Source organism: Bordetella genomosp. 7, from assembly GCF_002261415.1.
Lineage (GTDB): Bacteria > Pseudomonadota > Gammaproteobacteria > Burkholderiales > Burkholderiaceae_B > Bordetella_A.
Window position 1 is genome coordinate 55,136 of record NZ_NEVI01000012.1, and the last position, 57,412, is coordinate 112,547.

Annotated in this window: 47 protein-coding genes; 30 read left to right on the forward strand and 17 right to left on the reverse strand. The window is 64.4% G+C overall.

Annotation, left to right across the window (positions count from 1 at the left end):
* The first annotated feature begins 59 nt into the window (after window positions 1-59).
* Complete coding sequence (locus CAL18_RS06100; RefSeq protein WP_026641273.1) at window positions 60-830, forward strand: SDR family oxidoreductase; 771 nt, start codon at window positions 60-62, stop codon at window positions 828-830.
* A gap of 87 nt (window positions 831-917) precedes the next feature.
* On the opposite strand, the gene CAL18_RS06105 is transcribed toward CAL18_RS06100, so the two are convergent.
* Both CAL18_RS06105 and CAL18_RS06110 read right to left on the reverse strand, forming a co-directional pair.
* Entirely contained in the window at window positions 918-2,288 is a 1,371-nt protein-coding gene (locus CAL18_RS06105) for a short-chain fatty acid transporter (protein ID WP_212589925.1), read from the reverse strand.
* A 166-nt stretch (window positions 2,289-2,454) separates the two neighbouring features.
* Complete coding sequence (locus CAL18_RS06110; protein ID WP_094817521.1) at window positions 2,455-5,898, reverse strand: molybdopterin-dependent oxidoreductase; 3,444 nt, start codon at window positions 5,896-5,898, stop codon at window positions 2,455-2,457.
* A gap of 119 nt (window positions 5,899-6,017) precedes the next feature.
* Between CAL18_RS06110 and CAL18_RS06115 the strand changes: the two genes are divergently transcribed.
* Entirely contained in the window at window positions 6,018-6,929 is a 912-nt protein-coding gene (locus tag CAL18_RS06115; RefSeq protein WP_026641276.1) for a LysR family transcriptional regulator, read from the forward strand.
* Between the two features lie 37 nt (window positions 6,930-6,966).
* Here the strand turns inward: CAL18_RS06115 and CAL18_RS06120 are convergent, their stop codons facing one another.
* Window positions 6,967-7,569, reverse strand: coding sequence for a C40 family peptidase (locus tag CAL18_RS06120; protein WP_094817522.1), 603 nt, complete (start codon window positions 7,567-7,569; stop codon window positions 6,967-6,969).
* Between the two features lie 238 nt (window positions 7,570-7,807).
* Between CAL18_RS06120 and CAL18_RS06125 the strand changes: the two genes are divergently transcribed.
* The 3 genes from CAL18_RS06125 to CAL18_RS06135 all read left to right on the forward strand — a co-directional run bounded on the left by CAL18_RS06125 (window position 7,808) and on the right by CAL18_RS06135 (window position 11,080).
* Entirely contained in the window at window positions 7,808-9,304 is a 1,497-nt protein-coding gene (locus tag CAL18_RS06125; protein WP_026641278.1) for an AMP nucleosidase, read from the forward strand.
* Between the two features lie 115 nt (window positions 9,305-9,419).
* Window positions 9,420-9,719 carry a helix-turn-helix domain-containing protein gene (locus CAL18_RS06130; RefSeq protein WP_051423905.1) on the forward strand — a complete coding sequence of 100 codons (300 nt, stop codon included), beginning with the start codon at window positions 9,420-9,422 and terminating at the stop codon, window positions 9,717-9,719.
* Window positions 9,716-11,080, forward strand: a complete 1,365-nt coding sequence (locus tag CAL18_RS06135) for a type II toxin-antitoxin system HipA family toxin (protein WP_094796466.1) — start codon at window positions 9,716-9,718, stop codon at window positions 11,078-11,080. Before CAL18_RS06130 ends, CAL18_RS06135 begins: the two co-directional genes overlap by 4 nt.
* A 19-nt stretch (window positions 11,081-11,099) precedes the next feature.
* Here the strand turns inward: CAL18_RS06135 and CAL18_RS06140 are convergent, their stop codons facing one another.
* Complete coding sequence (locus tag CAL18_RS06140) at window positions 11,100-11,975, reverse strand: hypothetical protein (protein ID WP_094817523.1); 876 nt, start codon at window positions 11,973-11,975, stop codon at window positions 11,100-11,102.
* Window positions 11,976-12,109: 134 nt separating this feature from the next.
* On the opposite strand from CAL18_RS06140, the gene CAL18_RS06145 reads away from it, so the two are divergent.
* The gene (locus tag CAL18_RS06145; RefSeq protein WP_094796744.1) at window positions 12,110-13,051 is read left to right on the forward strand and encodes a LysR substrate-binding domain-containing protein; all 942 of its coding nucleotides are present in this window, start codon (window positions 12,110-12,112) and stop codon (window positions 13,049-13,051) included.
* Between the two features lie 40 nt (window positions 13,052-13,091).
* Here CAL18_RS06145 and CAL18_RS06150 read toward each other — a convergent pair whose 3' ends face one another.
* Together CAL18_RS06150 and CAL18_RS06155 are read right to left on the reverse strand one after the other, a co-directional pair.
* Window positions 13,092-13,997, reverse strand: a complete 906-nt coding sequence (locus CAL18_RS06150; RefSeq protein ID WP_094796468.1) for an NAD(P)-dependent oxidoreductase — start codon at window positions 13,995-13,997, stop codon at window positions 13,092-13,094.
* Between the two features lie 35 nt (window positions 13,998-14,032).
* Window positions 14,033-14,998 carry a Bug family tripartite tricarboxylate transporter substrate binding protein gene (locus tag CAL18_RS06155; protein ID WP_094796469.1) on the reverse strand — a complete coding sequence of 322 codons (966 nt, stop codon included), beginning with the start codon at window positions 14,996-14,998 and terminating at the stop codon, window positions 14,033-14,035.
* Window positions 14,999-15,199: 201 nt separating this feature from the next.
* On the opposite strand from CAL18_RS06155, the gene galU reads away from it, so the two are divergent.
* From galU to CAL18_RS06190, 8 genes are all read left to right on the forward strand, one after another.
* Window positions 15,200-16,069, forward strand: coding sequence for a UTP--glucose-1-phosphate uridylyltransferase GalU (galU, locus tag CAL18_RS06160; protein ID WP_026641284.1), 870 nt, complete (start codon window positions 15,200-15,202; stop codon window positions 16,067-16,069).
* A gap of 56 nt (window positions 16,070-16,125) precedes the next feature.
* Entirely contained in the window at window positions 16,126-16,605 is a 480-nt protein-coding gene (locus tag CAL18_RS06165) for a low affinity iron permease family protein (protein ID WP_094817524.1), read from the forward strand.
* 44 nt (window positions 16,606-16,649) lie between these two features.
* Window positions 16,650-17,054, forward strand: coding sequence for a hypothetical protein (locus CAL18_RS06170; RefSeq protein ID WP_094817525.1), 405 nt, complete (start codon window positions 16,650-16,652; stop codon window positions 17,052-17,054).
* Between the two features lie 44 nt (window positions 17,055-17,098).
* The gene (locus CAL18_RS19565) at window positions 17,099-17,296 is read left to right on the forward strand and encodes a hypothetical protein (protein ID WP_141214363.1); all 198 of its coding nucleotides are present in this window, start codon (window positions 17,099-17,101) and stop codon (window positions 17,294-17,296) included.
* A gap of 298 nt (window positions 17,297-17,594) precedes the next feature.
* A complete protein-coding gene (locus CAL18_RS06175) occupies window positions 17,595-18,581 on the forward strand; it encodes a helix-turn-helix transcriptional regulator (protein ID WP_141217748.1) in 987 nt (328 codons plus the stop codon).
* Window positions 18,582-18,966: 385 nt separating this feature from the next.
* Entirely contained in the window at window positions 18,967-24,891 is a 5,925-nt protein-coding gene (locus tag CAL18_RS06180; protein WP_170940296.1) for a YadA-like family protein, read from the forward strand.
* Between the two features lie 103 nt (window positions 24,892-24,994).
* Window positions 24,995-25,534, forward strand: a complete 540-nt coding sequence (locus tag CAL18_RS06185; RefSeq protein WP_094817528.1) for an outer membrane protein assembly factor BamE — start codon at window positions 24,995-24,997, stop codon at window positions 25,532-25,534.
* 11 nt (window positions 25,535-25,545) lie between these two features.
* The gene (locus CAL18_RS06190) at window positions 25,546-26,109 is read left to right on the forward strand and encodes a SecDF P1 head subdomain-containing protein (RefSeq protein WP_141217749.1); all 564 of its coding nucleotides are present in this window, start codon (window positions 25,546-25,548) and stop codon (window positions 26,107-26,109) included.
* 36 nt (window positions 26,110-26,145) lie between these two features.
* Here CAL18_RS06190 and norR read toward each other — a convergent pair whose 3' ends face one another.
* Window positions 26,146-27,666, reverse strand: coding sequence for a nitric oxide reductase transcriptional regulator NorR (gene norR, locus CAL18_RS06195; RefSeq protein WP_094817530.1), 1,521 nt, complete (start codon window positions 27,664-27,666; stop codon window positions 26,146-26,148).
* Between the two features lie 148 nt (window positions 27,667-27,814).
* Here norR and CAL18_RS06200 point away from each other — a divergent pair, with 148 nt between their 5' ends.
* Window positions 27,815-28,330 carry a hemerythrin domain-containing protein gene (locus CAL18_RS06200; RefSeq protein WP_094817531.1) on the forward strand — a complete coding sequence of 172 codons (516 nt, stop codon included), beginning with the start codon at window positions 27,815-27,817 and terminating at the stop codon, window positions 28,328-28,330.
* 72 nt (window positions 28,331-28,402) lie between these two features.
* Here the strand turns inward: CAL18_RS06200 and CAL18_RS06205 are convergent, their stop codons facing one another.
* On the reverse strand, window positions 28,403-29,383 hold the full coding sequence (locus CAL18_RS06205) for a Bug family tripartite tricarboxylate transporter substrate binding protein (RefSeq protein WP_170940297.1): 981 nt from the start codon (window positions 29,381-29,383) through the stop codon (window positions 28,403-28,405).
* Window positions 29,384-29,511: 128 nt separating this feature from the next.
* A complete protein-coding gene (locus CAL18_RS06210) occupies window positions 29,512-30,444 on the reverse strand; it encodes a YicC/YloC family endoribonuclease (protein WP_026641291.1) in 933 nt (310 codons plus the stop codon).
* A 120-nt stretch (window positions 30,445-30,564) separates the two neighbouring features.
* On the opposite strand from CAL18_RS06210, the gene rph reads away from it, so the two are divergent.
* Window positions 30,565-31,308, forward strand: coding sequence for a ribonuclease PH (rph, locus tag CAL18_RS06215; RefSeq protein ID WP_094796478.1), 744 nt, complete (start codon window positions 30,565-30,567; stop codon window positions 31,306-31,308).
* 241 nt (window positions 31,309-31,549) lie between these two features.
* Here rph and CAL18_RS06220 read toward each other — a convergent pair whose 3' ends face one another.
* Window positions 31,550-32,920, reverse strand: a complete 1,371-nt coding sequence (locus CAL18_RS06220; RefSeq protein WP_432759131.1) for an MmgE/PrpD family protein — start codon at window positions 32,918-32,920, stop codon at window positions 31,550-31,552.
* Window positions 32,921-32,925: 5 nt separating this feature from the next.
* Complete coding sequence (locus tag CAL18_RS06225) at window positions 32,926-34,086, reverse strand: acyl-CoA dehydrogenase family protein (protein ID WP_026641294.1); 1,161 nt, start codon at window positions 34,084-34,086, stop codon at window positions 32,926-32,928.
* 118 nt (window positions 34,087-34,204) lie between these two features.
* Here CAL18_RS06225 and CAL18_RS06230 point away from each other — a divergent pair, with 118 nt between their 5' ends.
* The 6 genes from CAL18_RS06230 to ntrC all read left to right on the forward strand — a co-directional run bounded on the left by CAL18_RS06230 (window position 34,205) and on the right by ntrC (window position 41,424).
* Window positions 34,205-35,113, forward strand: coding sequence for a LysR substrate-binding domain-containing protein (locus CAL18_RS06230; RefSeq protein ID WP_026641295.1), 909 nt, complete (start codon window positions 34,205-34,207; stop codon window positions 35,111-35,113).
* A gap of 80 nt (window positions 35,114-35,193) precedes the next feature.
* Window positions 35,194-35,829 carry an RdgB/HAM1 family non-canonical purine NTP pyrophosphatase gene (rdgB, locus tag CAL18_RS06235; protein WP_026641296.1) on the forward strand — a complete coding sequence of 212 codons (636 nt, stop codon included), beginning with the start codon at window positions 35,194-35,196 and terminating at the stop codon, window positions 35,827-35,829.
* 3 nt (window positions 35,830-35,832) lie between these two features.
* Window positions 35,833-37,050: a radical SAM family heme chaperone HemW gene (gene hemW / locus CAL18_RS06240; protein ID WP_026641297.1), complete on the forward strand. Its 1,218-nt coding sequence runs from the start codon at window positions 35,833-35,835 to the stop codon at window positions 37,048-37,050.
* Window positions 37,051-37,250: 200 nt separating this feature from the next.
* Window positions 37,251-38,663, forward strand: coding sequence for a type I glutamate--ammonia ligase (gene glnA, locus CAL18_RS06245; RefSeq protein WP_094817533.1), 1,413 nt, complete (start codon window positions 37,251-37,253; stop codon window positions 38,661-38,663).
* Window positions 38,664-38,860: 197 nt separating this feature from the next.
* Entirely contained in the window at window positions 38,861-39,925 is a 1,065-nt protein-coding gene (gene glnL / locus CAL18_RS06250; protein WP_038852714.1) for a nitrogen regulation protein NR(II), read from the forward strand.
* Complete coding sequence (ntrC, locus tag CAL18_RS06255; protein WP_094817534.1) at window positions 39,922-41,424, forward strand: nitrogen regulation protein NR(I); 1,503 nt, start codon at window positions 39,922-39,924, stop codon at window positions 41,422-41,424. The genes glnL and ntrC overlap by 4 nt, the downstream gene beginning before the upstream one ends.
* A 32-nt stretch (window positions 41,425-41,456) precedes the next feature.
* Here the strand turns inward: ntrC and CAL18_RS06260 are convergent, their stop codons facing one another.
* Entirely contained in the window at window positions 41,457-42,380 is a 924-nt protein-coding gene (locus tag CAL18_RS06260) for a LysR family transcriptional regulator (RefSeq protein ID WP_094796482.1), read from the reverse strand.
* A 145-nt stretch (window positions 42,381-42,525) separates the two neighbouring features.
* Here CAL18_RS06260 and CAL18_RS06265 point away from each other — a divergent pair, with 145 nt between their 5' ends.
* Window positions 42,526-43,224: a pirin family protein gene (locus tag CAL18_RS06265; RefSeq protein ID WP_094817535.1), complete on the forward strand. Its 699-nt coding sequence runs from the start codon at window positions 42,526-42,528 to the stop codon at window positions 43,222-43,224.
* A gap of 64 nt (window positions 43,225-43,288) precedes the next feature.
* Window positions 43,289-44,173 (forward strand): pirin family protein, encoded by an 885-nt coding sequence (locus CAL18_RS06270; RefSeq protein WP_094817536.1) that lies wholly within the window; start codon window positions 43,289-43,291, stop codon window positions 44,171-44,173.
* A 526-nt stretch (window positions 44,174-44,699) separates the two neighbouring features.
* On the opposite strand, the gene CAL18_RS06275 is transcribed toward CAL18_RS06270, so the two are convergent.
* The 3 genes from CAL18_RS06275 to CAL18_RS06285 all read right to left on the reverse strand — a co-directional run bounded on the left by CAL18_RS06275 (window position 44,700) and on the right by CAL18_RS06285 (window position 48,326).
* Complete coding sequence (locus tag CAL18_RS06275; protein WP_094817537.1) at window positions 44,700-45,476, reverse strand: ABC transporter ATP-binding protein; 777 nt, start codon at window positions 45,474-45,476, stop codon at window positions 44,700-44,702.
* A 4-nt stretch (window positions 45,477-45,480) separates the two neighbouring features.
* Complete coding sequence (locus tag CAL18_RS06280) at window positions 45,481-47,151, reverse strand: ABC transporter permease (protein ID WP_026641305.1); 1,671 nt, start codon at window positions 47,149-47,151, stop codon at window positions 45,481-45,483.
* Between the two features lie 134 nt (window positions 47,152-47,285).
* Window positions 47,286-48,326: a Fe(3+) ABC transporter substrate-binding protein gene (locus CAL18_RS06285; RefSeq protein WP_026641306.1), complete on the reverse strand. Its 1,041-nt coding sequence runs from the start codon at window positions 48,324-48,326 to the stop codon at window positions 47,286-47,288.
* 309 nt (window positions 48,327-48,635) lie between these two features.
* Between CAL18_RS06285 and CAL18_RS06290 the strand changes: the two genes are divergently transcribed.
* Window positions 48,636-49,412, forward strand: coding sequence for a ferredoxin--NADP reductase (locus tag CAL18_RS06290; RefSeq protein ID WP_026641307.1), 777 nt, complete (start codon window positions 48,636-48,638; stop codon window positions 49,410-49,412).
* Between the two features lie 198 nt (window positions 49,413-49,610).
* Window positions 49,611-50,918, forward strand: a complete 1,308-nt coding sequence (locus CAL18_RS06295; protein ID WP_094817538.1) for a flagellin — start codon at window positions 49,611-49,613, stop codon at window positions 50,916-50,918.
* Between the two features lie 54 nt (window positions 50,919-50,972).
* Here the strand turns inward: CAL18_RS06295 and dctP are convergent, their stop codons facing one another.
* Window positions 50,973-51,977 carry a TRAP transporter substrate-binding protein DctP gene (gene dctP, locus CAL18_RS06300; protein ID WP_026641309.1) on the reverse strand — a complete coding sequence of 335 codons (1,005 nt, stop codon included), beginning with the start codon at window positions 51,975-51,977 and terminating at the stop codon, window positions 50,973-50,975.
* Window positions 51,978-52,068: 91 nt separating this feature from the next.
* Window positions 52,069-53,034 carry a Bug family tripartite tricarboxylate transporter substrate binding protein gene (locus CAL18_RS06305; RefSeq protein WP_026641310.1) on the reverse strand — a complete coding sequence of 322 codons (966 nt, stop codon included), beginning with the start codon at window positions 53,032-53,034 and terminating at the stop codon, window positions 52,069-52,071.
* A 262-nt stretch (window positions 53,035-53,296) separates the two neighbouring features.
* Here CAL18_RS06305 and CAL18_RS06310 point away from each other — a divergent pair, with 262 nt between their 5' ends.
* The 4 genes from CAL18_RS06310 to CAL18_RS06325 all read left to right on the forward strand — a co-directional run bounded on the left by CAL18_RS06310 (window position 53,297) and on the right by CAL18_RS06325 (window position 57,396).
* Complete coding sequence (locus CAL18_RS06310; protein WP_026641311.1) at window positions 53,297-53,683, forward strand: Rid family detoxifying hydrolase; 387 nt, start codon at window positions 53,297-53,299, stop codon at window positions 53,681-53,683.
* A gap of 32 nt (window positions 53,684-53,715) precedes the next feature.
* Window positions 53,716-55,800 carry an ATP-dependent DNA helicase RecG gene (gene recG, locus CAL18_RS06315; RefSeq protein WP_094817539.1) on the forward strand — a complete coding sequence of 695 codons (2,085 nt, stop codon included), beginning with the start codon at window positions 53,716-53,718 and terminating at the stop codon, window positions 55,798-55,800.
* Between the two features lie 54 nt (window positions 55,801-55,854).
* A complete protein-coding gene (locus CAL18_RS06320) occupies window positions 55,855-56,796 on the forward strand; it encodes a LysR substrate-binding domain-containing protein (protein ID WP_026641313.1) in 942 nt (313 codons plus the stop codon).
* Window positions 56,797-56,892: 96 nt separating this feature from the next.
* A complete protein-coding gene (locus tag CAL18_RS06325) occupies window positions 56,893-57,396 on the forward strand; it encodes a Dps family protein (protein WP_026641314.1) in 504 nt (167 codons plus the stop codon).
* Window positions 57,397-57,412: the final 16 nt, after the last annotated feature.

The window sequence follows — 57,412 nt, forward strand, 5'->3', positions numbered from 1 at the left end:
TGCAATCCTGCGCCGCCAATTGCGTTAGGATTGCGCGGTTCCTTCATAGGGAGAAACTGATGCAGTCGAATGAACACTCGGGCGCACGCGTCGCCTTGGTAACCGGCGCCGGCACAGGCATCGGCCGCGCCGTGGCGTTGGAATTCCTGGCCCAGGGCTATCGCGTCGTGCTGGCGGGCCGCCGCCGCGAATTGCTGGAGCAGACCCGCACAGCGGCGGGCGACGATGGCGTACGGGCGCTGGTGGTGCCCGCCGATGTCTGCGACGAGCAGGCAGTGCGCCAGTTGTTCGATGAAACCCAGCGGGCCTACGGCCGCCTGGATGTACTGTTCAACAACGCCGGCCGCAACGCTCCGGCCGTGCCTATCGAAGACCTGCCCGTCGATACCTGGCGTGAAGTGGTCGACGTCAACCTGACCGGCATGTTCCTGTGCGCGCAAGCCGCCATCCGGCTCATGAAGGCGCAACAGCCCCAGGGCGGCCGCATCATCAACAATGGTTCGATCTCGGCGCACGCGCCGCGGCCGTTCTCGATCGCCTATACGGCGACCAAGCATGCCGTCACCGGGCTGACCAAGTCGATTTCGCTGGATTGCCGCAGCTATGGCATCGCCTGCGGGCAGATCGATATCGGCAATGCCGCCACCGACATGACGCAGCGCATGGCCGAGGGCATCCTGCAGGCCGACGGCGCCAAGCGGGTGGAGCCGCGCATGGACGTCGCGCACGTGGCGCAGGCGGTGCTGTCGATGGCCAGCCTGCCGCTGGACGCCAACGTGCAATTCATGACCATCATGGCGACCAACATGCCGTTCGTGGGCCGCGGCTGACCTTGCGGTAGCCCGCGCAACAAAAACCCCCGCAAGCGCTGCCGCCTGCGGGGGTTTTTGCTGGAAGCGCCGGTCAGGCGGCGCAGCTTATATAGACGCGAACCACAGCGCGCCAAACATGACCACACCGGAACCCACCAGGGTCACCATGGTGTAGCCCAGGATGTCGCGCATCTTCAGGCCCGCGATGGCCAGGATGGGCAGGGCCCAGAAGGGCTGCAGCATGTTGGTCCACTGGTCGCCATAGGCCACGGCCATGATGGCGATGGCCGGATCCACGTTCAGCTGGCGGGCGGCCTCGAGCATGATGGGGCCTTGCACGGCGAACTGGCCGCCGCCGGACGGCACGAAGAAGTTCACGATGCCGGCCGACAGGAAGGCCAGCATGCCGAAGGTCTGCTGCGTCGAGATCGCGACGAATGCATCCGAGAACAGGGCGATCAGGCCGCTGTGCTGCATGATGCCCAGGATACCGGCGTACAGCGGGAACTGCAGCAGAATTTCGCCCACGCTGGATGCCGCGTTGCGCGTCAGGTGGATGAGCTCAAACACGTTCTTGGTAAAGAGCAGCACCAGGGCCAGCAGCGACCAGTTGACGATGTCCAGCGTAATGGTGCCGCCGCGCGAGAAGTGGATGACCAGGTATGCCACCAGCGCCAGGCCGAAGAGGAACACCAGGATGCGCGAGGCGTCGATGCGGTCGCCCGGCGTGACGACTTCGTACTTCGCTTCGCTGAGCTCTTCGGAACCGACGTCGGCAGGCAGCTCGTACACGCGCGATTCGTCTTTGGGGGCGACCAGCCAGAACAGCACGGCGCACACGATGATGGTCAACGCCACGGCGGCCAGGTTCCACGGCGCGAAGATGGTTTCCGACACCGGGATGGTGGTGCCGCCCAGCGCCTTGGCCAGGAACGAGCCTTCGGTGGCGGCCGTGAGCGGGCCGGAGCCCGAATAACCCATGTGCCAGACGATGAACCCCGAATACCCGGCGGCCACCAGCAGCGGAAAATGCAGCTTGATGCCGCGCTCGCGGCCCTGCACGGCGACTTCGCGGGCCAGCACGGCGCCCGCGATCAGGCCCAGGCCCCAGATGAAGAAGCAGAGCACAGCGCTGATGACGAACACGAACATGTAGGCGGCTGCCGGGCTCGAAGGAACGCGCGCCAGGGCGATGAGCACCTTGCGGACAGGGCCCGTATTGGCAAGGATGTGGCCAAGCAGCAGAATCAGACACATCTGCGTCATGAACGCCAGGATGCCTGACAGGCCGTTGCCCCAGAACCGGACGATGTCGGTCGGCGCGGTGTCGGTCCAGAACAGCGCCATGATGGCCACGATAAGGGTCAGGGCCATGGCGAAGGTCATCGCCGACGGGATCCACCGTTCCAGAAAGTTGTTGATCGGGCCCATCAGTCCGGAAGAACGGGCGCCCGCGTGGTTGCTATGTTGAGACATGTGCGTGCCTTGTGATTATTGAAGTACCTAAATTCACTGCGGAACCGCAGGATAATCGATTCCGCTCCCCTGTTTGTGAACCGTCGCTGCAGCGGCTAGCCCTCCTTTAATGGTCAATACGACTGTAGACGGCAGGTTTTCGGATGTTCTCGTTGCTTGCCGCCCTTCAAATATCCAGCACCAGGTCGCTGGCTGGCACGGCCTGGCAGGTCAGGCATACCGTTGCGTCCTCGGGTTCTTCGCCGTGCAGGTGCCGCACCTGTCCGGAAACAATGGTTACCGCACAGCTTTCGCACTGCCCCACGCGGCAACCGCTGGGCATCGTCAGCCCCAGGCTTTCGCCAAACCCAAGCAGAGTGCCGCGGTCGGCGGTCCAGTCGGCCTGGATGTCGCCCGAGCGGCTGAAGCGGACCCGGTGCCGCGCGGCATCGTCCGCATCGACGGCGGACGGCGAGCGGAAAATCTCGCTGAATATGTCGAACGCGGGTACGCCCCGTGCGCACAGGCCTTCGCGCAGGCTGTCCATCATGGCGGGCGGGCCGCACATGTAGAAGCGCGCACGGGCGGCGATCAGCGCATCGGACACCACATGGGCGCCCAACAGGAGGGCGGGGTCGCCGCCGTCGCCAGGCTGGCCGAAATAATCCCGGATGGTCAGGCCGGGCAATTGTGCCCCAAGCTCGCGCAATCGAGCGTCGTATGCCTTGGTGCATGCGCTGCGGTTGGCATAGTGCAGCCAGACTGCGGGCGGGTCTTGCGCATCCAGCAGTGATTCAAGGTATGAAAGAAACGGCGTAATGCCGATGCCGCCGGCAAACAGCACGACGGGCTGCGGCGATTGTTCGGGAAGAATGAACGTTCCGGCAGGGGCCGACACGCCGATGCGCATGCCGGCGCGGGCATGGGCATGCAGAAATCCCGACATCGCGCCTTCCCAGGCTTGCCCGGTACCGTCCCGGCCACGCTGGTGGCGCACGGCAATGCGGTACTCGCGCCGCGAGCGCAGGCGGGCCGGGCCGATCAGCGAATAACTGCGCTGCAGGGCGCCGCCGTTTTCTGTCGGCACTTCGATGGTGATATGTTGGCCCGGGCGGTAATCCGGGAGGGCGCCGCCGTCTTGCGGGGCCAGGGCGAGTTCCAGCACGCCATCGGCCACGCGGTTCGCGGCGGCCACGGCGAACTGGCGCTGGCCGGCCCAGCGGCGTTGCGTCACGTCGAACGCGGCATCGCGCTCGATATTGCAAGGGAACTGGCGCATGGGCACCGATCCGCTGATCGGGTCTACGCGCTGGGCCGAGATCAGCCCGTTGTAGTTGCTGTTGTCGTCCCCGCGGACATCGTAGCCGGGCTCGCCAAGTTCCGGGCAGGCCTGCCACCATCCCACTTCGGCGTAGACCACATCCTTGCTCAGATAGGGGTCTACCTCCGCCACGAAGCGCGCGGAGCCGGCCGGCGTGGTGACGCGAACCCAATCGCCGGCCTCGATGCCTTTTTCCGCCGCCAGTTGCGGGTTGAGCACCGCTTGCGGCTGCCTTGACCGCTTGCGCAGCGAGGGCAGGGCGCGATGCTGGCTGTGGCAGAAGTTGCCGTTCTTGCGCGACGTAATGGTCAGCGGATAGGCGGCGCGATCCTCGCCTGCCGCCGCCAGCAGGTTGTCGTGGGCGGGTAGCGGGTCGTACCCATGGCGCAGCAGCAGTTCCGAATACAGTTCAACGCGCCGGGTCTGGGTGTCGAAGCCGGTTACGGGGCTGCCGTGGGCGTCATCGGATGCGCCAGCGCGAGGCCGGCCATATTTGCGGTCGTGATGGACCATCGGCACGCGCAGGCTGCCGTCCGGACTGCCGCGCAAGTCTGCCACGGTGATGCCCAGCGGCGCCAGTTGGTGGTTCCATGCCCGGTCCAGTTCGCCGTCGAAAAACATGGATTGCATGCCCAGGCGGCACGCCAGGCTGAACACAATGTCGTTATCCGAACGGGATTCGCCGCGCGGCGTCACCATGCGCGGACGCAACTGTACGCGTTCCTGGGCGGCATGGGTGATCTCGAAACCGATGCGCAGGCCTTCGCGCTCCCATGGTGTGTTGACCGGCAGCAGAATATCCGCGTAGCGGGCCGTAGGGGTCTCGAACAGATCGCAATGTACGTGGAATTCCAGTTCGCGCAGCGCGGCCTGTGCCATTTCCACATCGGCTTGCGACGCCAGCTGGTTGGTGCCGAAGCCCATGAAGGCCCGCACACGGTAGGGTTCGCCGGTAAGAATGGCCTGGTACAAGTCACGTGCGATCACCCAACCCATGGCGGCCGGGCCTAGCGGCCGCTGCGGCAGGCCCAGCGCCTTGGCCCGCTGCGCGGCAGGGATGAGGTCGAGCCCGTTGACGGGGTTGGTCGCCGGCTTGGGATAGAGGCGGTTCGCGCCGGGTGTGTCGAAGCAGCCCGTCAGCGCATACAGCACGGCGATGGCGCGGTCCGTCTGGGTGGCGTTGGTGCTCTGGGCGACGCCCGACCACGAGTGGTACGCGATGGCCGGGCTTTGTGCGATGAGATCGGCCGCGGCCAGCAAGCTCGCAGCCGTCACGCCCGTCACCGCTTCGACGTGTGCGGGCGTGTACTGTGCGCAGCGTTGCGCCAGGGCCTGCAGCACGGTATGGCAGCGCACGGGTTGCCCGTCGATCTCGACGATGTATTCACCTTCCAGGGCGAATGATCCGGCGCCTTGCGTGCCGGCAGAATACTCGGTGTCGTAGGGTGCTGGGGCTTGGCCGTCCAGGTTCCAGGCCACCCAGGCTTGCGGCGTGGGGCCGTGCGGCCAGATGTCGCCGGCGCGCACCAGCCTGCCGGTATCCGCCCGAACCAGCAGCGGCGCATTGGTCCAGTCGCGCACAAAGGCCCGGTTATAGCGACCGGTGGACAATAATTGGTGGGCCAATCCGAGCGCCAGCGCGGCATCCGTGCCTGGCCTGACCGGCAGCCACGCGTCGGCCTGCGCGGCTAGCGCCGTGCGCTGTGGGTCTATCACCAGCAGACGCGCTCCGGCGCGCCGTCCTTCGCCGATGGCGTTGGCCTGTGCGAGCCAGGTATTGGTAGGGTTATGGCCCCACAGCATGATCAGGTCGGCATTGGCGTAGTCCGCCACCGGGATGCCGCAGCCGAAGGTGAACGCGTGCGCGTGGTCTTTGTGCCAGTTGCAGACTTCCGTGCCGTAGGCAATGTTGGGGCTGCCGAAGGCGCGCACGAAGCGCTCGATCCAGTCGATACTGTCGGACAAAGGCGTGCCGCTGGGGGTGGTGACCCCGAAGGCCACGGCCTCGGCGCCGCTTTCTTCTCTTATCTTGCCAAAGCGGGCGGCGATTTCGTCCAGCGCCTCATCCCAACTGATACGTTGCCAGCCCGGGTCGGCCGCCCCCTTGGGCGCCGTGCGCCGCATGGGATGCAGAATGCGATGCGGGCTGTGCACCAGTTCGGGCGCGGCGCGGCCCTTGGGGCACGTTGCGCTGCCGGTGGGATGCCGGGGGTCGGCCTGGACGCGGACTAGCGAATCGCCGCGAACCGTGTTCAACGTCCCGCAGCGCGAACGGCATAGCGTACAGAAGCCGCTGATTTGCGCGGACATAGTGATGCACCCCCTGGTCTTATAACTACGGCCCGTATCCTAAGAGATCTATCGAAGTATTGCTAATATATATTATGTAAGATGCAATATAGATAACATGTATATTTAAGGCGGGAAAGATGCAGCTGACGCTACGGCAATTCGAGTACTTTCTCGCGCTGGCTGAGACGGGGCAGGTTTCCAAGGCGGCCCTGCGGTGCAATGTGTCGCAGTCTTCGGTAACGGTGGCATTGCGCGCCATGGAACAGGCACTGGGCGTATCGCTGTTCGTGCGGCATGCCAAGGGGTTGCGCCTGACCGAAACGGGCGAGCGGTTCGTGTCGCACGCGCGCAATGTCACAAATGCGGCTTCCCGGGCAATCCAGGACATACGCGCGGCGCCCAGCGAACTGAGCGGCCGCCTGCGGATCGGCGTGACCGAAACCATTTCGGCGTACCTGGTGCCCAGCGTGCTGTCCACGGCAGAACAGTATTTTCCGCATCTGCACATCCAGATGATCGAGAGCGACCGCCCCAGCATCGAAGGCGCTTTGCTGGACGGCAGCATCGACCTTGCGCTGCTGATCGTGTCCAACCTGACCGAGCGTGACGAACTGGAATACGACATCATGCTCAAGTCGCCCAGGCGGCTCTGGACACATCCGGACCACCCCCTGCAGCAGCGGTCCAAAGTCAGCCTGCATGATGTGGCCCAGTATGACTACATCCTGCTGGACATGGACGAGCATATCCACACCATGGAACGGTACTGGCGCCGGCACCAGCTGCGGCCCAATGTCTATTTCCAGAGCAAGTCGCTGGAAGCCGTGCGCAGCCTGGTTGCGTTCCAGAAGGGGGTGGCGATTCTGTCCGACCTGGTGTACCGCCCCTGGTCGCTGGAAGGGCGGCGGATCGTCCGCTGCAACGTCAGTGAGGTCGTGCCCACGATGGATATCGGCGCGGTATGGCGCAAGGGTACGCAGCGTTGCAAGAATCGCGAGATCGTCCTGCGGTTCCTGCACGCGTCGATCAAGGCGATGACGCAGGAATAAGGTGCCAGGCGCGCCCCTAGCCGGGGCTGGTCGGATGTCAGTGCGCCTGGTCTGCCGAAGCCAGCAATTGGCCCTGCGGCCCGCCGGCCGGCGCCTTGTCCAGGTAGCGGCGCGCCGCGACGTAATTGCGCGACCAATAACGGTTGTCCAGGCTGTCGATGCGAACCTTGGCCCCGCGCGTGGGGGCATGCACGAACTGGTTCTGGCCGATGTAGATGCCTACGTGCGACACGCCGCCGCGCCGCCGGGTGGTGAAAAACACCAGGTCGCCGGGTTGCAGCTGTTTTTTGCTGACGGCCGTGCCGGCCCGGCGTTGGGCGCGAGCGGTGCGCGGCAATTCCACTCCGGCGATCTCGCGATACACAAATTGGGTCAGGCCGCTGCAATCAAAGCCGTCCTCGGGGTCGTCGCCGCCCCATACGTAGGGCGTGCCCAGGGTGTCCAGGCCCGCACGCACGACCATTTCGGACAACGACGGAACAGTCAGCGGGTCGAACAGGCGCAACCCTTGCAAAGAGGCGATGGCGTCTGTAACGATGGAGGCTTGAGCGGGGGGGGACCAGGACAGGCTGATCGCAAGAAGAGGAGCAGCCAGGAGTGAGGGTAGGTACGGACGGACTTTTCGCGTCGGTGGAGTCATTGCGACACTTCAGATTGCGGAGTGGGCGGAATGGCTGACTGCGTCAGGCCGGCAGATGTGGCGTTATTGCAACGGGCACGCGGCATTTTAACGTATTGACGTTTTTTTGCATTGTGGGGTTATTACTAGGGAAATGCATGCAAATGCCGGCAGCTTGCAGCTTGCTCAAAGCGGCAATGCGCTTGCGGCATAATCGACCACAGGCCGCCCGAGCTTGGTTTTCACCCAGGATGCACATATGACAGTTGACTTTTCAGCCGCTTTTGTCCAACGCCCCGAGCCCCTGGCCTTCGAGCCCTTTCACGACGCGCGGGCGGCCGTGAACAGGCTCATCGAGATCTACGCCCGCAATACCGCCCATATCCGCGCCGCCTTCCAGGACGTAGTCAACGGGCGTGACCTGGCGGGCCCCGCCCGGGCCTGCTATCCGGCCATACGCCTTGCGGTGGCTACCTACGACCCCATCGATACCCGGCTGTCGTTCGGCCACGTCGCCGAACCGGGGGTGTACCAGACCACGGTGACGCAGCCGGACCTGTTTCGCGATTATCTGGTGGAGCAGATAGGGCTGCTATTGCAGAACCATGGTGTGCCCGTAGAGGTAGGGGAATCCGACACGCCCATCCCTTTGCATTTTGCCTTTCCTGAAGGGGCATATGTTGAAGGCGAGCGCCTGGAAAGCTTGCGCCGGCCCTTGCGAGACGTGTTCGACGTGCCCGACCTGGCCGTCACCGACGACGCAATCGTCAATGGATCCTGGCGGGGCAGGCATGGCGAGCCGCGCCCGCTGGCGCCGTTCACCGCAACGCGCGTGGATTATTCCCTGCACCGCCTACAGCACTACACGGCCACCGCGCCGTCGTTCTTTCAGAACTTCGTGCTGTTCACCAACTATCAGTTCTATGTAGATGAGTTCTGCGCGCGGGCCCGCGCCTTGATGGCCAGCGGCAGCGGCGACTATGACGCGCTGGTCGAGCCCGGCAACCGCGTCACGCATCGGGGCGATACCACCGCGCAGTCGCCCCCTGGCGCCGCCCCGCGGCTGCCGCAGATGCCGGCTTATCACCTGGTGCGGCCCAACCATTCGGGAATTACGTTGGTGAACATCGGGGTGGGGCCTTCCAACGCCAAGACCATCACGGATCACATTGCGGTGCTGCGCCCCCATGCCTGGCTGATGCTGGGCCATTGCGCAGGCCTGCGCGATTCGCAGCGGCTCGGCGATTATGTGCTGGCGCACGGCTACGTGCGGGAAGATCATGTGCTCGATGATGACCTGCCCACCTGGGTGCCGGTTCCTCCGCTGGCAGAGGTGCAGGTGGCGCTGGAACAGGCTGTGGAAGAGGTGGCCGGGCTGTCGGGCTGGGAACTCAAGCGCATCATGCGCACCGGCACCGTGGCCAGTATCGATAACCGCAATTGGGAACTGCGCGACCACGATGAACTGGTGCAGCGCTTTACCCAGTCCCGCGCGATTGCGCTGGACATGGAATCGGCCACTATCGCCGCCAATGGTTTCCGGTTCCGGGTGCCATACGGCACGCTGTTGTGCGTGTCGGACAAACCGCTGCATGGCGAGCTGAAGCTTCCCGGCATGGCCAGCGCGTTCTATCGCAACCAGGTGAACCAGCATCTCGAGATCGGGATTCGCGCGTTGGAGCGACTGCGCGACATGCCCCCGGAGCGCCTGCACTCGCGCAAGCTTCGCACCTTCATGGAGACGGCATTTCAGTAACAGCAATAAAGTAGTGAAAATCGATTTTCCACTACTTTAATGCCATTTTATTACCACGATCCCTACGCAGATGGTAATATAGTAGTGAACTCATCAGAAATACTACTTTATTGCCATGATCACTCTGCCAGAAATCGCCAGTATCCTGCGGGCGCGGCTGCGGGAGCAGGGCATGACGCAGGCATCCCTGCGTGACGCGGCCGGCATCGCCCAGCGCACACTGACCAATGTGCTCAGCGGTGATCAGGATTTCAAGGTAAGCACGCTGCTTGCCTTGGCCGATCGGCTGGGCCTGGAACTGCTGCTGGTGCCCAAGGGCGCCGCGCCTGCAGTGCAGGCCGGCGAGCCGGCGCCGCCCAGAGTGCCTACCCGGATCGAACTGGCGCGCCGCTCGGTGACAAAGGCATCGCAATGAACGTCCAGGCGCTCGCGATTTTCATTGGTTCGTTGCGGGTGGGCGTGCTGTTCCAGTACCGGATGCCCGGCGCCGAGGTCATCACCCGTTTTGTCGCCGATGACGCCTACGCGCGCGGCATCGACGTCCCGGTGCTGTCGGCCGCCTATCTGGCTGCGTCGCCGCAAGACCAGGCTGCGTTCTGGGCCGACGTGCGCAGCGTGCCGCTGAACGGACGCCATTCGCCGCAGAACGGCTGGCTGCTGCCGGCATTTTTCCAGAACCTGCTGCCCGAAGGCGTGTTCCGCGATCACGTGGCGCGTATCCGCGGATGCGACCCCCAAGACCATTTCGAAATGCTGGCGGCCTGCGGGGGTGACTTGCCCGGCAACGTATACGCACGGCCTGTCGAACTGTCGCGCGACGCCCTGGCGCATTACGTCACGCAAGACCAGGACGCGCTCGAAATGACGGTTACCGCCGACCCCATGGAACAGGGCGTGTCACTGTCGGGGGTGCAGCCCAAGTTGGGTGTCATCAAGCAGGGGGAACGCTACGTGGGCCGCACGCGCGACCATGACACTCACATCATCGCCAAGCTGCCCGTGGTGGGCCAGCCGCTGCTGCCAGAGCTGGAGGCCCTGTCGCTGGCGCTGGCGCGGGCGGCCGGCGTCCAGGTCTGCCAGGCGTATCTCGAGCCCCTGGCGAGCCTCGCGGTCGAGCACGGTTATGACCTGGGCGAGGCCGACGCCCGGACGCAGTTCCTGGCCGTGGTGCGCTACGACCGCCAACCTGGCCATCGCATCCATTGCGAGGATTTCGCGCAGATTCTGGGGGCGATGCCCGAAGAAAAGTACCGCGCGGCCAGTTATCTCGACGTGGCCGCCGTCATGCTGGCCTTCGAATCGATGGGCGAATCTGCCGTGCATGAACTGCTGCGCCGCATGGTCGTCAACGAGATGCTGGGCAACCCGGACATGCACCTGAAGAACCTGGGCGTGGTATATGGCGACGGCGAGACACCCCAACTGGCGCCCGCCTACGATATCGTCGGCTACGCGGCCTATTACCCCTGCCAGGGCCACGCGCTGCACATCATGCCACCAGACATGCTGCCGCGCGCCAGGGCGGGGCAACCGGGCGGCGCAAAACCGGGCCTTTCGCCGGCGATATTGCGCGCTTTCTGCGCAAGCCTGGGCATTCCCGAAAAGCCTGCGGCCAGGGCCGTGGCCGATTGCGTCAGGGCGGCTTGCGACCGCTGGCCCGGCCTGATCGGCGACTCGCCGCTCACACCCAGGCAGCGGCAGAACCTGCTGGACCACTTTCTAGCGCATCCCATGGTGCAGTCCGCGCGGCGCGCAGCAGCCAGGCCGCGCAACTAGCACCCCTGCGCGATGCCTGTCAGGGCAGCAGCATGACGCGCACCGGTTCAAAGCCGGCGCGCTTTTTCCAGGTCAGCAGGCCCGGCCCGCCGTGTTCCAGGGCCCCGTACCAGACTGCGCGCACGCCCGCTGCGCACGGTTCGGCCGCGTCAAGCAGCCAGTTCACGATGGCGGCATGCATGAAGGGCATGACGCCATGCGGCAGATGGTCTTTGTGGCCCATGATGTCCAGGTAATGCACCACGTCAGCGCACCGGGTCAGCTTCACATACGCGACCAGACGGCGGTCGGTGCGCAGTGCGCCGTTGTGATGGCCTGGCTCGGGCAGAAACACGCCCCACCAGGTGGTCCAATGCGTCGCGCAAGCCGGGACGGGAACGGGCATGGGGCCCGCGGCGGGCGAGGCAATGTGCGCCGGCTTGAGCAGCCAGCGCGCCAGCACGGGGCCGCCGCTGCGTACGGCCATTGAGGTTTTCACGGCATGTACATCATGCACGTGCATGGGCAGAGCAAACCGTTCGGCCAGGTAGCCCAGGCGTTGGGCATGGCGGATTTTGGGCAGGGTGCGTCGTGAACGTTGGCGCAGCAGGGCTTCGAAGCCGGCCCGTGAGCCGCACCGCGACAGATCCAGCATCATGGGAGCCGCCCGCGATGCGCCGGCTGTGATGGGCTCGTCGGCCGTGCGCATGTCGTAACGCCGTGCCACTCGCAAGAAGCGGCGCAAGGCCTGCTGCGCGGCCTTGCCGTGGGCCATCCGGGCACGAACGGCCAGGGGCAGCACCGGCAGGGGCAGTTCGGCCGGCCAGCCGCGTAGTCTTGCCGGCTTGCGCAGGCGCGTCAGCACCGGGTCGACCGCCCGGTAATAGGCGGCCATCAGCAGGTCGAAAGGAGTCATCGCGGCAAAGACAGGGTTGCCCAGCAGTCAGCATCGTAATCTATAGCCGGGTCCATGCTGTGCCGCAGGCCGGTGCCTGTTCCGGAGCGCCGTGGTTCCTCTAAGATGACACGTTTCGCGGGATGGGGCGCGCCATGGAATTGCGGCAATTGGAACTCTTCATCGGCATTGCCGAGGCTGGGGCGTATTCGCGGGCGGCGATGCGCATGTCGATCAGCCAGCCGATTCTCAGCCGGCAGATCAGGGCGCTGGAAGATGAGCTGGGCGTGGCGCTGTTCCATCGCACCGGCCGAGGGGTCACATTGACACAGGCGGGCGCCTTGCTTGAGCAATATGCGCGCGGCCTGGTCGATACGGCCCGCGATGCGGCCGTCGCCGTCAAGGCCCTGGGCGGTGCGCCCACCGGGCCGGTGGTGCTGGGCATGCCGGCCTCCATATCGACCGTGCTGTCCGTGTCGTTGATCGAAGCGTTCCGGCGCGCATTTCCGGGCATGTCGCTGAAGTTCATGGAAGGCTACAGCGGCCATGTGCTCGAATGGCTGGCGGCGGGCCGCACCGACATTTCGGTGCTGTACGATGCGCCGCGACTCGGCATCCCGACCCTGCCCACAGAGGCTTTGCTGACCGACGAACTCTTCTTGCTGGGGCCGGCCGGCGATCCGGCGGGCGTGGGCGCGGGCCCCGTGCCGGCGGCACGGCTGAGCCGCATTCCCATGATCCTGCCCAGCCGGCCGCACGGTATACGTGTGCTGGTCGACGAGTCGCTCGCCAGTATCGGGCTGACGCCCAACGTGGAACTGGAAATCGACGCCATGCATTCCATGCTGCGCCTGGTGGAAAGCGGCCTGGGCTACGCCGTCCTGTCGTATGCATGCGTGGCTTCGCAGATCGCGCAACGACGCATGCGTATCTGGCGCATCGTGCAGCCCACCATCACCCGGTCGCTGGTGATCGCCACCTCGACACAGCGGCCTTCGACCCACGCAGTGCGCGCGCTGGGCACCATCCTGCGTCGCCAGATCCAGGATCTCGTCGAGCAAGGACGCTGGACCCCCGATCCCGCCGTGTTTTCCTGAAGCACGGCGCCGACACGGCGGGGGCCGAGGCCGGCCGTACTCAACTGCCGCCGCGCGCCCGGATGGGCACGCCGCCCCAGGTTTCGAGCACCTTGGCCACGTGCGTGAAGTCGGCGTCGTCGCCGCAGAGCGCCGTGGTCAGCAGCAGCATTTCGCGCACCGCCGACCCCACCACCATGGGCACGCCGATGGCTTCGGATTCATCCACGCACAGGCGCACGTCTTTGTATGCCAGGCGGGCGGCGAATCCGATGTCGAAGGTGCCCGTCAGCACGGCCTTCGGGAACTTGTCTTGCGTGGCGGTATTGCGGCCCGACCCGGCATTGATGACGTCGAGCATCACCGCAGGGTCCAGGCCGGCCTTCACCCCCATGGCCATTGCCTCAGATGTAATGGCCACGGCCGCCGCCGACAGCAGGTTGTTCGCCAGCTTCATCGTCTGGCCCATGCCGGGCTCGGCACCCAGGTAGAACGCCGGACCGAAGTGCTTGAGCGTGGGCGCCAGCAGGTCGTAATGGCTGCGCTCGCAGGCGGCCATGACGGCCAGCGTGCCGCGCCGCGCGCCGCCCACGCCGCCGCTGACCGGGGCGTCGATATAAGTGATATTGCGCTCGGCCAGGCTGCGCGCCACCAGGCGGGCCGTGCGCGGCCCGATGGTGGATAAGTCCACCACGCGATTCACGCGCGTGCCGCCGATCACGCCGTCGGCGCCCAGCGTGACCTGCTGCACGATCTCCGGGGTGGGCAGACTCAGGAAAACCGTGTCGACGCTATCGCACAATTCGCGGATGCTGGCGCAGGGGCGCGCTCCGCGCTGGCGCAGCGCCTCGATGGCGGCGCCATTGCTGTCATAGACCGCCAGTGCGTAGCCGGCATCGAGCAGCCGGCCTGCCATGGGGCCCCCCATATTGCCCAGGCCGATAAAGCCATATGTAAAGTCAGGCATGACGTTTCCTTCTGTTTGCCGAGGGTAGGGCGGATTCAACGGGGGCGCAGGCCGATCTGCTGGGCCAGGTCTGCCACGCGCTTGGTGTCCTGGGCCAGCAGTTTCGCGAACGGGTCGGGGCCGCGTTGCGCGCTGGTGGGCGCCTGGGCGGCCAGCTGTTCGAGCCGGTCCTTGAATTCGGGGCTGTCTATCACTACCGACAATGCCTCGGCCAGCTTGTCGATGACGGGCCGCGGCGTACCCTTGGGCGCCACCACGCCGTTCCAGATCGCCAGGTCGAACTGCGGCAATCCGCCTTCGGCGAAGGTGGGAACGTCGGGCATTTGGGGCAGGCGCTGCGGCGTGGACACTGCCACCGCCCGCACGCGCCCGTCTTTGTGCAAGGGCATGATGGTCACCGTCTGGTCCAGCACGCCGTCGATGACCCCGGCCATCAGGTCAGTCAGCGCCGGGCCGGAGCCACGATACTGGATCAATTCGCCTTCCGACCCGGACAGATGCAGGAACATGCCCTCGGCCAGATGCGCGGTCGTGCCCGGCCCGCCGGACCCGAAATTCAGCCGGGGGGCAGACTTCATGCGGGTCAGCATGTCGGGCAGGGCCTTGATGCCGCTCTTGTTGCTGACCGCCAGCACCATCGGCACCGTGGCGACCGTGCTTACCGTGGCCAGGTCGCGCACCGGGTCGACCCCCGCGTCCGGATTCAGCAGAGGGATGATGGCCATCGACAAGTTGCTGAACATCAGGGTGTAGCCGTCCGGTTCGGACTTCATCAGCCGTTGCATGCCGATCAAGCCGCCGGCGCCGGTGGTGTTTTCGACCACCACCGGCTGCCCCAGCGTCTTCGACAGCGAATTGCCGATCAGCCGCGCCAGCGTGTCCAGCGTGCCGCCGGGCGCCACGCCGACAATCATCGTAATCGGGCGGGATGGAAATTCCTGCGCCCACGCCGCGCCGGCGATCAACAAGGTGGTCAGGCAACCTGCAAAAAAGCGCAACATGACGGGTCTCCTTGGTTTGTCTGTCGGCCCGCCGTTGGATGGCGCGGCGGGCAGCTGCCCTTCGGGGGGCTGCCCTGATACTAGCCAGCCAAGCGCCTGACAGTGCCCATGATGCCGACATACCAGCCTTGACATTTTGCGCATAGCAGGCGGGCACGCCATTTGCTCAATGCGCCGCACTATCTACTCATCGAGAGCGTCATGAAGCCGATCCGCAAAGCCGTTTTTCCCGTCGCGGGCATGGGCACCCGTTTTTTGCCGGCCACCAAGGCCATGCCGAAGGAAATGCTGCCCATCGTGGACAAGCCGCTGATTCAATATGCGGTCGAAGAGGCGGTGCAGGCCGGCATCACCGAGCTGATTTTTGTTACGGGGCGGAACAAGCGGGCCATCGAGGATCATTTCGACAGCGTTCCCGAGCTCGAGGCGGGGTTGCTGGCCAAGCACAAGACCGCATTGCTCGAAGCGGTGCGCAATGTCATCCCGCCGCACGTCACATGCATCTATACCCGCCAGCCGGCCCCGCTGGGGCTGGGCCACGCCGTGCTGTGCGCGCAGCACATCGTGGGAGACGAGCCGTTTGCGGTGCTATTGGCCGACGACCTGATCGACGCCGACGTGTCGGCCACCGCGCAGCTCATCGACGCTGCCCGCCGGCACGATGGCAGTGTGCTGGCCATCCAGAACGTGCCGCGCGACCAGACCGACAAGTACGGGATCATCTCGGGCCATCGTGTCGACGGGCGCACCACCCAGTTGCAGGACATCGTAGAAAAACCCCAACCCGCGCGCGCGCCCACCACGCTTGCCGTGGTCGGACGGTACGTGCTTGAACCGCGGATCTTCGACTTGTTGCGCGCCACCCAGGCTGGCGTGGGCGGAGAAATCCAGTTGACCGACGGCATCGCCCAATTACTGCGCGAGCGCAGCGTCTTCGGATATCGGTACGAAGGGGTGCGCTACGACTGCGGAAGCAAGGCGGGGTTCTTCCAGGCCACGATGGACCTGGGCCGCAAATACCATGGACTTGGCGTCACGGCGGATGAGGCCGCCCTGGCGATGGGCGACTGACCGAGCCGGCGGCTCAGCCAAGGGTATGCCAGCGCATCTCCAGTCCGGGAGCAGTCATGAAGCCTCGTACTCGTAGCGGCAAGCTCGAACGTGGCGGCCGCAGGCGGGCCGCTCGACAGACCCGGCCGCAACCCAGGCAGGCGCGGCCGCAGTCTTCGGCGGCCCGAATGTTCGACCATTTCGCTACCGCGGTGGCGCGCGCCACCGGGTCGCCTATCGCTTTTGGCATGGCTGTCGCACTGATCGTACTGTGGGCGATCGCCGGCCCGTGGGCAGGGTTTTCGGAAGTCTGGCAGCTGGTGGTGAACACCGGCACCACGATCATCACCTTCCTGATGGTCTTCCTTATCCAGCAGAATCAGAACAAAGACAGCCGGGCGCTGCACGTCAAGTTGGACGAACTGCTGATGGCCCTGAAAGGGGCGAACGAGAAGCTAGTGGACATTGAAGAGATGGAAGAGGACGAACTCGACGAAGTGGTCGAGCGGTACCGACAGCTGGCGCTGGCCGCGCGCAAACGCAAATCGCTCAAGTAGCGGCATGTCGCTTGCTGCGGCGATCACCTGCCAAGGAGACGACTATGCAAGTTTTTCCGTTTACACGCCGCTGTGCCGGGTTGTTGGCCGCGTGCCTGCTAGCCGTGCCCGCGGCGCTGGCCAGCCAGGCGCCCCTTGCGCCCGGCGCCGGTTCCACGGAGCCGGGTACGCACCCGATGCCAGACAGCAGCCGCATGCGCGATGGTGATTCGGCCACGCAGGCGCAGAGCGACTCAAACCCCAAGCGGCCCAGCGCGAGCCCCGGCGAGCGGCTGCGGCCGCCTACCCAGCCCGAGCAGCAGAAGCCCGTGCCGGCGCAGGCCGATCCCCAGCCGATGCCCGGCGGTCAGGGCCAGGTGAAATCGGGGCAACAGGGCCCCGACGGGAACGGGCAGATACCCGGCGGGCGCGCCGGCTCCGGCGGTCACAAACATGGTTCTGGCCGTTAGCCGCGCCTGCCGTCCGTGGCGAACCTTATGACAGGAGGCATCCCATGAATAACTTCACCCTCGTGCACCGAGAACCGGCTGGCCCGCCGGGCGTCCCGCCCGGCGAGCCCAACTGGCCCGGCCAGCCCGCTCCGGAGGAACCCACGCCGGATACGCACCCCCCGCCTTACGACCCCGATCGCGTTCCCGGAACGCCCCAGGGCCCCAACCCGTCATCCCCCGACGGAATCGATATCGCCTGACTGCGAAGGTTCCGGGCTGCCCCCCTCTTTATTCCATCACTTTAGTAATCCAGGAATAAAACGACTGCGCTAAATGGGATAGGGCGAATATTGCGGTTATTTCATGCTTAGAATGACTGCATGTAATATGAATTTGCATTTGTTTGCTTTCAACGCGCATATAGACGCAAATTCAGGAGGATTAATCTATTCCCTGTTGCACATAATGACCCACTCTTCCGAGGATAGATATTGATACGCAGAGTTACAGCCTCGGCTGTTTACTTATTCCTCGAAACTTGCGGAAGGGTAGGCTATTGTGCAGGCGCTTATTGGTTATCCGGCAAACTCGTCCGTGCGGGACCCGGCCAACGGGCCGGGCGCATTGGTATTCAAGTTTCGCCAAGGCGGGGCCCATTTACTGCTGTGCAATGGTTTCGACGCCTCCGACCCCGCCGAACCCCGTCGGCAGGCGGCGCCTGACGCCCAGCGCCATGCCAGCGCCGGCGTGGCGCTGCAGCGATTGATCACATCGGATTCCTGGCTGCTGGCGTATGCGCGCCAGCGCCTTACCGTGTTATGCAGAGGCGCATTGTTGGTGCTGCCCGAGTTCCAGCTGGTACTGCTGCGTGGCCAGGAGATCAACTGCGGAAGCTTCCAGGACTTCCACGGCACCTTGTTGCTGATGCACGATACCGCCATGTCGCCGCAGGACCGCAAACTCCTGGCGCAGCGCCCGGCCGATGTGCGTTTCGACAGCGCCTGGGCGCGGTTGCTGATGGCGTATCTGGGCGCGCTCGACGCGGCCACACTGGCTTTCATTGGCCGTGAAGAATCGGGCGGCGCCTTGATAGAACAGCAGATCATGAGCCTGCTTCGGCGCGCCCTGCGCGAGAGAGCCGGCGGGGCCAGGCCATGGCTGCAGCGCTGCGCGTCCCCTGAGCGGGCCCAGAGCCGCGGGGAGCTCCTGTACCGGAACATTTGCGCGTGGGTGGAAGATAACTTCGCGATGGCCGAGATAAGCAGCGAATTGGCCGCCGATCATTTTCAGGTGTCGCCGCGCTACGTGCAGAACCTGTTCTCGCGCTATGGCGACGGCGTGACATTCGTGGCCTTGGTGCGCAACAAGCGTCTTTGCCGCGCTATGGAGATGCTGGCCGATCCGCGTTACGCACATCAGAACATTTCCGAAATTTGCTGGAGCTGCGGCTTTACCGACCCTGTTTATTTCGGAAAGATATTCCGGGAAAAGTTCGGCATGACGCCCGGACAGGCGCGTCGCCATAGCTTCAATTCAGCATCGTGATCAGGCTCGGCGCAGGGCTGTTTTCATATTCTGGATACGGGAAGACCATCGGAAATTCGGCACGCTTAACAATGTTTGTGTTTGTTAATCACGTAAGTACTAGTTTCATGCGCATTAGAACTAATTCACACAAGCGCAGTGAAGCGAATATATCGGCGACCGCAGGATTAGATGCTTTAACAGCATAAATGCGGGCACAACGCCGGCTTACGCGGGACTGAAGTTCGCCATGCCGCGTAAATAAATCGCAGGTTTGATGCATTCACCGTCGCATGCCATTGCATGCGACGTAGGCGTCGTGTTGCCTGTTTCCGATAACAGATCAGTCCCCAGCGCACTTTGGCTTCCGGCGATCACAGCGATCATTGACAGAGTAGAGATCAGCATGAACAAGACTTACCGAACGGTTTGGTGCGAATCGACCGGCACTTATGTTGCTGTTGGCGAAAACGTCAAGGCCCGGGGCAAGCGTACGTCGGGTGCCCGGTTGCTGTCCCGTGCCGCCTTTGCGGTCTTGGCGGCGGGCGCGGCAGGCGTCTCGTACGCAGACGTGACGATTCCCGACAGTACCAACCCTGGCGGCTGGGACGGCAATCAAATTGTTTTCGATGGCGGCAGCGGCAGTATTGTGTTCAGCCAGGGCGGCACCGTAACCGGCCTGACCGACGCCACGCTGGACTCCGCCAGTACCGAGGCCGTGACCGGTCGCCAGGTTTACGCCGTCGACCAGAAGGCACAGGCCGCGCAGGATTCCGTCAATGCCCTGGACGCCAGCGCGGTGAAGTTCAATGCGGGCAAGACCGCCATCGACGTGCAGAATGCCAGGATCACCAACTTGCAGAATGGCGCCGTGGCCGCGGGCAGCAAAGAAGCCGTCACCGGCGGCCAGCTTTTCACAGTGGACCAGAAGGCGCAGGCGGCGCAGTCCGCGATTACGACGCTGGATGCGAGCGCGGTGAAGTTCAACGCGGGCAAGACGGCCGTGGACTTGCAGAATGCCAGGATCACCAACCTGCAGAACGGTTCGCTGGCCGCCGGCAGCAAAGAGGCCGTGACCGGCGGCCAACTGTTCGTGACCAACCAGGAAGTCAACACCATCAATCAGCATCTGGCCAAGCTCGGGCTGGGCAGCGTTGCGGCGACGTACTCGGGAGTCAAATATTTTCGCGTCAAGTCCGCTGCGGCTGACGCGGCGGCCGACGGCCAGGAAGCCGTTGCCGTAGGGCCGGCGGCCAGCGCTGCCGGGGCTTCCAGCATCGCCATGGGCGATGGCGCCAGCACGCAGGCTGAAGGGGAAGGCGCCATCGCGATCGGCCGGCAGGCTGCCGCCGCCGGCAAGGGTACGGTTGCGCTTGGCGACGGGGCGCGGGTCGAATCGGAATTCGTGGAGGACGCACTGGCCATGGGCACGGACGCCGCGGTAAGCGGCGACTACAGCAGCGGGGCTACGGCTATCGGTGCGCGGGCCGATGCCAGCGCCGCCAACGCGGTAGCCGTTGGGGCGGACGCCGCGGCATCCGGCACGAACTCGGTTGCGTTGGGCGCGGCCAGTGCGCAGGGCGGCAATGCGCTGGCTGCCGGCACCGGCGCGCAAGCGCATGCGGCCAACAGCATCGCGCTGGGCACCGGCGCGGGCGTCAATACCCTGGGAACCGCAGGCAATGACCGGACTTCGCACATTGCCATCGGCACCCGTGCGGGCCGGGACGTGGTGGGCAATCAGACCATCGCGCTGGGCTACGAGGCCGGCTCGGGCGTGCAGGGCGACCAGAACATCGCGATCGGCTCGCAGGCCGGCGCCGGTGTAGACGGCGACCTGAACGTCGCTATTGGGTACCAGGCCAATCGCAACGCCAACGAGGTCGACCACGCGACGGCCGTGGGCTCGAACACCTACGCTGAGCGCGACGCGGCGGCCCTGGGCTACCAGGCCAGCGCGCAAGGCGAAGGCTCGGTCGCGCTGGGCACGCAGGCGCGCGTGACGAGCGGCCAGGGCGTCGCGCTGGGCAAGAATGCGGTTTCCGACGGAGCCGGCGTGGCGCTGGGCGCGAATTCGGCTGCGCTGGCCAGCGACGCCAACGGCGTGGGCTATCTGACCGGCAGCACTTTCCCCGGTGGCAGTGTGGTGTCGGTGGGCAATACCGCTACAGGCAGCAAGCGTCGCATTGTCAACGTGGCAGACGGGTCGGCGACCTACGACGCGGTCAACGTGGGGCAGCTGCGCAATGCGCAGCAAAAGGTCGCTGACCTGGTAGGTGGCCAGGTGGCGGTTGGACCCGACGGCGCCTACAGCGAAATCACCCTGGTGGACGCCGGAGGGGTGGAGCACAAGTACAACACCGTAGTCGACGCGCTGGGCGCTGTTACCAGCGGCGGCATCAGCGTGCTGCCGCCCGAAGCCGCCAAGTACAACGCCGACGGCACACTGAATGTGGCGGCCGCCAAGAGCGCGGGCGAGGCCGTGAACCTGCAGCAATTGAACGAAACCATCGATGCCAATGCGGCTCGCTACTACAGCGTGAATTCCAGCCTGCCGGGCAATCGCGGCAATACCAGCGCAACCGGCTACGACGCCATGGCCATCGGCCCCGTGGCCAGCGCACTGGGCAATTCCTCGCTGGCGATGGGCCACCAGGCTTATTCTCAGTCTGACCGGGCAGTGGCGCTGGGCTACAACACCAATGCCCTGGGCGCCAATACGACGGTGGTGGGCAACAACTCCTTTGCCTACGGCGAGAGCGGCGTGGCGATCGGCGACTCGGCGCGCAGCCAGGGAGACAACTCGATCGTCATCGGCACCAATGCCCAGGCCGACATCAAGAGCCCGGGCCAGACTGTCGACAACTCGGTCGTCATCGGCACAGAAGCAGAATCGACAGCCGACAATGGCGTGGCAATAGGCCAGAGCGCCCTTGCTTCCGATGTGCGCGGCATCGCCCAGGGTTATAACGCCGAAGCTTCGGCGCGCGATGCCACGGCCGTGGGCAGCAATGCCCATGCATCCGCGGCAGACGCGTCGGCCAGCGGCACGAATGCCATCGCATCGGGCGAAAGCGCCATCGCATCGGGCACGAACGCCAAGGGCTATGCACAGAACGGCATCGCGATGGGTCGTGGCGCGCAGGCAGGCCAGGCCGCGCCGCGCCCCGACGAGATCGCCAATAACGTCGATGCCATAGCCATCGGCACGGGCGCCCTGGCAAATGCGAAGAACGCGACCTCGCTGGGCCGCGCCGCCAGCGCCACGGCAGAGCAGGCACTGGCAATTGGCGATGGTTCGGCAGTAAGCGGCAGGCAGGCCAGTGCGCTGGGCGCAGGCAATTCCGTCACCGCAGAGAAAGGCCTGGCGTTGGGCGCTGCCAATGCGATCAACGGCGCAGGATCCGGCGCCACGGGCAACAGCAATACGGTCAGCGGCAATGACACCCAGGTGGTGGGCAACGCCAATCTGGTGGCGGCTGGCAATGCCGGTGCGTTCGGCAACGACAATACGCTGGGCAGCGCCGCCGCCGGAAGCCGCATCATCGGCAACGGCAACTCGCTGGCGGTGGCCGACGCGTTCATCATGGGCAACCGGGCCAGTGTCACTGTCGCGGGCGGCGTCGCCCTGGGCAGCGGCAGTCAATCGGCAGCGGGCGCCAACGTGATCGGCTATCAGCCCAATGGCAACGCCACGGCCGCCAACAATGCCATCGTCGCCACTCGCAGCACGACGGGCGCGGTGGCCGTGGGCGGCAACGGCACGCGACGCCAGATAACCGGCGTGGCGGCAGGTACCGCCGACACGGACGCGGTCAACGTCGCGCAACTGAAGGCAACAGGGTGGAACGTGCGCACCGATGGCGATGCGGCGACCCACGTCAGCACCGGCCAGGGGCACACGGTAGATATCGGCCTGGCCAATGGCGAGAACAACCTTACCGTTACGCGGACGTCGGCCAATGGCAATACCGTCATTGACTATGCGCTCAAGAAGAACCTCGATCTGGGCACGACGGGCAGCGTGAAGATGGGCGATACGGTGATCAATAACGCCGGCGTGGCGGTGGGCCCGAACGTGGCCCTGGGCAACACGGGGCTGGTCATTGCCAATGGCCCCAGTGTGACAACCGGCGGCATCAACGCGGGCGGCAAGACCATCACCAACGTGGCGGCGGGCGTCAATGGCACCGATGCGGTTAACGTGGATCAGCTCAAGGGCGTGGAGAACGTCGCCAATGCGGGGTGGAACCTGACCGCCGAAGGCGGCAACCCATCCAATGTCGCGCCGGGCGCCACCGTGGACCTGGCATCCAGCGACGGCAACATCGTGATCAGCAAGGGCGCGGCCGACGCGGACGTGAAGTTTGCGCTGGCCGACCAGATCAACGTGTCCAACGTGACGGTGTCCAACAACCTGAGCGTGGGCGGCACGACCAACCTGGGCAACAACACGCTGGTGGTCAGGCCGGGCGAGCTCGCCGTGGGTGGCAACACCACGGTGAACATGGGCGGCAACAAGGTCACCAATGTGGCCCGGGGCGAGGCGGGCACCGACGCGGTGAACGTGGACCAGCTGACCGAACTGGCCAACAGGCCGCTGAGCTTTACGGCCGACGCGGGCGCCCCGCTGGAACGCAAACTCGGCGAGGCGGTATCGTTTACCGGCGCGGATGCGAATATCCGTACCGAGACTACCGCAGGCGGCGTGAAGATCGCGCTGGCCCGCAACCTGGACCTGGGGCCAGACGGCAGTATCAAGCTCGGCGATGCCACCCTGGCGTCCAGCGGGCTGACTATCGCAGGCGGCCCCAGCATCACCCATAGCGGCATCGACGCAGGCGGCAGCGCCATCGTCAATGTGGCGGCGGGGGTGAACGACACCGATGCCGTCAACGTCAGCCAGCTCAAGGGCATTGAAAATGTTGCGCGTACGGGATGGCAGTTGTCGGTCAACGGGAACGCGGCGGGCGACCAGACGCAGGTCAAGCCTGGCGAAGTGGTCGACTTCGCCAACGACGACGGCAACGTGGTCATCGCCAAGAACGGCAATGACGTCAAGGTAAACCTGAATCCCGACTTGGTCGTCGACTCCGTTACGGCAGGCGACACCGTACTCGATGACAGCGGGGTGAAGGTCGGAGACGACGTCACCTTGACTGCCGCGGGCCTCGGTGTAGGCAGCAACGTGTTCGTCGGCAATGACGGGCTGCGCGCCGGCAATGTCATCATCTCGGCCAGCACCGGCATCAACGCCGGTGGGTTCAAGATCACCAATGTCGCGGCCGGCACCGATCCCACCGACGCGGTCAACGTCAGCCAGCTGCGCGACGTTGAGCAGAACGTCTCCGACCTGAACGATCGCGCCGTGAAGTATGACGGCAACATCGGTGATCCGAAGAGCTCGATTACGCTCGAGGGCGACGTCTCGACCGATGGCGGCAAGACCGGCGGCACGAAGATCACGAATCTGGCCCAGGGCGAGATTTCGGAAACCAGTACCGATGCGGTGAACGGCGCTCAACTGCACGAGCAGGGCACGCAGGTGGCCGATGCGCTGGGCGGCAATTCGAAATATGAAAACGGCAAGCTCGTGACGGAACTGAACGTGGGCAGTAAGACCTACAACAATGTCAATGACGCCCTGAACGGCGTAAACAACGACCTGACGGACAAGATCGAGAACGTCGAGCAAATCGCCAACGCCGGCTGGCAGATCGAAGCCAATGGCGACGGAGCCTCCAAGGTTGCGCCAGGCAAGACGGTCGAGTTCGTCAACGGCGACAACGTCGAGATCACCCGCAGCACCTCGGCGGACGGCAACAACACGATCAAGGTAAGCATGTCGCAAGACATCACGGTCAATTCGGTTACGGCCAAGGAAGTCAAGGCCGATACGGTCAGAGCCAAGGAAGTCGCGATCGAGAACGGCCCCACGATCAATCAGGGTGGCATCAACATGAACAATAAAAAGATCACCAATGTCGCCGCCGGCACGGCGCCTACCGATGCGGTCAACCTGGGCCAGCTGCAGTCGGCCACCGGCAGCCTGCAGAACCAGATCAACCAGGTCAAGGGCGACATGAGCCGGCTGAACAACAAGCTCAGCGCTGGGGTAGCGGCGGCCATGGCGACCGCCGGTCTTCCGCAGGCGTACTTGCCCGGCAAGAGCATGGCGGCGGTCGCGGGCGGAACCTATAACGGCGAATCGGGCTTTGCCTTGGGCATTTCAACCGTATCCGACAACGGCAAGTGGGTACTGAAGCTGTCGGGCAATACCAACTCGCGTGGCGATTATGGCGGCGCGGTAGGGGTGGGCTACCAATGGTAAGCCGGGCCAGGACGTGACCCCGGTGCGGCCGACCGGGGCCGCCGCGATCGCCTTCGCACGGCGCGGCGGATATGAGCCACACTCGATCTCAAAGGAACAATGCATGAAAACCGCTACTACCCCCCGCACGGCGTGGCTTGCCTGCGGCGCAGCCGCCGTGTTGCTGGCCGGATGCGGCACGTTGAGCAATGTCAGCCGCGACGGCACGACGCAGCAGCCAGTTTTTCCGGATCGCGCCAAGGTCGCACTCGAATCCGGCACGTATCCCAATCTGCAGAATCTTGCCCAGCTGCAGCCGGGCGCGACCCGCGACCAGGTATACGATCTTGTCGGCCGTCCGCATTTCGCCGAAGGCTTCCAGGTGCGCGAGTGGGACTACCTGTTCCACTTCCATACCCCACAGGGCGTGCGCACTTGCCAATTCAAAGTGCTGTTCGACGATGACAAGATCGCACGCAGCTTCTATTGGGCGCCAGACGACTGCCGCCCCACAGGCGCGGCCGCCAGGCTTTCATCCCAGAATTTCACTTTGGGCAGCGATGTGTCGTTCGGGTTCGGCGGCGCGACGCTCGCGCCGGCCGGACAGACTCGCATTGCCGAAATCGCCACCGGTCTGCGGCGCGCGGGGACGGTCGAGCGATAAGGGGCTGCTTGATGAAAACCACCTTCGCACGACGATTGACGCGCAGCGTGGCTGCTGCAATAGGGCTGATCGCGCTCACGGCATGCCAGCACGCCGCGCCGCCTCGCGGCGACCGCGTGGCTGCAGCAACGCAAGCCGGAACCCCCGCCGGCAGCACGGCGGGCGGCGCGGCGATGGCGCAACCCGCGGTCAATGGGGCGCCTGTCGTGACGTTTCACCTGGCGCAACTGCAACCCGCCGAGGGCCTGGCGCGCGTGCAGCCGAATCCCCAGGTCAGCCTGTACGCGGCGCGCCAGCCGGTATTCACACAGGCCGACCTGCGCCAGGTCATTCCCGTCCAAGACAGTCGGGGCCAGGTATTTCTGCGCTTTGAATTCAATCAGCGCGGGTCGGAAAAACTGGGGCAGGTGACAAGGGCCGCTATCGGCAACTACTTGCTGCTAAGCATCCGCGGCAGACTGGTGGCTATTCCGCGCATCCAGACGGCACATGAAGACGGCTCATTCCCGGTGCCATTTGACAGCGTGGAAGAGGCGCAATCGGTGGTCCGGCTGCTGCGCCAGGCTGCGGGCTGAACAAGCCGCCGAGCCCGCCCGGCGACCCGTTCTTCGCTATTGCTTCAGTCCGAGCCGGCGCGCCAGCTTGTGCAGGTTGCTCGAATCGATGTCCAGCGCGCGCGCCGCCCGCGCCCAATTGCCGCCATGGCGAGCCAGCGCTTCACGGATGCTTGCCCGTTGCGCGTCGTCGACCGCCTGGCGCAGGGTCAGGCCCTCGGGGGCCTCGACGACCCCTGGCGCGGGCAGGGCGGGCGACGGCGGCGGGCCGTCCAGGTCCAGCAGCCCGGCTTCCAGGGTAACGATTTCATTGGCGCGCAAGCCGCGACTCACCGCCTTGATGGTGGCGCGGCTGATCACATGTTCCAGTTCGCGCACATTGCCCGGCCATCGATAGCGGCGCAGTGCGTCCTGGGCTGCGCCCGAAAGCCTCAGGCTGCGCAACCCGAGACGGGCGCGGTTGATTTCCAGGAAGCGGCCGGCCAGCAACAACACATCATCGCCGCGATCGCGCAAAGGAGGGATGGGGATGGGGTATACCGAAAGGCGATGATAAAGGTCCGCACGGAATGCGCCTACGCTGACCAGGTCGCGCAAGTTGCGATTCGTGGCCGCCACGATACGAACATCGACATGGCGCGGCCGATCGTCGCCCAGGCGCTGGATCTCGCCGTTCTGCAGGACGCGCAGCAATTTCGCCTGCACCGGCAAAGGCAGCTCGCCCACTTCGTCCAGGAACAGCGTGCCGTGGTTGGCGGCCTCGAAGCGGCCCGGCCGTTCCGTGATGGCGCCCGAGAACGCGCCTTTGGCGTGGCCGAACAATTCGCTTTCTGCCAGCGATTCCGGCAGCGCCGCGCAATTCACATGCACCAGCGGACGTGCGTGTCGCCGAGACAAGCGGTGCAGCCGATGCGCAAACAGTTCCTTGCCCACGCCTGTTTCGCCCAGGAGCAGCACGGGCAATTCGGAATTGGCCACCACTTGCAGTTCATGCAGCAGGTGGGCAATGGCGGGGCTTTGTCCCAACACTTCTGCGGCGGCCACATTCGCGGCGGCATCGCCGGCTGCCGGCCCGCGCACCGCCCGCAGCGCGCGGATCTCCGCTTCCAGGCGCGTGGTACGCACGGCGGCTTCCACAAGCGTGGCCAGGCGCTGCAGCTCGGCGCGCGCCTCTGCGCCGAAGGCGCCTACCTGCAAGGCGTCCAAAGTCAGCACGCCCCATGGCTGGCCCTCTATATGCAGGCTGACGCCCATACAGTCATGCACCGGTAAAGGGCCTGGCACATCAGCCAGCAGGCCGTCGTATGGATCGGGCAGGTCGCTGTCGTGGTGAAAGCAAGTAACGGTGCGCCGGCTGAGAATGGCAGCCAGCCGGGGATGCTGGCTGACCGCATACCGGCGGCCCAGCGCGTCCTGCACCAGGCCGTCCACCGCGACGGGCCGCAGGTGATCTTCTTCAAGCCGCAGCAAAGCCACGGCGCCGCAGCCGAAATGTGCGCGCAGGCTGGATACCAGCCGTTGCGAGCGCACGGCGGGGGGCAAGTCGGCAACCAGATCCGCGAGCAATAGCGCTTCCATAAGGGTGAAGTCTACCCTGATGGGGTATCGAAAACCCTGGCCGAAGCGGGTATTTTTGACCGTATTGGAACTTTCCTATTGATTTTCCAGGAGATTTTCCTGGCACGTCGTTCGCTATAGCGTAGAGGCAATTTCTGACGGAGTTTTCATGAACCAAGCCGCTGATCTCATTTCCACCCGCACCGCCGAACAATGGTCCAATGCCCCCCTGGCCGAGCTGGTTGCGCACATCCTGCAGCGCTATCACGAGCGCCATCGCGAGCAACTGCGCCTGGCCATCGAACTCGCGCTGAAAGTCGAGCAGGTGCATGACGACCATGCCGATTGCCCGCATGGCCTCGCCGAGCACTTGCACGATATGTTGCAAGAGCTCGAAAGCCATATGCGCAAGGAAGAACAGGTACTGTTTCCGCTCATCACCCAGGGCCGCGGCCCGCAGGCGGGCGCTCCCATTACCGTCATGCGCATGGAACACGACCAGCATGCCGATGCATTGGTGCGCCTGGACAGGCTTACCGGCGGCCTGAACCTGCCCGCCGGCGCATGCGGCACATGGACCAGGCTATACGACGAGCTGCGAACCTTCAGGCAAGACCTGGTCGACCACATCCGTCTGGAAAATACCGTGCTGTTTCCCAATGCATTGAATGGGCGCACGGCCTGACCACGCCGAAAGGGAGCCGGCGCCTGCCCGGTTCATGAACCGGATCAGGCGCCGGCAGGCAGCGTGGCAGTCTTAGTTTGCCTTGATCCCGGCTTCCTTGATCAGCTTGCGCCATTTTTCGGTCTCGGCGGCCTGGTAGGCACGAAGATCCTGCGGCGTGCCGCCGCCCACTTCACCGCCCCGGTCTTCTACCCACTTGGTCACCTCCGCCTGCGCCAGGATTTCGGCGACGTCCTTGCTGGCCTTCTGCACGATGGCGTCGGGCGTACCGGCCGGCGCGTGCAGGCCCCACCAGGCATGTACCGAGAAGTCGGCCAATTCGGTGTCGGCCTCGGCCACCGTAGGCACATCGGGCAGGGCGCGTACGCGCTTGGGGCTGGTTATGCCCATTAGCGTTGCCTTGCCGGCCTTTACGTAGGGCAACAGCACCGAGGCGTTGTGAAACAACACCTCGTATTGTCCCGACAGAAAGTCGGTGGTCATCTGCGAGCTGGCCTTGTACGGAATGCCTTCCATCTGGATGCCGGTCATCTGCTTGAGCAGTTCGGCCGAAAGATGCGGCGTGGTGCCGATGCCAGGGTGCCCATAGCGAAGTTTGCCGGGGTTCTGCTTTACATAGGCGACCAGTTCCTGCAAGTTCTTCACGGGTACGCTCGGATGCACGACAAACAGGTTGGGCATCGCCATGAGCATGGTCACCGGCTCGAAGTCTTTGACCGGGTCGTAGGGCAGGTTGTCCATCAGGCTGACCCCCACCGCCATGGCGCCGATGGTGCTTACCACCAACGTATAGCCATCAGGGGTGGCGCGCGACGCGCGTTCCGTGCCGATAATGCCGCCCAGGCCGGCGGCGTTCTCGATGACCACGGGCTGGCCCCACTTGGCCGACAATTTTTCGGCCACGAGGCGGCTGATGGAATCGGGGCTGCTGGCGGTGCCCGATGCCACAATGAACTTGACCGGCTTGTCGGGATAATCTTGCGTGGCCAGCGCGGCGTTGCCCAGTGCCAGCGCCAGCCCGGCAATGCCGGCCCCCACCCACTTGCTGAACATAGTGTCTCTCCTGGTTCTTAGAATATAGAGACTCACCATATCCCCGAAGCCGCGCGATTTGAATCGGGCAATCGCGGTACTTTTTCACAGCGTGAACTTATGCAGGCCGTGCGCCGGAAAGTGCCGCGTCATTCAATGTTCTGCGCCTGCTCTCGCATCTGCTCGATCAGCAATTTCAGATCCATGGCAGCGCGTGTGACGTCCATGCTGCCCGCCTTGGACCCCAGCGTATTGGCCTCGCGGTTCATTTCCTGGAACAGAAAATCCAGGCGCTTGCCGGCGCTGCCGCCGCCGCGCTTGCCGCCCGCCTTGGCTTTTTCATCGCCGCCCAGCAGGTGGCGCAGTTCTTCCAGGTGCGAGCGCAGCCGCGCCAGTTCTTCGGCGACATCCACGCGCAGCGCGAACAGGTTGGCCTCTTGCGCCAGGCGTTCGGAAAGCTCGGGGCCGGTGATATGCGCGAAGCCGCCGGGAAAGGCCGCCTCTACGGATTCGCGCAATTTGATCGCGAGCTTTTCACGGTGATCCGCCAATAATTGCGGCAGATGTGCTTCAACGGATTCGACGATGCGGCCCACGCCCTGGGCGCATTCCAGCATCGCGGCGGCCAGCCGCTGGCCTTCGCGTTCGCGGCCTTCCTGCAATTGGGTCAGCGCCTGTTTGGCCGCCTGCAGGCAGGCGGCGCCCCAGATCTGCGGATCCAGCGCATCATTGCCGCGCTGCCCCGGCCAGTTGAAGAGCTCGGCCAGGCGCGGCGCCGCAACGTCGGGCAGTATGTCGCGGGCCGCCTGCAACTGCCCGGCCAGGTGCTCAAGCCAGGCCGGGTCCAGCTTGGCGAGGTCGGCGCCGGCGTTGCGCGTATACGAGACCCGCACCTCGACCTTGCCACGCCCGAGGTTCGCGGTAAGCAATTCGCGCAGCGGGGTTTCGACATGCCTCAGTTCGTCGGGCAGGCGAAAGTACAGGTCCAGGTAGCGGCTGTTGACGCTGCGCAGTTCCAGGGCAAGGGTGCCCTGTTCGAGGTCGGCGCGGGCGTTGCCGAAAGCAGTCATGCTGCGGATCATGAGGATGTCCTGGTGAATTAAGCAATAGAGCAGGGCGGGCATGGCCCCGGTTTCCGGCAGGATACCTCAAACCTCCACGTACAATGCGGCGCAACATCCCCGTTTTAAGGAGTCTGCCCCGTGACCTCGACTTCCGCCTCGGCCGTGCCCCGTCCCTCGGGCCGCCTGGCCGACCAACTGCGCCCGTTCAGCCTGCAGCGCAGCTATACCCGCTATGCAGAAGGGTCCGTGCTGGTGCGCGCGGGCGACACGCACGTGCTGTGCACGGCCAGCGTGCTCGATAAGGTTCCGCCGTTTCTGAAAGGCCGCGGCGAAGGTTGGGTGACGGCCGAGTACGGCATGCTGCCGCGTGCGACGCATACGCGCGGCGACCGCGAGGCGGCGCGCGGCAAGCAAAGCGGGCGCACCCAGGAAATCCAGCGCCTGATCGGTCGCAGCCTGCGCGCCGTGTTCGATATGAAAGCGCTGGGCGAACGCACCCTGCACCTGGATTGCGACGTCTTGCAGGCAGACGGCGGCACGCGCTGCGCCAGCATCACGGGAGCCTGGGTGGCGGCGGCCGACGCCGTGGCGCTGTTGATGCAGCGTGGAGACCTGGCCGTCAACCCCATCCGCGACGCCGTGGCGGCCGTCTCGGTCGGCTTGGTGTCGGGCCGGCCGGTGCTCGACCTGGACTACGAAGAAGACTCAGCGTGCGAGGCTGACGTGAATGTCGTAATGACGGGGTCGGGCGCATTTGTCGAAGTGCAGGGCACCGGCGAAGGCGCTACCTTCACCCGCGCCGAGCTGGACGCCATGCTGGCGCTGGCCGAACAAGGCATCGCGCAACTGGTGCACCAACAGCGCACCGCCCTGAAGCAATAAGCCGCCATATCGCAGCGCGACGGGCGGTTCCCGAAGCGGCGGTGGCAGACACCCTATGGGTGTCAGACACCAATCTGAGCAGCGTCTCCGTTGCCGGTGTCTGACTCCCGAAGGGTGTCAGACACCTACATGCGAAGAGCGCGGTGTCTGACATTTTGGGGTGTCAGACGCCCAACCTGCACAGCGTATCCATTGCCGGTGTCTGACTCCCGGAGGGTGTCAGACACCTACATGCGAAACATCACTTCGCCGGCAGCAGCGATTGCACGCGCGGCAGGTTTTCCAGCCCCCATACCGATTCGATCAGGCTTCGCACTTCGGCTTCGGTGGCGGCCTGTGCATAGACCCCCAGCTGCAGCGTCTTTTCTTCGATCTCCGGACGACTCAGTGTATTGCCTGGATCGCCCTTGGGTTCGTCGACCCGCGCGTGCAGCACACGTCCGTCGGTGGTGCGCACGGTGACCTTGCCGATCCAGCGTTCGGGGTAGGCGCCGTCGACCTCGGCGTCGAGTTCCATGCGGAACTTGCCGCGCAGCGCCGCGATGTCCGGGTCGCCCAGCGCCGCGTCGAACTCGGCCAGGCCCGCCCGCCCGCTGCGCGCGATCAGCCCCAGCACCGTACCCATCGAAAACTTGGATTGATGCACCGTCTTGGGGTCGACCACCGGGCCCAGCACGTCAATGGCGCCCTGGTGCACATGCGCGATGACTTCGGCCAGGTCCTCGGCGCGCAGATCATGCTCGCGCATGGCCGACTGCAGCGCGTCTGCCGCGGGATGTGTGTGACGGCACGACGCATGGAACTTGAATGACGTTTCCGCCAGGGCCCAGCGCTGGCCCAGGCGATCCAGCAGGCGAGCAGGGTCCGCGTCACTGGACATGCCGGCGGCCATGCCCTGGGCGCCTTCCAGGATGCGCCGCGCCCCCGTGAAGCCTTCCTGGGCAAGGTAGGCCGCGGTCAGGCCGTCGGCCGCCGCCTTGGCAGTGTGCAATTGCTTGGAATCGGCCGCATCGCGCAGGAATTCCCACAAGCCGGCGGCCTGCGTGCCGGCCGAGCCCAGGGCGTGCAGCATCTGTTCGGCACTCAGGCCCAGCAGCCGGCCCACCGTGACGGCCGCCGCCAGCGTGCCCACCGTGCCGGTGGTGTGGAAGATCTTGTAGTGCGAGCGCCCCAGGAATTCGCCTACGCGTATGCCCACTTCGTAGCCCGCCACCGAAGCCACGAGCAGGTCCTTGCCCGAGCTGCCCAGCGCCTGGGCTACCGCCAGCGCGGGCGGAAACACCACGGCGGCAGGGTGGAACACCGAACCGTTGTGCACGTCGTCTTGTTCCACCACGTGTGCCGCCGCAGCGTTGACCATGGCGGCGAACAATGGCGAGGTCTGCCGCCGCGTGATCAGTACTTGCGATGGCCCGTCGGATGGCCCCATGGCCGCCGCATAGCGCTCGATGGCCTGCACCGCCCGCGCGCCCGCGCCCGCCAGTATCGAACCCAGGCAGTCAAGCAGCAGGTCTTCGGCTCGCCGCAATACGGCGGCAGGGATATCTTCAAAGCGCAGGTTGGCGGCGAATTCCGCGAGCGCGGCGCTGGGGTGGGAGTGGTGGTCGGCCATAGTCATCAGAATGAACGGGGCAGGCCCAGCACGTGCTCGGCCACATAGGCAAGAATCAGGTTGGTGGAAATCGGGGCAACCTGGTACAGGCGGGTTTCGCGGAATTTGCGCTCGACATCGTATTCATTGGCAAAGCCGAAGCCGCCATGGAACTGCAGGCAGGCGTTGGCCGCTTCCCATGACGCGTCGGCGGCCAGCAGCTTGGCCATGTTTGCCTGGGCGCCGCACGGCTGGTGGGCGTCAAACAGGCGGCAGGCTTCGTAGCGCATCAGGCTGGCCGCCTCGACGTTGATGTAGGCGCGCGAAATGGGAAATTGCACGCCCTGGTTCTGGCCGATGGGGCGGCCGAACACTACGCGCTCCTTGGCGTATGCCGTCACCTTGTCGATAAACCAGTAGCCGTCGCCGATGCATTCGGCGGCGATCAGCGTGCGTTCGGCGTTCAGGCCGTCCAGGATGTACTTGAAACCCTTGCCTTCTTCGCCGATCAGGTTCTCGACGGGAATTTCCAGGTTGTCGAAGAACAGCTCGTTGGTTTCATGGTTGACCATGTTGGGAATGGGCCGCACTTCCAGGCCATTCTTGACGGCGTGGTGCAGGTCAACCAGGAAAATCGACATGCCCTCGGATTTGCGGGTGACCTGTTCCAGCGGCGTGGTGCGGGCCAGCAGGATCATGTAGTCGGAATGTTGTACCCGCGAGATCCAGACCTTCTGCCCATTGATTACGTAGCGGTCGCCGCGACGCACGGCGGTGGTCTTGATCTTGGTGGTGTCGGTGCCGGTGGTGGGCTCGGTGACGCCCATCGATTGCAGGCGCAGTTCGCCGCTTGCGATGCGCGGCAGGAACTCGCGCTTTTGCGCTTCGGAGCCATGGCGCAGCAGGGTGCCCATGTTGTACATCTGGCCGTGGCACACGCCCGAGTTGCCGCCGCTGCGGTTGATTTCCTCCATAATGACCGACGCTTCGGTCAGGCCCAGGCCCGAGCCGCCATATTCCTGTGGAATCAGTGCCGCCAGCCAGCCGGCTTCGGTCAGCGCGTTGACGAATTCTTCGGGGTAGCCGCGCTGTTCGTCGATTTTCCGGAAGTATTCGCCGGAAAACTGCGAGCAAAGGTCGCGGACGGCTTCGCGGATGTCCTGGAATTGCGTATTGGTGTCAGACATGATTCGGGGTTCTATGATGAGGCCTACGGATAATCCGGCACTTTGCCGCAACCCGGGCGCGCTTGCCAATTTATGATTGCTTAATACCGGGTTAGCATTTGCCGAACAAGAGGAATACATGGCCGGGCATTTTGATCTGACCGATCTGCAGTTGATAGTACATATCGGCGACTGGCACAGCCTTACCCGCGGTGCCGAAAAAACGCATCTGTCGCTGCCGGCGGCCAGTACGCGCATCAAGAACCTCGAAGAGCACTTCGGTACGCAGCTGCTGTATCGCACCAGCCAGGGTGTCACGCTGACCCCTTCGGGCGAGGCCCTGACGCGCCATGCGCGCACCGTGATGCGGCAAATCGAGCAGCTGCGCGGCGACATGCAGGAATTTGCGCGCGGCGTAAAGGGCCACGTGCGGGTGTTGGCCAACACCACGGCCATGACCGAGTTCATGCCAGCCGTTCTCAGCCGCTTCCTGGCGGCCCATCCGGACGTCAACGTCGAACTGCGCGAACGCCTGAGCTACCTGATCGTGCGCGCCGTGGCCGAGGGTTCGGCCGACCTGGGCATCGTGGCCGGCTATACGGCAGACCAGAATCTGCAGTTCATTCCCTACCGCAAAGATCGCCTGGTGGTGGTCACCCCGGCCGGGCATCCGCTGGCTGGCGAGTCCGCCGTCGCGTTTGCCGATACGCTGGGCAACGATTACGTCGGCCTGTCCGAATGGAGCGCCATCCACCCCTTCCTGTTACAGGCCGCCGCGGCGCTGGGGCGCACCTTCAAGTTCCGGGTAGAGGTGGGCAACTTCGAGGCCGTGTGCCGCATGATAGAAAGCGGCGTGGGAATAGGCGTCATTCCCGAGTCGGTGGCGTTGCGCTATGCGCGCGGGCTGAACGTGGCCATCGTGCCCCTGATCGACGACTGGGCCCTGCGCGAACTGCAGATCTGCGTGCGCAACCGCGATGCCCTGCCGGCGTTTGCGCGCGAACTGCTCGACATGCTGGTGGCCGACGTGCCGGAACGCGAAAAATAGGCGCCACGCCAGGGCGGGCGCCACGCTCGGCGCCGCCGCCCCGGCACAGAGGTCCCCTGGCCCCGGACTACAATGGCGGCATGGATCCGAACAGCATCGATTTCCCCTACGGCCGGGTCGTCCTGGCTTCCAATAACCAGGGCAAACTGCGTGAGTTCTCGGCCCTGTTCGCCCCCTTGGGGATCGCGCTCGTTCCCCAGGGCGAACTCGGCGTGCCTGAAGCCGAAGAGCCGCATGTCACCTTCGTCGAGAACGCGCTGGCCAAGGCGCGTCATGCCAGCCGGCTGACCGGGCTGCCTGCGCTGGCCGACGATTCCGGGCTGTGCGTGCCCGCCTTGGGCGGGGCGCCCGGCGTATATTCCGCGCGCTATGCGCAGTTGGCCGACCCAGCGGCCGAACGCAGCGACGCCGCCAATAATGCCTTGCTGGTCCGCAACCTGGCAGGGGTGGCCGACCGCAGGGCGTCGTATGTCGCGCTGCTGGTGCTGGTGCGCACCCACGACGACCCCTGTCCGCTCATAGGCGAAGGCCTGTGGCACGGCCAGATCGTCGATGCTCCGCGGGGCCTGCATGGCTTTGGCTACGATCCGCATTTTCTGCTGCCCGAGCTGGGCCGAACTGCGGCCGAGCTGGATCCGGCCGAGAAAAACCGGGTCAGCCATCGCGCCCGGGGGCTGGTCCAGTTGCTCGACAGGCTGGCATCACCGCATAGGTAAGTCGTGGCCACTACCATACCTATCCGGCCCGCGGGCTCGAGCGCTACTGCGCGCACGGTGGTGCCGCCGGGCGCCACGCTGACGAGCCTGCCGCCCTTGTCTGTGTACGTACACGTGCCTTGGTGCGTGCGCAAATGTCCGTATTGCGACTTCAATTCGCATGCGATGCCCGCCGAGCTTCCCGAGCGTGCCTACCTGGACGCCTTGCGGGCGGATCTGGAGCAGGCGCTGCCGTTGGTCTGGGGCAGGCAGGTCATATCGGTTTTCCTGGGCGGAGGCACGCCCAGTCTGTTGTCGGCCGCCGCGCTTGACGAACTGTTGGCGATGCTGCGCGCCTGCCTGAACCTGCTGCCTGATGCCGAAATCACCATGGAGGCGAATCCCGGCGCCGCCGAGGCGGCGCGCTTGCGCGACTATGCCGCCAGCGGCGTCAATCGGTTGTCGCTGGGGATCCAGAGCTTCGATGATGCCCAATTGAAGAAGCTGGGCCGCATCCATGATGCCGCCCAGGCCCGCGCGGCCATCGATATGGCCCAGCGCGCTGTCGCGCGGGTCAACCTGGACGTCATGTTCGCGTTGCCCGGTCAAGACCTGGACGGCTGTGTCCAGGATCTGCGCCAGGCCCTGTCGTTCGGCACGGAGCACCTGTCGCTGTATCACCTGACGCTTGAACCCAATACCGTATTTGCCAAGTATCCGCCCGAGGTTCCCGATGACGACCTGAGCGCGGCCATGCAGGACGCGGTCGAAGAAACCCTGGGGTCAGCGGGCCTGCAGCGCTACGAAGTGTCCGCCTATGCGCGGCCGGGCGCCCGGTGCCGCCACAACCTCAATTATTGGGAATTCGGCGATTATCTGGGGTTGGGGCCTGGCGCGCACGGCAAGCTGTCGTTTCACGACCGCATCGTGCGGCAGGCGCGGCTGCGCAACCCCGAATCGTGGATGGCCGCTGCCGTGGCGCGGGATGGCACCCATATTGCCGAGAACCGCAGCGTTCCGTCCGACGAATTGCCGTTCGAATTCATGCTCAACGCCTTGCGCCTTAAAGAAGGCGTCGCGGCCGGTTCGTTTACCGAACGTACGGGCGTGTCGCTGGCCGCCATCGCCAAGCGCCTGCAAACTGCCACCGAGCGAGGGCTGCTCGATGCAGACCCTGCGCGAATCCGCGCCACCCCCCTGGGCTGGCGCTTCCTGAACGACTTACAGGAAATCTTCCTGTAACGCTGCAATACGGTGCATGTATTGCACCAAAATTGTGCACCAGGACATCGCAGTGCGCACCGATATGGTGCATAATGTCCCTTTCAATGCGCATATCTGAGCTCATGCCCTGAGTTGGGTCTTGGCATGCATCTTGCTTTATTGGGGTACGTGCCGGCCGGAACAGCGTACACCGCGGCGCTTTTATCAATGGAGATGACATGGCAAGCCCGAAAGACATCCTGAAACAGATCGCCGACCAAGAAGTCAAGTTTGTTGATTTCCGCTTCACCGACACTGCGGGTCGTGAGCATCACGTGTCGGTGCCCACCTCGGCCATCGATGAAGACAAGCTGGAAAGCGGCCAGGCTTTCGACGGTTCGTCCATCCCGGGCTGGAAGGGCATCGAAGCTTCCGACATGCTGCTCATTCCCGACCTGGACACCGCAAACCTCGATCCCTTCCGCGAAGAGCCGACGCTGATCTTCAGCTGCGACGTGGTCGAGCCCTCGGACCTGAAAGGGTACGACCGCGATCCGCGTTCGCTGGCCAAGCGCGCCGAAGCGTACCTGAAGTCTTCCGGCCTGGGCGACACCGCCTACTTCGGTCCCGAGCCCGAATTCTTCGTGTTCGACGGCGTGACCTGGAACACGGACATGTCGGGCACCTTCGTGAAGATCAAGTCCGAAGAGGCCTCGTGGTCGTCGGCCATTGAATTCGAAGGCGGCAACACCGGCCATCGCCCGGCGGTCAAGGGCGGGTATTTCCCCGTGCCCCCGGTCGATTCCTTCCAGGACATGCGTTCCGAGATGTGCCTGCTGCTCGAACAAATGGGCGTGCCGGTCGAAGTGCACCACCACGAAGTTGCCGGCCCCGGCCAGCTCGAGATCGGCACCAAGTTCAATACGCTGGTGCGCCGCGCCGACTGGAACCAGATCCTGAAATACGTCGTGCACAACGTCGCGCACGCCTACGGCAAGACCGCCACGTTCATGCCCAAGCCCGTGGTCGGCGACAACGGTTCCGGCATGCACGTGCACCAGTCCATCTGGAAAGATGGCCAGAACCTGTTTGCGGGCAACGGCTACGCGGGCCTGTCCGAGTTCGCCATGTACTACATCGGCGGCATCATCAAGCACGCGCGTGCGCTCAACGCCATCACCAACCCGGGCACCAACTCGTACAAGCGCCTGGTGCCGCACTTCGAAGCGCCGGTCAAGCTGGCCTACTCGGCCCGCAACCGCTCGGCCTCGATCCGCATCCCCTACGTCGGCAACCCCAAGGCGCGCCGTATCGAAACCCGCTTCCCGGATCCGCTGGCCAACCCCTACCTGGCTTTCTCGGCCCTGATGATGGCCGGCCTGGACGGCGTGCAGAACAAGATCCACCCCGGCGACCCCGCCGACAAGAACCTGTACGACCTGCCGCCGGAAGAAGACGCGATGATCCCGACCGTCTGCGCATCGCTCGACCAGGCGCTCGAGGCGCTGGACAAAGACCGCGAGTTCCTGACCCGCGGCGGTGTGTTCAGCAACGACATGATCGACGCCTACCTGGCCCTGAAGGAAGGTGAAGTTCAGCGCCTGCGCATGACGACTCATCCGGTCGAGTTCGACATGTACTACAGCCTGTGATCTAGCTGGCAAGGCGGGTTCCGGTGTCTGCCCCGTTGGGCGTCAGGCACCGGGGCTTGCCGGCGCCATCTGATGGGCGCGGTGTCTGGAGTTCCTTGGGGCCCGGGCACTGGCGACCATAGCGCTGTGCGTCCCGAACAATGGCGGGCTGGTGGGCTTGAGAGTCCCTTGGTGCGTTTCCCCAGGTGCCGCGAATGATGAATGTCGAAGCGTTTGATCTTTTGGCCACGGCCATTCTGCTGCTGAACGGACGCGGGCATGTCGAACATGCCAATGCGGCTGCAGAAGACCTGTTCGGCCGTTCCCGCAGACAACTGAAGGGGCTGGCCGCAGCCAAGCTGTTTGACCATCCCGAGAACCTGCAGTCTTCCATCGACCGTGCCGTCGCGGGTCAGTTTGCCGATGTGCGTCAGCTGTCATCCGTGCGTCGCGCCAGCGAGTCTGTCGAGGTTTCCGTCACCACCGTATCATTGGCCAGCCAGGATTGGCCTGTATTGATCGAAGCGCGCGAGATCGAGCAGCGCGTATTGGCCGACCGCAATCATCGGCTGGTTGAAGAGATCGAAGCGCACCGCGAACTGCTGCGCAACCTGGCCCACGAAGTCAAGAACCCCCTGGGCGGGCTGCGCGGCGCCGCGCAGTTGCTCGAGGCCGAGCTGCCCAACGCGGCGTTGGCCGAATACACGCAGGTCATTATTTCGGAGGCCGACCGCCTGCAGGTGCTGGTGGATCGCCTGAGCGGCCCTCAGCGTGTGCCATTGCATACCCAGTCCGTCAACATTCACGAAGTCTGCGAGCGCGTCTGCGCGCTGATCCAGGCCGAATTTCGCGACCGAATCACCCTGGTGCGCGACTACGACGCATCCGTGCCCGACCTGCGTGGCGACGCCGCCCGCCTGATCCAGGCAGTACTTAATGTGGTGCGCAACGCCGCGCAGGAACTCTCGCAACAGGCCACAGGCCCCGATATCCCCGCTGGCCAGGTCACTCTGCGCACACGGGTTGCGCGCCAGGTGATGCTGGCGCACCGGCAGCATCGCCTGGCCCTGGTGCTGTCCGTCATCGACAACGGGCCCGGCGTTCCCGATTCGATCCGGGACCGCATCTTTCATCCGCTTGTGACGGCCCGTCCTGGCGGTACCGGCCTGGGCCTGAGCCTGGCCCAGGATTTTGTGCAGCAGCACGGAGGCATCATCGAGTTCGAATCCCGTCCCAGGCACACTGAATTCCGTCTGATCCTGCCCATGGAGCACCCTCTATGAGCAACCTAGTATGGATCGTTGACGACGACCAGGCCATACGGTGGGTACTTGAAAAAGCGCTGGCCAGGGCCGGCATTCCCACCCGCAGTTTCTCGCAGGCGCGCGACGTGCTTGAAGCGCTGGACGACCAGGCGCCGGCCGCCCTGGTATCCGACATACGCATGCCCGGCGGCAGCGGGCTGGACCTGCTGCGCCAGATTAAAGAACGCCATCCCCGCCTGCCCGTCATCGTCATGACCGCGTTCGCCGACCTGGACAGCACGGTATCGGCTTTCCAGGGCGGCGCCTTCGACTATCTGGCCAAGCCGTTCGACGTCAACGAGGCGGTGGAACTGATCGAGCGCGCGGTCAATGAATCGGCGCCGCACGATGATCGCTCCAGCGACATGGACACCGGCGAACCCGGCCCCGGCGGCGAGCGGTGGATGATGACGCAGTCATCTTCCACTGCCATGCAGGAAGTATTCCGCGCTATCGGCCGGCTGGCGCAATCGAAAGTCACGGTGCTGATCACCGGCGAATCGGGCACCGGCAAGGAGTTGGTGGCGCGGGCGCTGCACGGCCATGGGGCGAGGGCCGGCGGGCCTTTCGTTGCCCTGAATGCGGCGGCCATTCCGCGCGACCTGCTCGAAGCCGAGCTGTTCGGCCATGAACGGGGTGCGTTCACCGGCGCCAACACGCTGCGCCGCGGCCGTTTCGAAGAGGCGCACGGGGGCACCTTGTTCCTGGACGAAATCGGCGACATGCCGATCGAGCTGCAGACCCGGCTGCTGCGTGTGCTGGCCGAAGGCAGTTTCTACCGGGTAGGCGGCGCGCAGCCCGTTCGGGTCGACGTGCGCATCGTGGCGGCGACGCACCAGCCGCTGGAGCAGCGCGTCGAGCAAGGCCTGTTCCGCGAAGATCTGTTCCACCGTTTGAACGTTATCCGCTTGCGCCTGCCGCCGTTGCGCGAGCGTGTCGAAGATATTCCTTCGCTGGCCAGCCATTTTCTGGCAGCCAGTGCGCGCTCGCTGGGCGTGCCGGTCAAGCGGCTGACGCCGGACGCGATGGCGGCGCTGCAGCGTTTCGAGTTTCCCGGCAATGTGCGCCAGCTCGAAAACTTCTGCCACTGGCTTACCGTGATGGCGCCGGGCCAGACCATCGAGCCCGCCGACCTGCCTCCCGAAATCCGTGCCATGCAGCTGCAACCGCAAGCATCCGTAAGCGGCGTCGCGGTGGCCGTGCAGGGCGGCTTCCCGGCGGGCACGGCGCCGCCTGCCGCGCCCCTGGCGCGCGTCGAAGGCGCCGACTGGCAAACAGCGTTGCTGCGCGATGCGCAGCAACGGCTGCAGCGCGGCGAGCCGGCCGTGATGGCAACCCTGACGCGTCAGTTCGAGCGCATCTTGCTGCAAAGCGCCCTGGATGCCAGCCGGGGCCGCCGCGTAGAGGCGGCCAGCCGCCTGGGCATCGGCCGCAATACCATTACGCGCAAGCTGCGGGAACTGGGCATCGAAGAGTAGGGCGGCGTGCGCCGACGCACAACGGGCATTGTTCAGCCGGCCTGCTGTAGTCCCAGCAGGCTTTCGCACAGGCGGGGCGAGCGCAGCTTCTGCAGCCACCATTTCAATGCCGCGCCCGGCGCCTGGTCGCGCCAGGCATACACCAGCTGTTCCGTCATGGGCACGCCATCGACAATCTGGCACTCGACCAGCTCGCCGCGCACGATGTAGGGCGCGGCCAGCGTCAAGGGCAGGTATCCGCAGCCCAGGCCGCGTACCTGTGCGTCGATCTTGGCCTGCATGGTGGGCATCACAATCAGCGGCTGCCTGTTCAGCAAGCCCCGCGTCAGGGGGGGAAGGTGGCGCGACGTATCAGCGACCACCACGGCGCAATACGCCGCGATGTCGCTTGCCTGCAAGGGCCGGCCCAGCAAGGCCAGCGGATGGTCCGGCGACACACAAAAACCGAACTGGACCTCGCCCATGGCATGCGAGCGGTAAGCCGCTGGCGCGGCGCCATTCGCATCCGCGCCGATCACAAGGTCGGCGCGCCCGCTGGCCAGCGCATCCCAGTTGCCGCCCAGCACCTCGGTGGACAGGCGTAACGTCGTGACGGACGCAGCCTCGCGAAACTCGCGGATGACGTCGTACAGCGGGGGCAGGGGCAGTATCGTGTTTACCGCCACGCGCAGTTCCAGTTCCCAGCCGGTGGCCACCCGCTTGACCCTGCCGGCCAGGGCATCGAGCGATTGCAATACCTGGCGTCCGTCCTGCAGCAGCGTCTGGCCCGCCGGAGTCAGTTGCGCGCGATGGCCGCTGCGATCAAACAGAAGTACATCCAGGGCGTCTTCGAGCTTGCGCACCGCGTACGTGACGGCAGAGGGCACTTTGCCCAGTTCCCGCGCCGCTTTTGCAAAGCTGCCGTGGCGGGCGATGGCGTCTACCATGTACAGCAGTTCGGGCGTTATTGCTTGCATGGAAAAATCATTCAAATAAATTGAATGTTCTCATCAAACGGCTTCATCCACAAGTCAGTGAACTCCACCCACAATACGTCTTATCAGCGGCGTTGCTGTGCATGCGGTCAGCGCCGCCAGTTCAAAATTTTCAAAGGAGTCGATCATGCTGACTTTGCGCCGTAGCCATGAACGAGGCCATGCCAACCACGGCTGGCTGGACAGCTACCATACCTTTTCGTTTGCCAACTATTACGACCCGGCGCACATGGGGTTCGGGCCGCTGCGCGTGATCAACGACGACCGCATCGCGCCGGGCCGCGGCTTCGGCACGCACGGTCACCGCGATATGGAGATCATTACCTATGTGCTGGAAGGCGCCGTCGCGCACAAAGACAGCATGGGCAGCGGATCGACCATCCGGCCTGGCGACGTGCAGCGCATGAGCGCAGGGCGCGGCGTAATGCATTCCGAGTTCAATCCGCTGGACGACCGGCACACCCATTTGCTGCAGATCTGGATCGAGCCCGACGTTACGGGCATCGCGCCGGAATACGAAGAGCAGCGCGTTCCCGAAAGCGAAAAGCGGGGCCGGTTGCGCCAGGTGGTGTCGCCAGACGGGGCTGATGGGTCGATGCGCATCCACCAGGATGCACGGTTGTACGTGGGTTTGTTCGATGGCGGCGAACAGGCCGAACTGTCGCTCGCGCCCGGGCGTCGCGCCTGGGTGCATATCGCGCGCGGCCAGGCGACCGTCAACGGCGTGGAACTGTCCGCCGGCGATGCGGTGGCCCTGGCCGACGAGGCGGCCGTGCGCATCAGCGACGGCAGGCAGGCCGACGTGTTGGTATTCGATTTACCGTAAGCGTGGCGGCGCTGGCGCAGGCCGGCGCATTTCCAGAGGCGTCTTTTCCGAAGAGGAAATCATCATGTCCAGTATCGAAACCCTGATTGTTCCGCGCACCAGCGACCTGGGCGGCGGCCTGGAAGTGCGGCGCGCCTTGCCTTCCGCCCAGCGGCGCACGGTAGGTCCGTTTGTCTTTCTGGACGAGATGGGCCCGGCCCTGTTCGACCCCGGCGCAGGCGTCGACGTGCGTCCCCATCCGCATATCGGCCTGTCGACTGTCACGTATCTGTACGAAGGCGCGATGATGCACCGGGACAGCGCCGGGCATGTCCAGGAAATCCGCCCTGGCGAGCTCAACTGGATGACAGCGGGGCGGGGCATCGTCCATTCCGAACGCACGCCACCGCCGCAGCGGGACGCAGGCCAACGGCTGTGGGGCTTGCAGCTGTGGGTGGGGCTGCCCAGCCGGCACGAAGAAACCGATCCGGGCTTCGTGCACTACGGCCTCGACGCGCAACCGCTGGTAGAAGGCGAGGGCGTACAGGCGCGCGTGGTGGCCGGTTCGGTATTCGGCCAGACTTCCGCAGTACGCACCCTGTCGCCGCTGTTCTTCGGAGATATCGTGCTGCAGCCGGGCGCCACCGTGGTCGTGCCAGCCGAACATGAAGAGCGCGCAGCATACCTGAGCAGCGGCGTGGTCGAAGTCGACGGCCAAAGCCATCAGCCGGGGCAGCTGCTGGTTTTCGCGGCCGGGAAACCGGTCGAAATCAAGGCACGGGAAACGGCGCGATTTGCAATATTGGGCGGCGAGCCCCTGGACGGGCCGCGCTTCGTCTGGTGGAACTTCGTGTCCAGCAGCAAAGACCGCATCGAGCAAGCCAAGCTCGACTGGGAACGCAGCCGCTTCAACCAGGTCGTGCCTGGCGATGAAACCGAATACATCCCGCTGCCACCTCCGCGGCAATAAGTGTCCGGCGTCACCGCGCTCGCCAACGAACCAGTGTCTGACTCCGACAGGTGTCAGACACCCTGCGGGAGTCAGACACCTCCCAAACCGCATCCCCGCCGCTCGCCAACGAACCGGTGTCTGACTCCGACAGGTGTCAGACACCCTACGGGAGTCAGACACCCGCCAAACCGCATCCCCGCCGCTCGCCAACGAACCGGTGTCTGACTCCGACAGGTGTCAGACACCCTGCGGGAGTCAGACACCCGCCAAACCGCATCCCCGGCGCTTGCCAACGAACCGGTGTCTGACTCCGACAGGTGTCAGACACCCTGCGGGAGTCAGACACCCGCCAAACCGCATCCCCGGCGCTCGCCAACGAACCGGTGTCTGACTCCGACAGGTGTCAGACACCCTGCGGGAGTCAGACACCTCCCAAACGGCATCCCCGGCGCTTGCCAACGAATCGGTGTCTGACTCCGACAGGTGTCAGACACCCTACGGGAGTCAGACGCCTTCCCAAATGGCATTACTGTATTGCGGGCGGCTACATTCCGCGGGCGTAGGCCTGTTGCCGCTGGGCCGCCAGCGTTTCGCGCCGCACGAAATCCCGTACGAAACCGTCCGCAGGGTGGTGGTGCAGGTTGTAGGGCGTATCCCATTGCACGACCTTGCCTTCCTTCATGACCCCGATGCGGTCGGCGATGGCAAATGCTTCGGCCTGGTTATGCGTCACCAGAATCGCCGTATGTCCAGTCGATTTCAGGATTTCGCGTACCTCGAACGCCAGGCGCTCGCGCGTATCGACGTCCAGGTTGGAGAAGGGCTCGTCCAGCAGCAACAGCTCGGGCGAGGGCGCCAGTGCGCGAGCCAGCGCCACGCGCTGCTGCTGGCCGCCGGATATCTCGTGCGGATAACTGTCGGCCGAGGCCGCCAACCCTACCAGGTCCAGCATTTCACGTACGCGGGCGGTGCGTTGGGCCCTGCCCATCCGGCGCAGGCCAAAAGCTACATTCTGCGCCGCGGTCAGGTGGGGAAACAACGCGTAGTCCTGGAACATCATGCCTACGCGGCGCAGCTCCGGAGCCACCTGCACCGTGGGCGACGAAATGATGGTGCCGTCCAGGGCGATGTGCCCCGCGCGCAGCGGCTCGAAACCCGCAATCGCGCGCAGGATGGTGGTTTTGCCACAGCCGGATTCGCCGAGCAGGCAGCCGATATGGCCGGCGGGCAGCGACAACGACAGATCCCGCACCACAGACTTATGCCCCTGGGGGGTATCGTATGCCAGGCAGATGCGGTCTAGTTCAAGCAGGTCGGGCACGATATCAATGTCCCATCTTCAAATTAGTGCGCGCCAGCAGGATGACGGGCAGCAGCCCGGCCAGCACAATGGCCAGCGCTGCGACCGCGCCTTCCTCGTATGTGCCGCGCGCGGCCTCGGCGTATAGCCAGGTCGCCAGTGTTTCGAAATTCAGCGGTCGCAGCAGCAACGTGGCCGGCAGCTCTTTCATGGCGTCCACGAAAACCAGCAGGGCGGCCGCGGCCAACGCGGGGCGCAGCAAGGGTAGATGCACACGGCGCAGCGTGCTGCCGGCGGATTCCCCCAGCAGGCGGGACGCCTGTTCCAACGAAGGCGGAATACGCGCCAGCCCGGCTTCGATACCGCCTACCGACACCGCCAGGAAGCGCATTGTGTATGCGCATACCAGGGCGCCCATCGAACCCATCAAAAACAGGCCTTGCGTGCCGAACACCGCGCCTATCTGGCGATCGATCCAGGTAAACGGCACCAGCAGCCCGATGGCCAGCACTGTGCCGGGCACGGCGTAACCCAGGCTGGCAATGCGGGCGCATGCACGTCCCGGGTTGAAACGCGCGCTTTCGCGTAACGTACGGCCGGACCAGGCCACGATCAGCCCGCAAATCAGGGTCACGATGGTGGCGGTAAACGCCACAGCCAGCGTATTGAACAGGCCATTCAGCAGTTGGCTGGACACGCCCCCCACAAGATGCAGGCGCTTGTAGGTTTCTACCACCAGGTATCCGGCCGGCGCCACAAAACCGATCAGAACGGGTATCCAGCCCAGCACGATGGCGAGCAGGGCGGCCGCGCCGCGTAGCCGACGCGGCTGCATGGGGCGCATCCGCTGCGTATTGGCATAGCGTTGGCGCTTGCGCCCGTGCCGCTCCAGCAGGATCAGCCCCACCACGATGGCAAGCATCGTCAGCGCGATCTGGGCCGCGCTGGCAAGGTCTGAGCGGGTGATCCAGGTGGTGTATACCGACACGGTCAGGGTCTGCACGCCCAGGAATTCGGACGCGCCGATGTCGTTCAGGGTTTCCAGCAGCGCCAGGCTTGCGCCCACGGCAATGGCCGGCCGCGCCAGCGGCAAGGCCACCCGCACGAACACGCCCACACGGCCGGCGCCCAGCGTGCGCGCGGCCTCGAGCAGACTGGCCGCCTGCGTCATGAACATGATGCGGGTGCTCAGGTACACGTACGGGTACAGCACGAAGCCCAGCACGAAAATGGCGCCGTAGATAGAACGCAGGTCGGGCAGGCGGAACTCTCGAGGGCTGTCGTAGCCAAGCAGGGTGCGTATTGCGGTCTGGATCGGACCGATGGGGTGCAGCAGGTCCAGATAGGCAAAGGCAATGATGTAGGTAGGCACTGCCAGGGGCAGCAGCAGCGTCCAGGTCAGCGTGCGGCGTGTGGGAAACTCGTACGCCGTCACCAGCCAGGCGGCGCCGGTGCCCAGCATCGTGACCAATATGCCCACGCCCAGCAGCAGCAGCGCGGTGTTGGCGAACGCCTGGGGCAATACGTACTGCGTCAGGTGCGACCAGTGAGATAGGTCCGCATGTGCCGCCTGCCAGGCCAGCGCGCCCAACGGCGCCAGGACAGCCAGCGCCACCAGCGCGGCGCCAGTCAGCCACCCCGCGCCGCGTTCAGGTCCGCGCAAACGCCATGGGCGAGGCAAGGTTTCTGTATGCATGCTTCAAGAAAGAAGGTGCCTGATCTCCGGCCTGGAGTCAGACACCTGATTACGTTTGCGCCGCGCCGGCCGTCGCCGGCCGGCGCCGAACAACGCGAAGGCCGTTCAGGCCATGCGTCGCTTTTCACGCAGGCTTAGTTGTCAAAGCCCACTTTGTCGACGAGTTCGCTGGCCTGTTTGCGGTACTTGGCGACTTCGGCAACGGGCAGGGAGTCTACCTTCAATTCGCCAAAGCTGGCCACCACGGGATCCAATTTCACACCCTTGCGGACCGGGTATTCGTAGTTGGCACGGGCGTACAGCGTCTGGGCCGGCTCGGACACCAGGAATTCCAGCAGCTTGATGGCGTTGTCTTTGTTGGGAGCATGCTTGGCCACAGCCGCGCCGCTGATGTTCACGTGCGTGCCGTCGCCGCCGTTCTTGAACGTGGGACGCACAACCTTGATCGCATCACCCCATTTGCGGGCATCGGTACCCGGCTCGGCGTTCTTCATGTGGCCGACGTAATACGCATTGGCGATGCCGATGTCGCAAATGCCGCCCAGGATATCGCGCGCCACGTCACGGTCGCCGCCAGCCGCCTTGCGGGCCAGGTTGGCTTTCACGCCGCGCAGCCATTGCTCGGTGGCTTCTGCTCCGTCATGGGCGATCATTGCGGCCACCATGCCCGTGTTATAGGGGTGCTGGCCCGAGCGGATGCACACCTTGTTCTTCCATTTCGGGTCGGCCAGGTCTTCATAATGGAAGCTGTCGAGTTCCAGATCATTGGCCGCATACAGCACGCGGTCGCGCAGCGACAGCGTGTACCACTGGCCGTCCGCGCCGCGCAGGTTGGCGGGGATCACCGAATTCAGGGTTTCCGACTTGATGGGCTGGGTGACGCCGCCGTCGACCAGGTCGATCAGGTTGCCGATGTCCACGGTCATCAGCACGTCGGCGGGCGACTGCGCGCCTTCGGCTTTCACACGCTCCAGCAGGCCGTCTTTGACAAACACCGTGTTGACCTTGATGCCGCTTTCTTTAGTGAACGCATCCAGCATCGGCTGGATCAGCTTCGGTTCGCGAGTGGTGTACAGGCTGACTTCGTCAGCAGCCGCCGCGGGCGCGGCGAAGATGCTGCCAGCCACCGCAAGCGCGCCCAGCAGGGGGGTCAAGGAAAGGCGTCGGATCGACATGGAGAGCTCCAGTGCAGGATAAAACGGACACAAAGCGGCATCCGCACGCACGCCGCAGCGCGTCCGTTAACGAAAATGATTATCAAGTAGGTGCGACAATAACAGGAAGCCGTTTGGCGTTCAACTTGAAGACGGCTTGGCGGCCGGACGCCTGATCTCTATCAAAAAGTTATAAAGGCATTACGGATTAATGAGAGCAGTTATCAAGCACTCGCGTTAAAATAGGGATAACCCTTAGCCCGTGCAGCGTCTTTTCTGCAGTACGGAAATCCATCCGGCGTACCTGGTGCGTCGTACCATTTCAGCGACATGGCAGCTTTCAATACCGAGCGCGTACTGAGCGTGCGCCACTGGAACGATACGCTTTTTTCCTTCACCACCACGCGTGACGCGGCCCTGCGGTTCCACAACGGCCATTTCGTCATGATCGGCCTGGAAGTCGAAGGCAAGCCCCTCATGCGTGCCTACAGCATCGCCAGCGCCAACTACGAAGAAAACCTTGAGTTTCTCAGCATCAAGGTCCAGAACGGGCCCCTGACCTCGCGCCTGCAGCACCTGAAAGAAGGCGACACCATCCTGGTCAGCCGCAAACCGGTGGGCACGCTGGTGGTAGACGACCTCAAGCCGGGCAAGCACCTGTTCCTGTTCGGCACCGGCACGGGCCTGGCTCCCTTCATGAGCATCATCAAAGACCCCGACGTCTACGAGCGCTTCGAAAAGGTCGTGCTGGTGCACGGCGTGCGGTGGGTCAGCGAACTGGCCTACGCCGATTTCATCGAAAACGAGCTGCCCAACAACGAATTCTTCGGCGACGTCGTCCGCGAAAAGCTCATTTACTATCCCACGGTCACGCGCGAGCCCTTCCGCAACCAGGGGCGCATCACCGAGCTGCTTGAAAACGGCAAGCTGTGCCAAGACATCGGCCTGCCGCCCATCAATCCCGAGACCGATCGCGCCATGCTTTGCGGCAGCCCGCATATGCTGGCCGACATCAGCGCCATGCTCGATTCGCGCGGCTTCACGGTGTCGCCGGGGGTTGGCGAGCCGGGTGACTACGTGGTCGAACGGGCGTTCGTCGAAAAGTAAGCCGCCCCGCGTCGCCCGGGTACCGCAGCGCAAGCCCTGTCCGTTCCGCGGGCAGGGCTTTTTCGCGTGGGCGTCGGGCATTGCGCGGGTCGGCAACAACCGCCGTTATTGTTACGAAACATAAAATATATGTAGAAAAGCTAAATCTTTGCGAAGCGCGGACGATATACATCATGTCTACGTCGCAGTTGCAATCCTATGTTGATAAATTTCAGCCCCTTCTCGGGGTGGGCCAACTCACATCTCAAGCGCTCGCAGGCCGTGCTGGGGTCGAGTGTGGAAAGGCTATCGTCCGGGCTGAGGATCAATTCGGCCCGCGACGATGCGGCGGGGCTTGCCATCGCCAACCGCATGACAAGCCGGATCAAGGGCAACGCGGCCGCCATGCGCACCGTGTCTGACGCCATCGGTCTCCTGCAGACCGTGGAGGGGGGCGCATCCGACATCAATTCGCTATTGCAGCGCATGCGCGAGCTCACCGTGCAGCACCGCAACGGCTCATTGTCTTTCCAGGATCGGGAGTTTATCCAGACAGAAATCGCGCAGATCCGCGACGAGATCAATCGCATCGGCGCAGAGCTGAACTTTGCGGGGCGAGGCCTGCTCGACGCCGAGCAGTCGCTGCGCTTCCAGCTGTCGAGCGAGGCATCCGATACGCTGGAGTTGAAACTGCAACCGCTGAATACCGATACGTTGGGCGTGAACGCTATCCGGCCTCCGGTGGGGCCGCCGCTGTCAGAGATTACGATCGCCAGCGGTGCCAATGCCGGCACGTGGAAGCTCGAGCTTGAAGGCATCATCAACCGGGACGGGGTGCTGCTGAAACCTGGCGAGGCGGAAGCCGCCTATCACGTGACACCGGGTTCTATCACCATCCACCAGGTCAGGAATCGCGATGGAAGCGCCCGGCCGGGCGAGTACGCAGTCAAGGTGGGCGACGATTACTACCATCGGGCGGAAGGGGCCCTGGTGTTTGACCACGCATCCGGGGTGGCTACGTATCGCGTGCACAATGGCTACCAACAGGCCGACATCGAGGATCCCGCGCGCGGCGTGATCCTGGACGACCAGCCGATCGACAACGTAAAACTGGGCTGGGATAAAGACGGCAACTACGTGAAGTACCTCGAATGGCAGGGGCACTTCGTGGAATACGATCCGCTGGCGGGCCGGCTCAACAACAAGTTCTACCTGAGTGGCCCGAATGCGAACACGATCGAACTGATGCAGCCGGATTCGCTGGCGCAGATCGACGCCGCCATCGCGCAGGTAGACGGGTATCGCACCTATCTGGGCGCGACTCAGAATCGGCTCGAATCTGTGCTCGAGGGCCTGTCGACGTCGCAGCTGGCCTTGAATTCGGCCCGATCGCGTATCGAAGATGCCGACTATGCCGTGGAAACGTCCAATATGATACGGAGCCAGATTGTGCAGCAGGCTGTGCAGGCCGTGCTGGCCCAGGCCAACCAGATTCCGCAGACAGTGCTCAGCCTGCTGCGCGGATAAGTCCGTGTGGCAGGCTGGAAACCTCAGGTAGGCGCACTGAGGGCTGCTACGCCGTCATGCTCCGGGCGCCGACAGGCAGGCAGCCTCTTTATCGGACAGCGGATTGGCCTTCAGCCATGCCTGCGTTTCTTCATCCCCGGCGCGCTTGAGCGCCGCCATGATCGAATCAGACGGTTGTGTGGCGAGCGTCATTTTGTTTTCCCGCATGCGCGCATAGTTGGCTTCAATGCGCTGTTCGACGCCAGCCCATGACGTGGCGGAGACTTTCTTCGCCGCTTCGCTCAGAATCGCCTGGTCGCCGGCGCCTAGCTCGTCCCAGGTCTTTTTATTGATGATGGTGTAGCTCAGCGGTATCGAATAGCTTACGGCGGTGAAATGGGGCAGGTGGTTCCACAGGTTGCGACCCGCGCCGCCGTCGCCCGAGGTCAGCACTGCGTTGACCTCGCCGGCAGCCAGTTTGTCGGCCAGCGCGGAATAAGGCATCTGCACGCTTTGCGCGCCCACTCTCTCGAACACGGACTTGCTGGTGGCGTCGTAGGTGCGGATCTTCAAGGCCTTGATGTCGGCTTCGCTTTGCAGCGGCTGCACCGACCAGATCCCCGAAGGCGGCCAGGGCGTCACATACAGCAAGTGCGCGCCCAGCGCCTGCGCGCGCTGTTCCAGCGCGGGGCGGGCGCATTCATACAGAGTGCGGGCCTGCTTGAAATCCCTGGCGGCGAAGGGCAGGGACGACAGCAGGAACAGCGTATCCTTGTTGCCCAGTACCCCGCCGAACAGCGTCGCCATCTGGGTTTTGCCGTCGATCACCGCCGCCACCTGCGCATCCCCTTTGTAAGGGTTCTGCTTTTCCTGGCGTGTCTCAATGACGATCCCGCCCGCCGACGCTTTTTTGACCAGATCGGCGAATTGCAGGTCGGCCGAGGCGGTGATCGACGTGGCCGGATACTCGTTGATCAGTTCAAGACGGGTCTGGGCTGTGGCCTGCGTGGCCATGCAGGCACCGGCCAGCATGGCGGCCGCGATCGCGCAGCGATGGGCCGAATGATTGGAAAGCTGCATCTGTGTTTCCCCTTGCGCGGTATATCCGCCCGTCGGTTTTAGCACCGAGGCCGGACCGCGGGTACCAGGGGGAAACACGGACTGCTGCGGGTCATTCCGGCTGTATGCCGGCCTTCTTGATAATGTCGCCCCACTTCTGCGACTCGTTGCGCTGGAACTGCGCCAGCTCCTGGGGCGTGGACGTGGCGGGGGTGGTGCCCGTCGATTTGTAGAAATGCTGCGCCGCCTGCCGCTGCGTGGCTTTGATCAGCAAGTCATTCAGCTTGGTGACCACGGCCTGCGGCGTGCCGGCCGGCACATAGGCGCCGAACCAGTAGCCCATCTCGTAGCCGGGCACGCCGGCCTCGGCGATGGTGGGCAGGTTGGGCGCCAGCGGCGACCGTTCGCTACCGGTAAAGCCCAGCCCCCGCAGCTTGCCGGCTTCGACCTGCGGCAGGCCAGTGGCGCTGTCCGTGATCATCATGTCGATCTGCCCGCCCAGCAGATCGGTAATCGCCAGCGGATTGCTTTTGTACGGCACGTGCAGCAGCTTCACGTCGGCCATCTGCTGCAGCAGTTCTCCGGCGATACGGCTGCTAGAACTGCCGCTGCCGAAACTCAGCTTGCCCGGAGACTTCCTGGCCAACGCCAGGAAGTCCGACACGCTCTTGGCCTCGGAGGACGGGTTGACCACCATAAATTGCCCACCCTTGCCCAACAGCGTCACGGGGGAAAAGTCCTTTACCGGGTCGTAGGGCAGGCTTTTGTAAAGATGTTCGTTGGCCGCATGCGTGGTGTTCGTCGTAATCAGCACCGTATAACCGTCGGGCGCGGCGCGCGCCGCTGTCTGCGCCCCGATCATGGCGCTGGCGCCCGGCTTGTTCTCGATCACTACCGATTGGCCTGTCTGTTCGGCCACGCCTTGGCCGATGGCCCGGCCCAGCTGATCCGTGGCGCTGCCCGCAGTAAACGGAACAATGAACGTGATGGGCTTGGCGGGAAAGTCCTGCGCGGCGGCTGCAACCATGGGCAGGCTGGCGAGCAGGGCGGCAAGTGATCGTAGCGGAGTGGTGCGCATGAATGTCTCCTGTAGTTGTACACCGCACTATAGGCAGGGGCGCTTAATAAGTTAAATCGAAAATTAAGATAAATTCATCCAGCAGGCCGATCAATTCATGGGGCAGGGATGGCTACGTATCCGCTGGCCAAGCCGCTTTCGGCAGGTGCATGCGGCGATTTCGTGCGCAATGGGCAGGAACTTCTGTCTTTCGCAATTGCCTATTGATGAGTAAACTCCAATAGTGCAGTGTGTCTAACCGACTGACCCAAGGATACGGTCCATGAGCAAGCAGATCATCCATACCGACGAAGCGCCTGCCGCCGTCGGCCCGTACTCGCAAGCGATTGCCGTTACCGGCACCAAGACGGTGTATTTGTCCGGCCAGATCGGGCTCGAGCCAGGCACCGGCGACCTGGTGTCCGAAAACTTCGAGGCCCAGGTACGCCAGGCGTTTGCCAATATGCAGGCCGTCATCAAAGAAGCGGGCGGCACATTGGACAATATCGTCAAGCTGACGCTGTTCCTTACCGACCTGAACAAGTTCACCGCCGCCAACGCCATCATGGCCGAGATCATTCCGCAGCCGTTTCCTGCGCGCTCGACCATTGGCGTGGCCAGCCTGCCCAAGGGCGCGCAGTTCGAAGTCGAGGCCATCCTGGTTCTGTAGGCTGCGCGCACGCGCAGCAGCCAGGCGCCGTCATGCCGGCCACCGCCGCAGCCCGCAAATCCGCTGGCGCTTCTGCCGCCGGAACATCGCTCACGGACGTGCAGCGCAAGCTGCACAGCCTGGGCCTGGTGACTGCTGACGACTGTATTCTGCATTTGCCGCTGCGCTACGAAGACGAAACGCGCATCGCGCCGATCGCATCGCTGCGCCCGGGCGAACCCGCCCAGGTCGAAGGCGAGATCCTGCGCAGCGAAATCCTGTACCGGCCGCGCCGCCAGTTGACGGCCGTCATGGCCGACGAAACGGGCGAATTGCAGTTGCGCTGGCTGAACTTTTACCCCAGCCAGCAAAAGCAGGTGGCCGCCGGGCGTCGCCTGCGCGCGCGAGGCGAGGTTCGCGGCGGCCTGTTCGGCCGTGAAATGGTGCATCCGCGCCTGACCGCCGCCGACACGCCGCTGCCCCAGGCCCTGACGCCGGTCTACCCCAGCACCGACGGGCTGTCGCAGCCGTCATTGCGCAAAGCCATCACGCAGGCGCTGCAGCAAGCCAATCTGGACGACACCTTGCCCGCGGAGGCGCTCGAACGCTACGAGCTGATGCCGTTTGCGCCTGCCATTCGCCTGTTGCATGCGCCGCCGCCGGGGGTTTCCGAAGACGATCTCGTCGAACGCGGCCACCCGGCCTGGCGTCGCATCAAGTTCGACGAGCTGCTGGCCCAGCAGTTATCGTTGGCGGCTGCGCGCGCGGCGCGCCGTTCGATTCGCGCCACTCCGTTGCCGCACCGGGACGAGCCGGGGGGGCTGGTGCAGCGCCTTTACCAGGCCTTGCCGTTTCGGCTGACCGGAGCTCAGCAAAGAGTCGTGCAGGAGATCTCCGGCGATCTGTCCCGGTCGCATCCGATGCACCGTCTGCTTCAGGGCGACGTGGGCAGCGGCAAGACAGTCGTTGCCGCGCTTGCTGCGGCCCAGGCTATTGCCTGCGGGGCACAGGTGGCGCTGATGGCTCCCACAGAAATTCTGGCCGAGCAGCATTTTCGCAAGCTGGTTTCGTGGTTGCAGCCGCTGGGCGTAAATGTGGCCTGGCTAAGCGGCAGCCTCAGCGCCAAGGCTCGTCGCCAGGCCGCCGCCAGTGCGGCCGATGGCAGCGTGCAGTTGGTGGTCGGCACGCAGGCGCTCATCCAGGACCACGTCGAATTCCACAACCTGGGGCTGTCCATTGTCGATGAGCAACACCGTTTCGGGGTCGGGCAGCGGCTGGCGCTGACGCGCAAGGGCGAAGCGCCCGAGGGGCGCACTGTTCCTCACCAGCTCAACATGAGCGCCACGCCTATTCCGCGCACGTTGGCGATGACCTTCTTCGCGGACCTGGACGTCTCGGTTATCGACGAACTGCCGCCGGGCCGCACGCCGGTGGTGACCAAACTGGTCTCCGACGCACGCCGCGACGAGGTCGTCGCGCATGTAGCCGGCGCGGTGCGCGAAGGCCGGCAAGCCTATTGGGTGTGCCCGCTGGTCGAAGAAAGCGAGGCGCTGCAACTGCAAACGGCGGTAGACACCTACGAGGCCATGCGCGCGGAACTGCCCGATCTGCGGCTGGGCCTGGTGCATGGACGCTTGCCGCAAGCCGACAAGGCGGCCGTCATGCAGGCGTTTCGCGATGGCGACATCGACCTGCTGGTGGCGACCACGGTCATCGAGGTCGGGGTAGACGTTCCCAATGCGTCGCTGATGGTCATCGAACATGCCGAACGCTTCGGCCTGGCCCAGTTGCACCAGCTGCGCGGACGGGTAGGGCGGGGCAGCGCCGAATCGGTATGCGTGCTGCTGTACCAGACGCCGTTGTCACAAGTGGCGCGGCAACGTCTGCGAGCCATGTTCGAAACGTCGGACGGCTTCGAGATAGCCCGCCGCGACCTTGAACTGCGCGGCCCTGGCGAATTCCTGGGCACCCGGCAATCGGGCATGGCTTTGTTGCGTTTCGCCGACCTGGAATCCGACATCGGCATTGCAGAGCAGGCGCGCGAGGCGGCGGCCTGGCTAAGGGCCGAACATCCCGCCGTGGCCGAGGCACACCTGGCGCGCTGGATGCGCGGCCGTGAAGACTTCCTGCGCACATGAAAGCCGTTTTATTTTCCGTCACCCACCGCCGACCGTGGCAAGGTACGCACCAACATGACTCTGACCGAACTTAAATACATCGTCGCGGTCGCTCGCGAACGCCACTTCGGCCGCGCGGCCGAGGCATGTTTCGTCAGCCAGCCCACCTTATCGGTGGCCATACGCAAGCTCGAAGATGAACTGGGGGTCACCTTGTTCGAACGGGGCGGCTCCGAGGTGGGCGTTACCGCCATCGGGCAGCGCATCGTGACGCAGGCGCAGAAAGTGCTGGAAGAAAGCGCCAGCATCAAGGAAATCGCCCGCCAGGGCCACGATCCGCTGGCGGGGCCGTTGCGTGTCGGGGTCATCCACACCATCGGCCCGTACCTGCTGCCGCGCCTGGTGCCCATGCAGATTGCGCGCACGCCGCAGATGCCGCTGCTGCTGCAGGAAAACTTCACCTTGCGCCTGGTAGAGCTGCTGCGCCAGGGCGAGATCGACTGTGCCATCATGGCCTTGCCGCTACCTGAGGCCGGCCTGGTCACCCAGCCGCTGTATGACGAACCGTTCGTGGTGGCCGTGCCGCGCGACCACGAATGGGCCGACCGCAAGGCCGTCAGTTCAGAAGACCTGAAGCAGCAGACCATGCTGTTGCTCGGGTCCGGACACTGTTTTCGCGACCAGGTGCTGGAAGTATGCCCCGAGCTGTCGCGCTTTTCGGCGGCCAGCGACGGCATCCAGCGTACGTTCGAAGGCTCTTCGCTCGAGACCATCCGACATATGGTGGCAGCCGGCATCGGCGTAACGGTGTTGCCGGTGACAGCGATACCGGAAGCCCAACCTCGCGCCCTGCTGAAATACCTGTCTTTCGAAGGGCAGCCGCCCGAGCGTCGGGTGGTGCTGGCCTGGCGCCGCAGCTTTCCCAGGCTGGCCGCCATCGAGGCCCTTGCCCAGGCGGTTTACGAATGCGGCCTGCCGGGGGTCAAAATGCTTGATAAAGAGGCCGTGGCCACTTAGGTTGATCGATGACCTGCCAACACTGCCTGCGATCACTCATTCGTTAGTCTACGGTGGTATTCTTGTTCAGTCGTTGTCCCAATAAAGGAGCTTTACATGGCCAAGTCTTCCAAAGCCGCCGGCACTGCTGCGGTGCGCATCAACATCGGCATTTCCGATAAAGACCGTACTGCTGTCGCCGCCGAACTTTCCAAGGTACTTGCCGACAGCTACACCCTGTATCTGATGACGCACAACTTCCACTGGAACGTCACGGGTCCGCTGTTCAACACGCTGCACCAGATGTTCATGACCCAGTATTCCGAAGAATGGGCTGCGCTGGACGACATCGCCGAACGCATCCGCGCCCTGGGCGTACATGCCCCCGGCACGTACCGCGAGTTCTCCAAGCTTTCTTCCATCGCCGAGCCGGCCAACGTGCCCGACGCCCTGGAAATGGTGCGTTTGCTGGTCAAGGGTAACGAAGCCGTCTCCAAGACGGCGCGCGCGGCCTTCGAGAAAGCCGATGCCGCCAACGACCAGCCCACCGCCGACCTGCTGACCCAGCGTATGGACATCCACGAGAAAAACGCCTGGATGCTGCGCAGCCTGCTCGAATAACCCCTCTGCGCTCTGG

Bases quoted from the DNA above. Each gene is read 5' to 3' on its own strand.
- CAL18_RS06100 (WP_026641273.1), top strand. From the start codon at position 60: ATGCAGTCGAATGAACACTCGGGCGCACGCGTCGCCTTGGTAACCGGC.
- CAL18_RS06105 (WP_212589925.1), bottom strand. From the start codon at position 2,288: ATGTCTCAACATAGCAACCACGCGGGCGCCCGTTCTTCCGGACTGATG.
- CAL18_RS06110 (WP_094817521.1), bottom strand. From the start codon at position 5,898: ATGTCCGCGCAAATCAGCGGCTTCTGTACGCTATGCCGTTCGCGCTGC.
- CAL18_RS06115 (WP_026641276.1), top strand. From the start codon at position 6,018: ATGCAGCTGACGCTACGGCAATTCGAGTACTTTCTCGCGCTGGCTGAG.
- CAL18_RS06120 (WP_094817522.1), bottom strand. From the start codon at position 7,569: ATGACTCCACCGACGCGAAAAGTCCGTCCGTACCTACCCTCACTCCTG.
- CAL18_RS06125 (WP_026641278.1), top strand. From the start codon at position 7,808: ATGACAGTTGACTTTTCAGCCGCTTTTGTCCAACGCCCCGAGCCCCTG.
- CAL18_RS06130 (WP_051423905.1), top strand. From the start codon at position 9,420: ATGATCACTCTGCCAGAAATCGCCAGTATCCTGCGGGCGCGGCTGCGG.
- CAL18_RS06135 (WP_094796466.1), top strand. From the start codon at position 9,716: ATGAACGTCCAGGCGCTCGCGATTTTCATTGGTTCGTTGCGGGTGGGC.
- CAL18_RS06140 (WP_094817523.1), bottom strand. From the start codon at position 11,975: ATGACTCCTTTCGACCTGCTGATGGCCGCCTATTACCGGGCGGTCGAC.
- CAL18_RS06145 (WP_094796744.1), top strand. From the start codon at position 12,110: ATGGAATTGCGGCAATTGGAACTCTTCATCGGCATTGCCGAGGCTGGG.
- CAL18_RS06150 (WP_094796468.1), bottom strand. From the start codon at position 13,997: ATGCCTGACTTTACATATGGCTTTATCGGCCTGGGCAATATGGGGGGC.
- CAL18_RS06155 (WP_094796469.1), bottom strand. From the start codon at position 14,998: ATGTTGCGCTTTTTTGCAGGTTGCCTGACCACCTTGTTGATCGCCGGC.
- galU (WP_026641284.1), top strand. From the start codon at position 15,200: ATGAAGCCGATCCGCAAAGCCGTTTTTCCCGTCGCGGGCATGGGCACC.
- CAL18_RS06165 (WP_094817524.1), top strand. From the start codon at position 16,126: ATGAAGCCTCGTACTCGTAGCGGCAAGCTCGAACGTGGCGGCCGCAGG.
- CAL18_RS06170 (WP_094817525.1), top strand. From the start codon at position 16,650: ATGCAAGTTTTTCCGTTTACACGCCGCTGTGCCGGGTTGTTGGCCGCG.
- CAL18_RS19565 (WP_141214363.1), top strand. From the start codon at position 17,099: ATGAATAACTTCACCCTCGTGCACCGAGAACCGGCTGGCCCGCCGGGC.
- CAL18_RS06180 (WP_170940296.1), top strand. From the start codon at position 18,967: ATGAACAAGACTTACCGAACGGTTTGGTGCGAATCGACCGGCACTTAT.
- CAL18_RS06185 (WP_094817528.1), top strand. From the start codon at position 24,995: ATGAAAACCGCTACTACCCCCCGCACGGCGTGGCTTGCCTGCGGCGCA.
- CAL18_RS06190 (WP_141217749.1), top strand. From the start codon at position 25,546: ATGAAAACCACCTTCGCACGACGATTGACGCGCAGCGTGGCTGCTGCA.
- norR (WP_094817530.1), bottom strand. From the start codon at position 27,666: ATGGAAGCGCTATTGCTCGCGGATCTGGTTGCCGACTTGCCCCCCGCC.
- CAL18_RS06200 (WP_094817531.1), top strand. From the start codon at position 27,815: ATGAACCAAGCCGCTGATCTCATTTCCACCCGCACCGCCGAACAATGG.
- CAL18_RS06205 (WP_170940297.1), bottom strand. From the start codon at position 29,383: ATGTTCAGCAAGTGGGTGGGGGCCGGCATTGCCGGGCTGGCGCTGGCA.
- CAL18_RS06210 (WP_026641291.1), bottom strand. From the start codon at position 30,444: ATGATCCGCAGCATGACTGCTTTCGGCAACGCCCGCGCCGACCTCGAA.
- CAL18_RS06220 (WP_432759131.1), bottom strand. From the start codon at position 32,920: ATGGCCGACCACCACTCCCACCCCAGCGCCGCGCTCGCGGAATTCGCC.
- CAL18_RS06225 (WP_026641294.1), bottom strand. From the start codon at position 34,086: ATGTCTGACACCAATACGCAATTCCAGGACATCCGCGAAGCCGTCCGC.
- CAL18_RS06230 (WP_026641295.1), top strand. From the start codon at position 34,205: ATGGCCGGGCATTTTGATCTGACCGATCTGCAGTTGATAGTACATATC.
- rdgB (WP_026641296.1), top strand. From the start codon at position 35,194: ATGGATCCGAACAGCATCGATTTCCCCTACGGCCGGGTCGTCCTGGCT.
- glnA (WP_094817533.1), top strand. From the start codon at position 37,251: ATGGCAAGCCCGAAAGACATCCTGAAACAGATCGCCGACCAAGAAGTC.
- glnL (WP_038852714.1), top strand. From the start codon at position 38,861: ATGAATGTCGAAGCGTTTGATCTTTTGGCCACGGCCATTCTGCTGCTG.
- ntrC (WP_094817534.1), top strand. From the start codon at position 39,922: ATGAGCAACCTAGTATGGATCGTTGACGACGACCAGGCCATACGGTGG.
- CAL18_RS06260 (WP_094796482.1), bottom strand. From the start codon at position 42,380: ATGCAAGCAATAACGCCCGAACTGCTGTACATGGTAGACGCCATCGCC.
- CAL18_RS06265 (WP_094817535.1), top strand. From the start codon at position 42,526: ATGCTGACTTTGCGCCGTAGCCATGAACGAGGCCATGCCAACCACGGC.
- CAL18_RS06270 (WP_094817536.1), top strand. From the start codon at position 43,289: ATGTCCAGTATCGAAACCCTGATTGTTCCGCGCACCAGCGACCTGGGC.
- CAL18_RS06280 (WP_026641305.1), bottom strand. From the start codon at position 47,151: ATGCATACAGAAACCTTGCCTCGCCCATGGCGTTTGCGCGGACCTGAA.
- CAL18_RS06285 (WP_026641306.1), bottom strand. From the start codon at position 48,326: ATGTCGATCCGACGCCTTTCCTTGACCCCCCTGCTGGGCGCGCTTGCG.
- CAL18_RS06290 (WP_026641307.1), top strand. From the start codon at position 48,636: ATGGCAGCTTTCAATACCGAGCGCGTACTGAGCGTGCGCCACTGGAAC.
- CAL18_RS06295 (WP_094817538.1), top strand. From the start codon at position 49,611: ATGTTGATAAATTTCAGCCCCTTCTCGGGGTGGGCCAACTCACATCTC.
- dctP (WP_026641309.1), bottom strand. From the start codon at position 51,977: ATGCAGCTTTCCAATCATTCGGCCCATCGCTGCGCGATCGCGGCCGCC.
- CAL18_RS06305 (WP_026641310.1), bottom strand. From the start codon at position 53,034: ATGCGCACCACTCCGCTACGATCACTTGCCGCCCTGCTCGCCAGCCTG.
- CAL18_RS06310 (WP_026641311.1), top strand. From the start codon at position 53,297: ATGAGCAAGCAGATCATCCATACCGACGAAGCGCCTGCCGCCGTCGGC.
- recG (WP_094817539.1), top strand. From the start codon at position 53,716: ATGCCGGCCACCGCCGCAGCCCGCAAATCCGCTGGCGCTTCTGCCGCC.
- CAL18_RS06320 (WP_026641313.1), top strand. From the start codon at position 55,855: ATGACTCTGACCGAACTTAAATACATCGTCGCGGTCGCTCGCGAACGC.
- CAL18_RS06325 (WP_026641314.1), top strand. From the start codon at position 56,893: ATGGCCAAGTCTTCCAAAGCCGCCGGCACTGCTGCGGTGCGCATCAAC.